We start from the raw sequence: 57,671 nt of genomic DNA on the forward strand, positions 1-57,671 counted from the left end.
GGTGGGGGGCCCCCCTCCGGCCGCGCTCGGGGGGCGGTTGGCCGGGCCGGGGGGTTTTTGTCGCTGGGTGTGCCCGCCCGCCGGCGGGGGCCCCCCCCCCCCCCCCCCACGCCCGGCTCGGCAGCCGGCCCAGGCTCCCGGGCACCGCCGTGTGCCCGTTCGGCCCCATCCCGCGGATAACCCCCACCAACTCCCCCGGCGACTGGTTGGATCCGCACAGACAGGCATCTCACTCCTGGAGTCCTCCTATGCCCCGCTCACTCCCGTGGCGCCTGGCCGCCGCGACCACCGGGCTGCTGGCACTCGCCGCGATCGCGGTCACTGTCCCGGCCTCCGCCCAGCCGGCCAACGAGGCCCGTCAGCGCGCCTTCGCCGACGCCGCTCGCGAATTCGGCGTCCCGCTGGACGTCCTGCTCGGCGTCTCCTACCTCGAATCCCGCTGGGACACCCACTCCGGCGCTCCCAGCACCGCCGCCGGCTACGGACCGATGCACCTCACCGACGTCCGCACCACCGGCCTGCGCACCAGCGAGTTCGACAACCCCGACGAAGACCCCCGCGGCGACGACTCGCGTCCGACCCTGCGGCTGAAGGCGCTCAAGCCCTCGCCTCCCCCGCCCGGCAGCCAAACCATCGACAAGGCCGCAGAGCTGCTGCACACCGACGCAGCGAAGCTCCGTACGAACGCCGAAGCCAACATCCGCGGCGGAGCGGCGCTGTTGGCCCAGTACCAGCGAGAGTTGAGCGTCAAGAGCGACAACGCGAAGGACTGGTACGGAGCCGTCGCGCGGTACAGCGGTTCCGAAGACGTCACCGGCGCGCGCACCTTCGCCGACGAAGTCTTCGCCACCATCAGCAGCGGCATCACGCGTACGACCGACGACGGCCAGGCCGTCAAACTCGCCGCAGCCTCCGACGTCACCCCGGACCGTGCTCAGGCAGACCGTCTCGGCCTGCGCGCCGGAGAGCCGCCGGCCACCGAGTGTCCGCGGTCGATGTCCTGCGAGTCGGTGCCCGCGCCGTTCCAGAAGATCGGCGACAGCTACGGCAACTACGACAAGGCCGACCGCCCGCGCGACCAGAAGATCGACTACATCGTCATCCACGACACCGAGGGCACCTGGGACTCGGTGATGAAGCAGGCCCAAACCCCGGGCCAGACCGCGTGGCACTACACCGTCCGCTCCTCGGACGGCAAAGTCGCCCAGCACGTGCCCACCAAGGACGTCGGCTGGCACGCAGGGAACTGGTACCTGAACGCGAAATCCCTCGGCGTCGAGCACGAGGGCTTCGCCGCGCAGGGGACCTGGTTCACCGAGGCGATGTACCGCCAGTCCGCGAAGCTCGTGCGCTACCTCGCGCACCGCTTCGGCGTTCCGCTGGACCGCGCGCACATCCTCGGCCACGACAACGTGCCCGGCCCGAACGCGGACAAGATCAAGAGCATGCACTGGGACCCGGGCCCGTACTGGGACTGGGCGCACTACTTCGACCTGCTCGGCTCCCCGCTGAAGCACGGGGGCGCGCCGGATTCCGACCTCGTGATGATCGCGCCGGAGTACTCCGCCAACCGTCCGGTGTTCACCGGCTGCGACAAGATCGGGTCCGGAAACCCTTGCCCCGAGCGGAGTTCGGGTTCCGTCGTGCTGCACACCGAGCCGAGCGAGTCCGCGCCCCTGCTGTCCGACGTGGGCATGCACGGGCCTAATCCGTCCACAATGGATGTCTCGGACATCGGCAGCCGCGCGGCCACCGGCCAGAAGTACGCCGTCGCGGACACCAAGGACGACTGGACCGCGATCTGGTACCTCGGGCAGAAGGGCTGGTTCCGCAACCCGGGCGACGCGCCCACCGCGTATCCGGCCGACGGATTCGTCGCGACTCCCAAGGAGGGCAAAGCGACCGTGCCGGTTTACGGGAGCGCGTACCCGGAGGCCGGGGCGTACCCGAAGGACGTTCCGGTGCAGGAGCTCAAGCCGTTGCCGTACCAGTTCGGCACCGGCCAGAAGTACTCGGTCGGCGGGCTGACCGGCTCGGAGTACTACTCGGCGTCCTTCGACGTCGCGACCAACAAGGTCGTGAAGGGCAAGTCCAGGTACGTGGAAATCCAGCTCGGCCACCGCGTGGCGTACGTCAGCCGCGACGACATCGACCTCGAACCGGCGTCCTGACCGCAGCTCGCTGAATGCCCGGGCCGCCCGCGCGCGACCCGGGCATTCACGCGTCCAGGGCCACCTTCACGCCGACGCCGGCCTCGGTGTTGCGCCGGGTCTTGGCCCAGCCGTTGCGGCCGCGCACCAGCCGGAACAACGCGCGCCAGGACGTGATGTAGAAGGTGTAGATGTAGGCCGCGTACAGCAGGCCCATGCCGATGCCGCGGAAGATGTTCTTGCTGCGCAAGCATTTCATCTGGTAGATCGGGCCCCACACGACGAACGGCAGCAGCCCGAACGAACCGTAGATCGCGAACAGGATCCACGCGCCGCCGGTGAACCACGTCCACACCTGACCGGGATCGCCCGCGGTGCTCACGAGAAGCAGGATGAACGGCACCGGGTACAGCAGCGAGCCGAGCAGCTGCATCCACGGCTGCGCCAGGTAGTACATCATCTCCGCGGCGCCCAAAGTGGACACGTGCGGCGAGTCCCAGATCCGGCGCAGGTACCGCATGCACTGCATGGTCCCCTGCCCCCAGCGCGTGCGCTGCACCAGGAACCGGCGAAGGCTGTACAGACCTTCTTGCGCCACATGCGAATCCGGCGTGAACCCGGTGCGCCAGCCCGCGGTGAGCAGGTGCACTCCGAGTTCGAAGTCCTCCAGCAGCGAACCGCGCCACGGGGCGAACTCGTCACCGGCGATCGAGTCCAATGCGGACAGCCGGGTGAACTGTCCGTTGCCGCCCATGGAGATCGTGCCGGTGAAGCCGCGCGACGTCTGGATCGCCGCGATCGCGGTACGGAACTCCAAGTCCTGCAACTGGGCGAGCTTCAGCCCGAACGCGCGGGAGAACCACGTGCGGCCGGGCGGACGGCTGCGGAAGTTGCTCATCCGCACGTCGAGCTGGACAGCACCGACGGTCTCGTCGCCGAAGAGGTGGTCTGCCGCGCACACTTCGAGGCAGTTGGGCGCGGGACGGCCGTCCGCGTCGACCACCACGACCACCACACGGTCGCGATCCGCGTCCGGACCGAGCCACTCGTCCAGCTGGCGGTAAGCGGCGTTGAGCGCGTCTCCCTTGCCGGTGCGCGCTTCCGGGCGCTGGCGGGCGACGAGGTGCAGATTCGCGTCGTAGCCGCCGTTTCGCCGCCACACCGAGCGCACGACGCGGGCGGTGCGGTCGTCGGAGTCGTCGTCCACGACCCACACGTGCGCGCGGCGGAAGGTGCCGCGCAGGTATTTCACCGTCTCGCGGATCACCACCTCCTCGTCGCGGCAGGGGACGAAGAAGTGCCAGGAGAAGTCGGCCGGATCGCCGACCGGAGCGGGTTTGCGGCGCAGGTACGGCACGACGATCACCACGACGTACACGAGGAACGCGACGCTCATGGTGAGCGCGAACGCCTGCGTGACCGACAGCAGGATCTTCAGGCCGGAGTCGCTCACGCCGCGGCCCGCTTCTCGGCCTTCGTCTTCCGCGTCGCCAGCCAGACGAAGAGCACCAGCGAGATCGCGCCGCCGATGACGCTGACCAGCGAGCCGAGCAGGGTGTGGCCCCAGTAGTAGCCCTCGTCGGTGCCGAGCCCGTTGACCAGCCCGACGATCGTGAGAATCCGTAACTGATTAACCAGAATCACCGCGATCGCGGAAATTCCCAGCGAGAAAAAGAGCCTGCGGGCATTCTGTGGCCGGAACCACAGAAGTGCGGCGGTAACTAATAGCAACGGTAGAAGAAGGAATACCGACGAGCATTCCGGAGTCATCCGCAACCCGAATGGAGTATCGCCAGACAACCCGAAGTAGACCGATTCCCGGTTTCCGGCCACATAGACCCCCGATGAGGTGACAACCCGGAGGATGACACCGGCCAGCTGTACTTCCAGTTCCCGGTACCCGCGCTCCACGAGCACCAGCACGACCCCCGCGGCGAGCACCCCGAACACCGCCATACGCAGCGGAAACCGGGATGCGCCGGACACCGGCGCGTTGACTGCTGTCACGACGACCCTCTCGAGAAGAAACCCAGCGGAACCGGGGCGGTACCGGCCACGGTCGTGTCCGCGACGGTTTCCGCCCTTCCCCGGGCAACCCCATTCCGGGGATACCCGAGCAGCTTTCGGCATATTCTTACTCAAGCTTGCTAGTCCGTTCGAGTGATACTTCGCGCAACCTGGGAAAAAGCCGAATTCGTATCACCCGATGTGGTGATCCCACGAAAAAGCTGTGCCATTTCGGAAACGTCCGCCGATAACCGATCCGCGTGCCGACTCTTGCTCAGCGGGTTTAGTCCGCGCGGCGGCTCGCCCTGAGAAAATTCGGAGGACCAGTGAAGAGACACCTCGTGCGACGAGGCGGCATGCTCGCCGTTGTCGTGGCGAGCATCGCCCTGGCCGGAGCCGCTCCGGCCAGCGCCGCTCCCGGCGACGGGTCGGCCTACGGCGTCAACGTCAACGTGACGCTGCTCGGCCAGCCCGCGGTGCACCTTGGCCCGCTCGCGGCCGCGAACACCAACGGCCCGACGGAAAGCACCGCGGTCTCCGCGAATGTGACCGGCGTGCTCACCACCGGCGTGATCACCACGTCCGCCGTGCGCGACGACAACTCCGGCGCGGTCACGGCGAAGGCGTCCACCGCCGACGTCGGGCTGCCGCTGCTCAAGGCCGCCGTCGGCAATGTCGGCGCGAAGGCGGTCGAAGCCGTCTGCACCGCGACGCAGGAAGGCGTCAAGGGCAGCACCACGCTGGTCGGCGCGAACCTCGGCAGCCTCGGCAATGTCGACGCCAGCCCGGCCCCGAACACCGAACTGAAGGTCCAGGTCGGCCCGCTGCACGTGGCGACGCTGATCCTGAACGAGCAGATCAAGAACCAGGACGGCAGCCTCACGGTCAACGCCCTGCACCTCAAGCTGCTCGGCGGCGACGCGCTGGGCGCTCTCGGTTCGGGCGACGTGATCCTCTCCTCGGCGACTTGCGGCCCGGCCGCTCCGCCGATGCCGCTCGCTTCGGGAGCAGGCATGTGGATCGGGTTCGGCGTGGTGGCCGCAGTCGCGGTACCGGTCGGCCTGCGCTTCTCCCGGCGTCGTTCGCCCCGCCTGACCCGGTGAGGTGATGGATCGATGTACAAGATGCCTGGCGCCGGGGTCGGCGTCGCCGGTGGCGGGGTGGGCACCCTCGCCGCCACCGGCGCCGACGTCGGCTGGTGGCTCGCGGTCGGCATCGCGCTGGTGATCCTCGGGATCGCCGCGCTGATCGCCGTCCGCCGCCGGAATCGGCGGTTCTCCCGCCTGGACGGCTGAAGAATCCGGGCTGCCGGCGTGATCCCGCCGGCAGCCCGGTTTTCCGGGACACTCGAAAGGGTGAAAACGTTGGACGTGATGCTGCTGGCCGGGACGCGGCCAGAGGCGGTGAAGCTCGCACCGCTGGCGCTGGCCTTGGACGCCCGGCCCGGGCTGCGGCCGCTCGTCGTGCACAGCGGCCAGCACCAGGGCATGGTCGAACAGGCGCTGGCCCCGTTCGAGGTGGCGATCGACGCGTGGCTCGACGTGCCGCCGCGAGTGTCCGGCACGCAGGCGGAACTGGTGTCCGGCCTGCTGCCCGCTCTCGACGCCGCGCTGCGCCGGTACCAGCCGTCGGCGGTCGTCGTGCAAGGCGACACCACCACCGGACTGGCCGGCGCGCTCGCCGCGTTCTGGCTCGGGATCCCGGTGGTGCACCTCGAAGCCGGACTGCGCACGCACGACCTGGCGTCGCCGTTCCCCGAGGAGGGAACGCGGCAGATGATCTCGCGGATCGCGGCCCTGCACCTGGTCCCGACCGCGGCTGCGGGCGCGGCGTTGCTGGCCGAAGGCGTGCCAGCGGAGCGCATTACGCGTACCGGCAACACCGTCGTCGACGCGGTGCTGGCGGTGGCCGCGCGCGATTTGCCCGCCCGCGAACCGGCGCTTGCCTTGCTGGAGATGGGAATCGCCGAGGCGGGTGAGCAGTTGGTGCTGGTCACGTCGCACCGCCGCGAGTCTTGGGGCGAGCCGTTGACGCGGACGCTGACTGCGGTGCGCCAGATCGTCGACGCCCATCCGCGCGTGCAGGTGCTGTTCCCGGTGCATCCGAATCCGGCTGTGCGGGAGCAGGTCGAGGAGGTGCTGGGCGGAGTGGCGCGGGTGACCGTCACCGAGCCGTTGGAGTACCCGGATCTCGTGCGCGCGCTGCGGTTGGCATCGCTTGTGCTGACGGATTCCGGTGGTATTCAAGAGGAAGCGCCGACGTTCGGTACGCCAGTGCTGGTGCTGCGCGACACGACGGAACGCCCGGAAGCCGTCGAAGCCGGTTGCGCTTGGCTGGTCGGCACCGACACGGAGCTGATCACCGACACCGCCGCGCGCATCCTCCGCGGCGAGATTAGCGCTGCCGCGTCAGCGAATCCTTATGGAAACGGCTCCGCAGCGGCACGGTCGGCTTCGGCGATCGAGACGCTGCTAGGGGTACCCCTTGATGCGGCTGCTCTCGTGAGTCCTAAAGGGACACAATGTTGACCGGCAGGCCCGGGTTCGCCGAGAAGTCCAACGGTGCCACCGCCCGGCCTGCCGCCACCACGTGCGCACCCAACGCCGCGATCATCGCGCCGTTGTCCGTGCACAACCGCGGCCTCGGCACGCGCAGTTCGATACCCGCCGCCGCGCAGCGCTCCGCCGCCAGCTCCGAAAGCCGCGAATTCGCTGCCACCCCACCGGAAATCACGATTGTGCCGATCTCCTGCTCGCGCGCGGCACGGATCGCCTTCACGGTGAGGACGTCCGCGACCGCTTCCTGAAAGGACGCCGCGACGTCGTTAACCGGCACGGCGTCGCCAGCGCGCTCGGCGTTCTCCACCCAGCGCGCCACGGCCGTTTTCAAGCCAGAGAAGGAAAAGTCGAACTTCGCGTCGCGCGGACCGGTCATGCCGCGCGGGAACGCGATCGCCTTCGGGTTGCCCTGCTTGGCCGCCTTGTCGATCGGCGGCCCACCCGGATACGGCAGGTCGAGTACGCGCGCGACCTTGTCGTACGCCTCGCCCGCCGCGTCGTCCACAGTGGATCCGAGCTCGGTGATGCTCGACGCGATGTCGTCCACTCGCAACAGTTGCGTGTGGCCGCCGGAAACCAGCAGCGCCAACACCGGCGTCGGCAACGGCCCGTGCTGCAACGTGTCCACCGCGATGTGCCCGGCAAGGTGATTCACGCCGTACAGCGGCACATCCAGCGCGGTCGCATAGGCTTTCGCCGCCGAAACCCCGACCAGCAACGCACCCGCAAGACCCGGCCCAGCCGTCACCGCGATAGCGTCCACATCGGACAGTTTCAGCCCCGCAGTGGCAAATGCCCGCTCCGCCGTAGGCACCATCGCTTCGAGATGCGCGCGGCTGGCGACCTCCGGCACGACGCCGCCGAAGCGAGCGTGCTGGTCCACACTGGACGCGACCTCGTCGGCGAGCAGTTCCACCGTGCCGTCGTCGTGCAGCCGGACGAGGCCGACGCCGGTCTCGTCGCAGGAGCTCTCGATGCCCATGATGACGCGCGCCATCAGCCGGCCACCTCGTCTCGTGCCGGGGCCTGCGCGGGGCGGGCCATAGTGAACGCGTCGGCACCGGAAGGCTGGTAGTAGCGCTTCCGGATGCCGAGTTTCTGGAAACCGTGTGTCTCGTACAGCGTCACGGCCGCGTCGTTGTCCGTGCGCACCTCGAGGAAGACAGCCGCGTGCAGCTCGTCGGCGCGCGTCAGCAACGCTCGCAGCAACGCCTTGCCGATGCCCTGCCCCTGCGCCTCCGGCACGACGCCGATCGTGTGGACGTTCGCTTCGTAGTCGCCGCGTCGCCCAACCACCGCGAGCCCCGCGTACCCAAGCAGGGTCTCCCCGTCGTCCGACCGCGCGGCCAAGTAGTAATGCCCCTGGTCGAGCTCGGAATGAAACGCGCGCGCATTCCAGGGATCGTCGCCGGGAAAGAGGATCTTCTCGATCTCCGCGCACCTCGCGACGTCAGCGCGGCGCAACTGGTCGAGCTTCACAGCGCGGTCACCCTCTTGCGCGCCGCGGGCTCGACAGCGTCCGGACGACGCAGGTACAGCGGCGTCAACGGCTCCGGCTCCGCGCGCTCGAGAAGCGCCGTACGCGCCACGCGCACCAACCCAGCCGGCGACGGAAACCGCGGCTCGATCGGCACCACGCCGACCGCCGCCGCGTACTGCAACGCCCCGTCCCCCGCCGCGACGCGAATGTCAGTTTCGATGTCCGCGGGCCGCTGTACGTGCGGACCGTCCGTGCGCGCGCCCGAAGCGTCGTACGCAGCCCAGTAGACCTCGCGCCGCCGCGCGTCCGTGAAGACGAGAAACGGCTTCTCCGTACGCACCACGTCCGCAGCGATCGCGTCGAGACTGCACACCGGGTACGCCGGGATGCCGAGCGCGTGCGCGTACGCAGCCGCCGTGGCCATGCCCGCCCGCAACCCTGTGAATGGTCCCGGCCCGACGCCGCACACGATCGCGTCGAGCTCTCGGAGCGTGACCCCAGCCTCGGCCGCAGCAGCAAGCGCATGCGGGGCGATCAGCTCGCCGTGCGCCCTCGGATCCACCGTGACGCGGTCCGCCCGAGTGACGAGCTCAGCCTCGTCGAGAGCGACGATGCCCGCCGTCACCGCCGGAGTAGCCGTGTCGATCGCCAATACCAGCACGATTTCCCAGGATAGCTCTGGTCCGAAGGGGACCGGGGAGCGGGCGGGGCGGACGGGGGGTCGGGAAAGATGCGTTCCGTGATGAAGCCGTCTTTCGTGGCCTTGCTCGGCGGAATGCTGCTTTTGGCTGGTTGTTCGGCCGCCCCGGCCCCGGAGTCCTCCGCGCCGCCCGACGTGTCGCAGGGGCCCCAACCGCTCAACGTGCGGAAATACGAACAGGACCCTTGCGCTCTGCTCCCCCAGGCCGCGGAGGTCTTCAACGCGGTCCGCAACCGCAAGATCACCGGTGCCATCACCCCGGCCTGCACCTGGAACGACAGCAAGAACAGCACCCTGACCATCGGCTTCCTCCCCGTGCAGGGCGGCCTCGCCACCATCGGCCAAAACCTGAGCAGTACTGGCTACTACGACCCAGCCCCCGCAATCGACGGCTACCCGGCGGCCTACACCAACGTCCTCGACAACCGAGCGCAAGGCGGCTGCCAAATAGCCGTCGGCGTCCAGGCTGACGAGGCATTCACCAGCTCAGTCATGCTCTTCCCGCGGTCCCCGTCCTACGGCGACCCGTGCTCGGTCGCGCTCAAAGCCGCGCAGGCGGTCGTGGCCACCCTCAAGGCAGGTTCCTGACAACTGCCCGGCTTGGGGGATTTTGTCCACGCGCGGAACCTCGACCGATTAAGCTCAGTCAAAGCGTCGGCAGTCGGAGACAGTGCCGCCGGGAGCGAGGGGGAACGTCATCGTGGGCAATGGGGAGTCGTCCAGCAGCCAGCCGGCGGACGGGCGCGCGGGGTACGTCGACCCGGAGGAGCAGGCCAAGCGCGACCGCCAGGACAAGCAGTTCGGCGAAGCGATGAACTCCAACGGCGTGCGCGTCTACCAGCAGCGCGCGGCGGAGGACGCCAAGGTGAACGCCGCCGCGGCGGGCGGCGGGTTCAACATGGACGTCGACGCGATGAAGACTCTGCAACCGGAATGGCAGAGCATCGCCGACGGCCTGAATGGCATGATCAGGTCAGGTCGGCAGTTGCGCGCGGTGACGCCGCCTGCCGGCGACGACGGCAGCTCCCTGCAGAAGCGGGCAGCGGATATGCATGCCGACGCCTACCTCACGAGTCTTCAGCAACAGCAGACCTACGCGCAGGGTTATGCCGACAGGCTGAAAGAAGCCATCGGCAAGTACGAGAAGCAGGATCATGCCAATACGACCAGCATGAGCAAGCAAGGATGACCCGGTGACGAAGACCAGCCTCCGCGCCGCCGCGACAGCAATCCTGCTCCTCACTCTGACTGCCTGCACGTCCAATCCGGGTTCTCCCGCGCCGTCGACTTCGAGCGCGGCACCGGCAACATCCTCGGCCGCGTCCGATGTTCCGCAGGTAGCCAACCCGCTCGATGTGGCCAAGTACGAACAGGCACCGTGTTCTCTGCTCACCCAGGCCCAGGCCGCGGAGGTCATCGAGTCGGTCCGCACCACCACCGACGCCGGAGCCGGAGCACCGATCTGCAGCTGGTACGGCCCGGACAACAGCAGCGTCGGGATCGGATTCGTCCCCAACGGCGGCGGACTCGCGAGCGCCTACCAGTACAAAGACAGCTCATCCGGATACTTCGAGAAAGCACCCGCCACCGACGGCTACCCCACCGTGCTCTCCGGCCCCACCGACGACCGCAAACAAGGCGGCTGCCAGGCCATCGTCGGCGTGAAGAACGACGAGACCTTCACCAGCTCGGTCATCCTCCGGCAATCCTCCCCGCATTACAGCGACCCGTGCGCATTGGCAATCACAGCGGCTACCGCAGCGATCAAGACGATCAAGACAGGTGCGCGATGACCAATTACACTCCGCAGCAAATCATCGGCTTCGTCAAAGGCGGCAAGGGATCCGGCGGGATGTACACCGGTGCGGACCTGTCCTCGGACCTCTCCCGCCAGCACCAGGAAATCGCCGGCCGGATGCAGCAGCTGCAAGGCAAGATGAGCCAGTACTGGCAGGGAGATTCCGCTGGTCAGGCCTATGCCGGCGCGGGCCCGCTCGTGCAGTCGTCTCAGGTCAGCGGACAGCATCTCCAGCAGGCGCAGGAGCTCTACCACGGCCAGGGCGGCTCGTTCCAGCAACTGCACAACCAGATCCAAGACATCGGCGACGTCGGCGAGAAACCGGCAGGCGACTGGGTTTCCGGGACCCCTCTCTCGTTCCTTTCGAACCGGCAGAACGAGATCGACGACTGGAACCGGAAAGCGCAGGCGGTCACCGAAAGCTACGACGCTTACCACCAGCAGTCGACGGACAACTCGAGTCGCTGGGCGGACCCGTCGCAATACGGGCAGCTAGCGATGCCCTCCGCCGGCGGTGACTTCACCATCACGCAGCCCGGCGGCACCGGTACCGCTCATCTGCCCGCGCACTACACCCCGGGCGGGCCTGGCGGCACCGCTGGCACGCACTCCGAGGGCGGCTACGTCGCCGACAACAACACCGGCAGCAGCACCGGCGACAACACCAGCCACCGCGACCACACCAACGATCGCACTGGGCCGCCGGGGGCGTTGCCTCCTACGGACACTCACCGGTGGGATTCGGGGCCTCCGCCGCACAACGGTCCGACGGAGACGCCGGGCAAGTACCACCCGCCGCACAGCGATCTGCCGGATGACACTCGGACCTCCGGGTACGTTCCGCCGGATCTCACCAGCACCAACAATCCCAACAGCACCAATAACCCCAACTCCTGGTCGTTCAACAGCAGCAACCCCAACACCGCCAACCCCAACGGCGGCAGCAGCAGTCTGTACACGCCGGGGCTTCCGGGAACCGGCAGCGGCTACTCGGGCAACCCAGGCAGTGGCTACTCGGGCAACCCAGGCAACAGCGTCGGCCGAGGAGCGGGTACCGGTACCGGGCCGTTCGGTGGCAACGCTGAAGGCGTCGCCAGAGGTGGAGCAGCGGCCGGAGCCAACGGGCGCGCGGGGGCGTCGGGCATGGGTGCGGGCGCGATGGGCCGCGGGCAGAAGGGCGAAGGGGAAGACGACCTCGTCCACGAGACCGCCGATTACCTGGTCGAGCAGGACCCGGACGCGGCCCTCATCGGGGACCTTCCCAAGGCGGTTCCGCCGGTGATCGGGCTCTGACGGATGCTGGTGCTCGCCCGCGAGGTGGTGCTCCCTGCCGATTGCCTTCCCGTCGCGGCGGAGCTCGCCGGGGTTTCGCTCCCGGCCGCGCTCTCGCCGGACCCGATCTGGCGTGACCCCGAGGAGACGCACGCGTATCGCGAAGCCGCGGTGAACGCCATGGCCGACCAAGGCGTCTGGGGTCGCGGCGGTCCGGACGAGACGTTCGTCCGGACCATGACCGTGTTGTGCCGCGGGGCCAGTGAGCTGTCGGCGACCGTCGAAAGCGGGCGGGATCGGCGGTATTGGCTGGTCGTCGCGGCATTGAACAAGGACGCGGTGCTCGCGTGCCACATGCCGTCCACCGGCACTGTGGTGTTGCGGCCGGCCCGGCCGGAAGCGTTGGCGGAGGACTTGATCCGGGAGCTGCCGCGCGTCCAGCCCGCGCAGGGGCAGGCGGTGTCGGTGCCGGAATCGGCGTTGAATTTGGCGATCGACGGCGGGCCGGCGCGGCAGGACGTCCGGCATTTGCTCGACGTTGCCGCGCTCCCCCGCGTCGGCGGCGGGCAGATCACGGCGGCCGTCCGGGACGGGCTTGGCGGGCGGCGGATCAGCGGGCGCGACATCTGCACGTATTACGACACCGAGCACGGCCGCTACCTGTTCTCGTTCTCCGAAACCGAGGGCGGCGAGCGGTACGTGAACGTCGCCCCCGGCCGCTACGAAACGATGGTCCAGCGAGTGCGCGCGCTGCTCGATAATCTCGCCTGAACCTGGGTACCCCTGACAATCAGGATCTGTGAATCGCGTCGCAGGTGGCCACCGCCACAAGGCGGTACGGTGCGATTCCAGGTGCCGGTGACGCAGGAGGTCCGCGAAAGTGCCCGATCCGCTGTTCCCCGCAGTCGCCGCCGGATCCGGCAAGGAAGCGCTGCGCTTCGGAGACCGAAAACTCACCTACGCCGAACTCGGCGCGGTCGCCGGCGCGCTGGCCGCCGAACTGCCCCGAGACCGCCGGGTCGCGGTGTGGGCGACGCCGACGCTGCACACCAGCGTCGCGGTGGTCGCCGCGCTGCTCGCCGGGGTTCCGGTGGTGCCGCTCAACCCCAAGATCGGCGAACGCGAACTCGGGCACATCCTCGCCGACAGCGAGCCCGCGCTGGTGCTCGCCGAACCCGGCGTCGAACTGCCCGCCGCGCTCGACCTGCCGCGTCGCGACATTCCGCTTGAAGGCGACGGGAAACCGCCGGCCAGCGAGCCGGACGCCGAGGCTCCCGCGTTCATCGTCTACACCTCCGGCACGACCGGCCCGCCCAAGGGCGTTGTGCTGCCGCGCCGCTCGATCGCGACCACTCTCGACGCGCTTGAGGACGCTTGGCAGTGGACGGCTGACGACGTGCTCGTCCATGGCCTGCCGTTGTTCCATGTGCACGGCTTGATCCTGGGCATCCTCGGGCCGCTGCGCCGCGGTGGCTCGGTTCGTCACCTGGGGCGGTTCTCCCTTGAGGGAGTCACCGAGGAACTGGCGAACGGCGCGACGATGCTGTTCGGCGTCCCGACGATGTACCACCGGATCGCTGAAACCGTCGCGACCGATGAAGCCCTCGCCAACGCGCTCAAGTCCGCACGGCTGCTGGTCTCCGGCTCGGCCGCGCTGCCGGTGCACGACCACCAGCGGATCACCGCCGCGACCGGGCAGCAGGTCGTGGAGCGCTACGGCATGACTGAAACGCTGATGAACACCAGCGTCCGCGCCGACGGCGAGCGCAAGCCGGGCTCGGTCGGCGTTCCGCTCGCCGGGGTCGACCTGCGGCTGGTCGACGAGTCCGGCACCGAAATCAGCGAGCCCGACGCGGTCGGCGAGATCCAGGTCCGCGGGCCGAATCTGTTCACCGAATACCTCAACCGGCCGGACGCCACGGCCGCCGCGCTGGACGGCGGCTGGTTCCGCACCGGCGACATGGCCACCCGCGACCCCGACGGCTACGTCCGGATCGTCGGGCGCAAGGCCACCGACCTGATCAAGAGCGGCGGCTACAAGATCGGCGCGGGCGAGATCGAGAACGCGCTGCTGGAACATCCGAAGGTCGCCGAGGTGGCGGTGACCGGCGAACCGGACGACGACCTCGGCGAGCGCATCGTCGCGTGGGTCGTGCCGGACGGCGAGCGCCCGACGCTCGAAGAACTCGCCGACCACGTGTCGAAGCTGCTCGCCCCGCACAAGCGGCCGCGCGTCGTGCGGTACCTGGATGCGTTGCCGCGCAACGACATGGGCAAAGTCATGAAGCGAGCGCTGGGATGAACACCACCGCGCGCGAGCTGCTGGCCGCCATCTCCGCCGGGTTCACCGACCTGTCCCTCGCGGACACTCCGGCGGACGATCCGCTCGGCTGGCCGGGCTATCCGGAGGCCAGGGCAGCAGCCGCCGCGCGCACCGGCGAGACCGAATCCGTGGTCGTCGGAGAGGCGAAGATCGGCGACGTGCCCACGGTGCTGATCGCCTGGGAGTTCGGGTTCCTCGGCGGTTCGATCGGACAGCAGACCGGCGACCGCGTCGAAGCCGCTTTCGCCCACGCGAAAGAGCGTGGGCTACCTGTGGTGTCGCTGGTCGCGACTGGCGGCAGCCGGATGCAGCACGGCATGCGCGCGCTTTCCCAGCTCCAGCGAATCGCGCGCGCCGCCGCGGACGCGCGCGCGGCGGGTGTGCCGCAGATTTCCGTTCTGCGCAACCCGTCCACCGGCGGCGGCTGGGCGACGCTCGGTGCAGGTTCCGACGTCGTCCTGGGACTGCCAGACGCCCAAGTGGGCTTCGCAGGCTCCCGCGTACGGCCAGCGACGTCGCCTGCGGAGGCGTACACCGTCGAAGCGAAGCTGGAATGGGGACAGGTCGACCGTCTCGTTGAAACAGACGAGCTGGGCGACGTGCTCGCGCGATGGCTACAGCTATTGGCTTCGCCGTCGACAGAGCCCGCACCCCCGCCTAACGCCCGTCGCGACGCCACGCTGCCCGAAACCGGCTGGGAAGCCGTACGGACGGCTCGCGCTTCCTCACGAGCGCGCGCACCCGAGTACCTCGACGCGTACTTCGACTGGCGAGAGAACGTGCAAGGCGACCGTGCCGGTCACGTCGACGAAGGCGTCCAATGTGGCTTCGGCTGGCGAGAAGGCCGCACGATCGCGTACGCAGCACAGTGCGGCACCGCGACGCGTCCAGCAGGCTTTCGCACCGCAGCACGGCTTATCCGGCTGGCATCCCGGCTAGGAATTCCGGTGCTGACGCTTGTGGACACTCCCGGCGCGGCAAACGACGCGGAAGCGGAAGAAGGCGGGATCGGACCAGCGATCGCGGAACTGTTCGAGGCGATCGCCACCGCCGCGGTGCCCGTCACCACGCTGGTGATCGGCGAAGGCGGTTCCGGCGGCGCGCTGGCTTTCGCCGCGCCGGGCACGACCTGGATCGCCCCGGACGCCTACTTCTCGGTCACTTCGCCGGAAGCGGCGGCGGCGATCCTGAAACGCCCGATGACCGACGTGCCGGCCGTGGCCGACCAGCTGCGGTTGCGCCCGCAGGATCTGGTCGGCCTCGGCCTGGCAGTCGGAATTGTCGAGCCCTAGCGACCTAGAGCTCCGAGAGTCCTAACGGGTCACGCCTCGACGGCGCGGACCCGCCACTTGCGCTGCGCGTAGGACGCGAGGGTAGCCGCGACAGCGACTCCCGCGGTTGCACAGCTTGCGATGGCCACGAATACTGCCGTCATTGCGGCTCCTCCTCACAGGGTGCGCACGCCGACGCCGTCGGCGAATCCGGGTGATCCGCTGGCCGACGTGTGCGAGTTGATGGGGTTTAACAGGTATCTACCTGCTATAACGCATGGTCCCCGCTACGCGTTACCTGCGCTACCCCCGTGCGGGAGTGAGACGTATCACGTTACGCTTTGGATCGTTCGCGGTAGGTGATGTCGGGGGCTCTGCGCAGTGAGTCCTGAAAACGCGAAAGGAGCGATGTGACAGAGGCAGCAGACGGGAGGGGGCCGTCGGGCGGCGCCACGGTCACGGACGACAAGACGATGCGCCGGGCGGTCGGCGCGGCCGCGGTCGGCAACATCACCGAGTGGTTCGACTTCGGGGTCTACGGCTACCTCTCCACCACCATCGAGGCCCAGTTCTTCCCGCCCGGCAATCCCGCGCTGGCCCAGCTCGCGACGTTCGCGACCTTCGCGGTGGCGTTCCTGGTGCGTCCGCTCGGCGGCCTGTTCTTCGGTCCGCTCGGCGACAAGATCGGCCGGACCAAGGTGCTCGCGGTGACGGTGATCCTGATGGCGACCGGCACCTTCCTCATCGGACTGATCCCGTCCTACTCGTCGATCGGGCTGGCCGCGCCGATCCTGCTGGTCTGCGCGCGGGTCCTGCAGGGCTTCTCGACCGGCGGCGAATACGCGGGCGCGATGACGTTCATCGCCGAGTACAGCCCGGACCGCCGCCGCGGCTACTTCGGCAGCTTCCTGGAATTCGGCACCTTCATCGGGTACGCGCTGGGCGCGACCGTCTCGTCGGTGCTCCCGCTGGTTTCGACGCCGGCCTTCATGGACACCTGGGGCTGGCGGATCCCGTTCATGGTGGCGCTGCCGCTCGGCATCGTCGGGGTTTACCTGCGGACGAAGCTCGAGGAGACGCCCGCGTTCCAGCAGCTGCTCGACGAGTCGGGCAAGCGCGAGGACGCCGAGGCCAAGCACGTGGTCCGCACGATCTTCGCGAAGTACTGGCCGACGATGCTGCTGGCCGGCGGGCTCGTGGTGACCTGGAACGTCACCAACTACATGCTCACCAGCTACATGCCGACCTACCTCAAGGACGACCGCACGATGTCCGAGAACGGTGGGCAGGCCATCTCGGCCACCGCGGCGGAGTGGCTGCAGATCGGCGTGCTGTGGCTGGGCGTGCTGCTGATCCCGCTCCTCGGCAAGCTCAGCGACCGCTACGGCCGCAAGCCGATCCTGTGGGTCGGCGCTGGCGGGCTGATCGTGCTCGGCCTGCCGATGGTGCTGCTGCTCAAGAGCGGGTCGCTGATCTCGGTGCTGCTCGGCCTTGTCCTGATGGGACTGCTGCTGATCTGCTTCTCCTCGACCTGCCCGTCCACGCTGCCCGCGCTGTTCCCGACCGAGGTCCGGTACGGCGGGTTGTCGATCTCGTTCAACATCTTCGTGTCGGCGTTCGCCGGGACGGTGTCGCTGGTGATGAGCGCGCTGGTGCTGGCCACCGGGGATCTCAAGTGGCCTGGGTATTACCTGATGATCGCCGGGGTGATCGGGGTGATTACGCTGCTGAAGCTGAAGGAGACGGCGCGGAAGCCGTTGCCCGGCTCGGCTCCTTCGCTGTCCGCCAGCGAGGAAGCCACTGCCGGGCGGTAATCGCCTAACGAGCCGTGAAGGGCCCCTTGAAGGAATCTGATTCCCTCAAGGGGCCCTTCACGTACGGTCAGACCGCTTGCAGCTCGTCGACCCGGGTGGTCCAGGAGCCGTGCGGTTCCAGCACGACGGTCCGGGTGTCGTCGTCGTGGCGGGCCAGCCGGACGACCAGGTGGTCCTCCGACAGCCGCTCCGCGCTGCCCTCGCCCCACTCGACGACCACCGCGGACGACTCCAGGTCGGTGTCCAGGTCGAGGTCGTCCAACTGGGACAGATCGCCGCCGAGCCGGTACGCGTCCACGTGGATCAACGGGACCCCGGCCGCGCCCGCGGCGTGCACCCGCGCCAGCACGAACGTCGGCGAACTGACCCGTCCGCCGACGCCGAGACCGTCCGCGATCCCGCGGGTCAGCGTCGTCTTCCCGGCCCCGAGCGGACCGTCCAACAGCACCAGGTCGCCCGCGCGCAGGGCCGCGCCCAGGGTCCGCCCGAAGGCCATCGTGTCCTCGGGGGTTTCCAGAATCACCTTGTCCACCACCAGTTTCGCCGGTTCGGCGCGGCGCTGCCACCACAGCGCTGCAGCAGGTCGATGAGATGGCTGTTCACCAGCTCGGGCTGTTCGAGCTGCACCATGTGCCCGGCTCCGCGCACGCGCACCAGCTCGGCGTCCGGCAGCTCGGCGGCGATCCGCTCGGCGTGCGCGAACGGCGTGAACCGGTCCGAGTCGCCGCCGATGACCAGCACCTGTGCGTGTTTCAGCCCTGCCAGCACAGCGTAGCGATTGTGGCTGCCGAGAGTGTCGACGAAGTTGATCAGCCCGCGCACCGGCGTGACAGCCAGCATCTCCAGCATGAAGTCGACCAGGCGCGGCGAGACGTCACGGCTGCCGAACGCGAGCCGTCGCACTGCCTGCCGGGTCAGCTGGCCGCCGGCGGCGCGGACGAACTCCACCAACCCGGGTTGCCATCCGGCCAGCTCGCCTACGCCGCGTGTGAGCGGGTTGTACTTGGACAACAACGGCCTCGGCAACCCACGCGCGCCCACTTCGCCCGCCGCGGTCGCGATGAAGGCGACGCCGCAGACGCGGTCCTCGAAGAGGTCTGGCCGTTGCGCGGCCAGCTCCATGATCACCATGCCGCCCATGGAATGTCCCATGAGGACGATCGGTCCTTCGGGCACCATTGCGCGCAGCACGCTGTCGAGGTCGTGCGCGAGCTGCTCGATCGTCGACGTCTCAGTGGACGCCTCTCCGGACAGACCGTGGCCGCGATGGTCGAAATAGACCTGCCGTACGCGCGGCAGTCGCAGCGAAGCGACGTCGCGACGCTGAAAGTGCCACGAGCGCCGCGAAAGCGCGAAGCCGTGTACGCCGACGAGTGTCAGCTCCGGCTTTTCGCCGTCCTCAGGGTCGATCTCCTCGACCGACAGCGGCGTGCCGTCTTCGGCAGCGACAGTGGACGTACGGTCTGGCTTCAGCTCACCGAGCGGCTCGTCGGCGAACGGGTCCTCGGTCGGTTTGCGTTGCTGCGTCGCGACAACTGCCGCTGCCGCACCCGTCACCACCGCTCCGACTCCGCCGACGATCGCCCACAGCCGCGCCGAAGGAGTCACGCCCGCTCCCCCAGGTACCGGCGCTGTACGCGCGGCCGGTACATCGAGGTGACGATCTCGTAGTCGATGGTGCCGAGCTTGTCCGCCCATTCGCGCGCAGTCGGCTCGCCGGAGCGGCCCGACCCGAACAGCACGACCTCGTCGCCGACACGAGGCACGTCCTCGTTGCCGACGTTCACCACGAGCTGGTCCATGCAGACCCGCCCGACGACTGGCCGCCGTCGCCCGCCCAGCCAGACATCCATCCGGCCGGACAGCGTGCGCGGCACCCCGTCGGCGTATCCGGCGGGCACGAGCGCGAGCGTGGTGTCCTCGCGCGCGGTCCAGGTGTGGCCGTAGGAGACGGATTCGCCGGCGGCAAGCGGCTTCGTGAGGACCACGCTGGAGCGGAACGTCATCGCCGGGCGCAGGTCGTCGTCGGTGGGCACCGGGTTGAGGCCGTACATCGCGATGCCCGGGCGGACCAGGTCGAAGTGCAGGTCGGGCCGGGTGAGCGTGGCCGCGGAGTTGGCCAGGTGCCGGATCGGGTCGAGCCCGGCGGCGCGGGCCGCGTCGTAAGCCTCGGCGAACAGCTTCGCCTGCGCGTCGATCGACGCGTGGCCCAGCTCGTCGGCGCAGGCCAGGTGCGACCAGATGGCCACTACTTCGACACCGCGCGCCTTGGCCGCCGCCTCGACCAGCGCCGCCCAGTCGGCGGGCGGGCAACCGTTGCGCGACAGACCGGTGTCGATCTTGAGGTGCACGCGAGCGCGTTTTCCGGCGAGCTTCGCGGCGGCGTCGACCCGGGCCAGCTCACCGAGAGAGCTGACGCCGAGGTCGATGTCCGCCTCGATGCCGGGCGCGAAATCCAGCTCCGGCACGTCCAGCCAGCTGAACAGCCGGACTGACAGCCCGGCCGCCCGCAGGTCAAGGGCCTCCTGGAGCGAGCAGGTGCCGAGCCAGGCGGCCCCGGCTTCGACAGCGGCGCGGCCTACCGGAATCGCGCCATGGCCGTACGCGTCGGCTTTGACCACGCACATCACGGCCGCACCGGGTGCCCGGTCGGCCAGCAAGGAAACGTTGTGGCGCACAGCGCCGAGATCGACCACGGTCTCGGCGTGCGGAGAACTGGCAGTCATAACGACTGCCAGTTTCCCACGTCATCGGCTCAGGAGAGACGCTGCCCGGAAGTACCGGAGAAGACGTGCAGCTCGTCCGGGCGGATCCGCAGGTGCAGGGTGTCGCCCATGCGCGGCGGCGTACGCGGGTCGACGCGCGCGACCACGTTGCGTGACGCACCCTCCGCGGACTCCTCGACGCCGGCGCCGAGCTTGCCGTAGACGTAAGCGTCCGAGCCCAGCTCCTCGACCAGTTCGACCTTGATCGGCAGCGTGCCGTCGGTGTCGGTGGTGGCTTCCAGCGACTCGGGACGGAAACCGATGGTGACCGTGTCGCCGTCGGCCGCGGAACGCACCTCGGGCTTGAGCGGCACCTGCACGCCGCCGACCTCGGCACCGTCCGCGGTGAGCTTCGCGGCGACCAGGTTCATCGCCGGGGAACCGATGAAGCCCGCGACGAAGACGTTTTCGGGCCGGTCGTACAGCGCGCGCGGGGTGTCGCACTGCTGCAGCAGACCGTCCGACAGCACCGCGACGCGGTCACCCATCGTCATGGCCTCGACCTGGTCGTGGGTCACGTACACGGTGGTGACGCCGAGCCGGCGCTGCAGCGCGGCGATCTGCGTACGGGTCGAGACACGCAGCTTCGCGTCCAGGTTCGACAGCGGCTCGTCCATGAGGAACACCTGCGGCTCACGCACGATGGCGCGGCCCATCGCGACGCGCTGACGCTGACCGCCCGACAGCGCCTTCGGCTTGCGGTCCAGGTACTGCTCGATGTCCAGCAGCTTCGCCGCGTCAAGCACCTTCTGCTTGATCTCCGACGCGGGCCGCCCGGCGATCTTCAGCGCGAAGCCCATGTTCTGCGCGACCGTCATGTGCGGGTACAGCGCGTAGTTCTGGAACACCATCGCGATGTCGCGCGAACGCGGCGGCAGCTGCGTGACGTCGCGGTCGCCAATCCAGACCGCGCCCTCGTCGATGTCCTCCAGGCCCGCGAGCATCCGCAGCGCGGTGGACTTGCCCGAACCCGACGGCCCGACCAGCACGAGGAACTCGCCGTCGGCGATTTCCAGGTCCAGCGCGTCGACGGCGGGACGCTCGGTCCCGGAGTAGCGCCGGGTCGCCTTGTCGTAGGTGATGCTGGCCATCGGTCAGTCCTCTCCCAATTTCGCGGAAACCCCGTGCGCGGCCTCGCGCGCCTCGAGGTGGCGTTGCTGGATCTCGATTCCGGCGGCGCGCAGCGCCCCGGTCGGCTCGTCCAGTTCGAGCTGGTTTTCGGTCCCGTGCCACACGGGCGGTTCGGCGGTGCCCGCGAGCGCCCAGGCGGCTTGCCGAGCGGCGCCCTGCGCGACGTACTCGCCGACCTCGGGAATCACCACGGGCAGGCCGAGCACGATCGGCGCGATCGCCCGCACCGCGGCGGACTGCGCGCCGCCGCCGATGAGCAGCACGCGCTTCACGGCCATGCCCTGCGCGCGCACCGCGTCGAGCCCGGCGGCCAATCCGCAGACCATGCCCTCGACGGTCGCCCGCGCGACGTTCTCGGGCGTCATGTTCGCCCTGGTCATACCGTGCAGCGAGCCGGTCGCGCCGGGCAGGTTCGGGGTGCGCTCGCCGTCGAGGTACGGCAGCAGCGTGAGCCCGCCCGCACCCGGTTCGGCGGACAGCGCGAGCCGGTCGAATTCGGCCAGGTCGACGCCGAGCATCGCCGCGCCCGCAGTGAGCACGCGGGCGGCGTTGAGGGCTGCGGTCAGCGGGAGGAAGCGGCCGGTGGCGTCGGCGAATCCGGCGACCAGGCCGCTCGCGTCGGCCGCGCCGGTCTCGGTGACGCCGAAAACCGTGCCGCTGGTGCCGATCGAGATCACCGCGTCGCCCGGAGCCAGTCCGAGGGCGAGTGCGGCGGCCATGTTGTCGCCGGTGCCTGCGGAGACGAGCATGCCGTCGCGGGTGTGCCCGGCGACGTCGGACGGGCCGAGCACCGTCGGCAGATCCGGGGTACGGCCGCCGAACGCGTGCGCGAGGACGTCGGTGCGATAGGTGTTGTCGGTCGGGGAGAAATAGCCGGTGCCGGAGGCGTCGCCGCGATCGGTCACCGCGGTTTCCGGACGGCCGAGCAGCCGCCAGGTGAGCCAGTCGTGCGGCAGCAGAACGCGCGCGACGCGATCGGCGTTCTCCGGTTCGTGCTCGGCGAGCCAGCGGAGCTTGGTGACGGTGAAGCTGGCGACCGGCACCAGCCCGACCGACTTCGCCCAGACGCCAGGTCCGCCCAGCTCCTCGGTCAGGTCCTTGGCCGCCTGCGCGGAGCGGGTGTCGTTCCACAGCAACGCCGGACGGACTACCTCGCCCGCCTCGTCGAGCGTGACCATGCCGTGCTGCTGACCGCCGACGCCGATGGCTTTCACGCCGTCGAGGACGTCGCGAGTGGCGTCCGCAAACGCTTGCGCCCACGCTGCGGGGTCGACCTCGGTGCCGTCCGGATGCGGTGCCCGACCGGTGCGCACGATCTCGCCCGTGCGCGCGTCGCAGACCACGACCTTGGTCGACTGGGTCGACGAATCGACCCCGGCCACCAGTTCAGCTGTCATAGGGCTGCCCCTCCTCGACGTACTCCGCGGCCTCGACCGCCGTTCCCTCGTTCAGCGCGGCCTCGATCTCCTCGGTCGGAGTGGCTTCGCTGGTGATCAGGAGGTCGTAATCGCCGACGGTGCCGTGCGCGTACGTCGCGGTGCGGCCGAACTTCGAGTGGTCGAGCACCAGCACGTTGCGGTTCGCGGCGCGCAGCACGGCTTTCTTCAGCTCGGCGTAGTCGCGGACCGGGTGGAACAGCCTGCCCACCGCGACCGCGCTCACCGAGACGAACGCGATGTCCACGCGAATGCGCTCAAGCAGCGCGAGCACGTCGGGGCCGGAGCAGGAGTCGTACTCGGGGTCGTAATGCCCGCCTGCCAGGACCACGTCGACGCCGGTGCCCAGCAGGCGCGCGGCCTGCAGCGAGTTGGTGATCACGGTGCGGCGTTCGAGCTGGGCCAGCCGCTCGACCAGCGGGAACAGCGTGGTGGAGTCATCCACGAACACGGTTTGGCCGGGCTCGACCTGCCGAATCGCGAGCTCCGCGAGGGCTTCCTTCTCGGCCGAATGCAGCGTGAACCGGCTGGCGGTCTCCATGGTGAGCGCCGGATACGCCTCGACCTTGCCGCGCAGCTTGCGCAGCAGCCGCTTGTCGGCGAGGTCGTCGAGGTCGCGGTGCATCGTCATGAGGCTGACGCCGAACCGCTCGGTGAGGTCGTCGATCCGGACTTCGCCCTGGTCAATGACGTAGTCGAGGATCTCCTGGCGGCGCTGCTCCACCGCCGCGTCGGACGGGCGCGTCTTCGGCCGTCCTGGCGTGTCTCGACTCACATCTTGTTCTTACCAGATATTTCGGGCTGAGTTAACACGTAACTCGATAACTCCTGCGTCACCTTCAAGCGCGTCAGCGGGTAGCGGCGCGGACCAGCCGGAGCGCGGCGGGGATGGCGTCGACCAGACCGGACGCCGACGTCGGCACGTCCTCGGCGGCAAGTGCGCCCGCCAGCGAATGCACCTGCGCGGCGGCTGCGGCGGCCAGCCACGGGTCGAGCCGCGCGGCCAGCAACGAGCCGACCAGGCCGGTCAGCACATCGCCGGAGCCTGCGGTGGCCAGCCACGAACCGCGCGGGGTGTTCACGGCGACGCGGCCGTCCGGGGCGGCGACGATCGTGCAGTGGCCTTTCAGCAGCACGACGGCGTCGTACTTCTTCGCCGCCTCCCGCGCCGCCGCGACTCGGTCCGCGCCCGGGCGGCGGCCCATCAGGCGTTCGTACTCGCCGGCGTGCGGGGTGAGCACGAGCGGAGTGTCCGGGTCGCGGGCGTCGAGAACTTCGGGGGTGTGCGCGATGAGCGTGGTGGCGTCGGCGTCCGCGCACACCGGGACGCCCTGGCCGAGGATGTGCCGCAGGATTTCCCGGCCTTCGCCGCCGGTGCCGATGCCTGGGCCGACCACCCACGCCTGCACCCGGCCCGCGTCGGTGACCGAGCCGGTCGCGACGATCTCCGGCCAGCGCGAGCGCACGACGTCCGCCGCGTGTCCGGCGTAGCGGACCATGCCCGCCGTCGCGCGGACCGCAGAACCGGACGCGAGCACCGCCGCCCCGGGGTATGTCGCCGATCCGGCCGCGATGCCGACGACGCCTTGGGTGTACTTGTCGTCCTCCGGGCCGGGAATCGGCCATGCCTCGGCGACGTCGGCGAGGTCCAGGCGCTGCAGGTCCGGCTCGTCCAGCCACGGCCGCAGACCTATGTCGACCAGTACGACCTCGCCGCATTCCTCTGGAGCCAGTACGTGCACGGGCTTCAGCGCGCCGAACGTGACCGTCCGTGCGGCGGTGACGTGCGGACCGTCGACCGCGCCGGTGTCCGGGTCAACGCCGCTTGGCAGATCCACCGCTACAACCGGCGCTTCGATCTTCGCGACCAGCTCGGCCGCGTCGGGACGCAGTGGGCCACGGGCGGAAATGCCGACGATGCCGTCCACGACGACATCCGCCCGTTCGATCCACTGTGGACTGTCCGCAATGGACACCACACGGCCGCCGGATCGCCGCAGCGCAGCCAATCCGGCCGGATGCGCCTTCTCCGGCTTCAGCAGTACGGCAGCGACCGCGACCCCGCGCCGACGCAGGAAAGCGCCAGCCCACAAGGCATCGCCGCCGTTATTGCCCGAGCCGACCAGCAACACGACCCGCCGCCCAGAGACGCCGCCGGTGTCCTCGGCCAGCAACCCGGCCACCTCGGCGGCGAGGCCGAAGGAGGCCCGGCGCATCAGCTCGCCGTCCGGAGTGCGCGCGAGCAGCAGGTCTTCCGCCGCGCGAATCCGTTCTGTAGTCCAGATTCCTTGCACGGCGGCCCCCGCTACTCGACAGTGACGGACTTCGCCAGGTTACGCGGCTTGTCGATGTCGTACCCGCGGGAACTGGCGATCTCCGCGGCCAGCACCTGCAGCGGCACCGTGGAGACCAGCGGCTGCAGCAGCGTCGGCACCGCGGGCACCTCGATGAGTTCGTCGGCGAACGGGCGCACGGTCTCGTCGCCCTCCTCGGCGATCACGATCGTGCGCGCGCCCCGCGCCTGGATCTCGCTGATGTTCGACACCAGCTTCGAGTGCAGCACCGCGCGGCCCTTCGGCGACGGCATCACGACGACGACCGGCAGGCCCTCTTCGATCAGCGCGATCGGACCGTGCTTCAGCTCGCCCGCCGCGAAGCCCTCCGCGTGCATGTACGCGAGTTCCTTCAGCTTCAGCGCGCCTTCCAGCGCCACCGGGAACCCGACGTGGCGGCCGAGGAACAGCACCGCGCGCGAGTCGGAGATCCGCCGCGCGATCTCGCGCGTCTGCTCCACAGTGGACAGCACCTTCTGCACCGCGGCCGGCATGGCTTCCAGCTCGGCGAACTCGCGGGCGACCTCGTCCGGGTACTTCGTGCCGCGCGCCTGCGCCAGCGCCAGGCCGACGAGGTAGTTCGCGGCGATCTGCGCGAGGAACGCCTTGGTCGACGCGACCCCGATCTCCGGCCCGGCGTGCGTGTACAGCACCGCGTCGGACTCGCGCGGGATCTGCGCGCCGTTGGTGTTGCAGACCGCCAGGACGCGGGCCTTCTGCTCGCGCGCGTGCCGCACGGCTTCGAGGGTGTCCGCGGTCTCGCCGGACTGGGAGACGGCGACGACGAGCGTGTCGCGGTCGAGAACCGGGTCGCGGTAGCGGAACTCCGACGCCAGCTCCACCTCGACCGGCAGCCGCGTCCAGTGCTCGATGGCGTACTTGGCGACGAGACCGGAGTGATACGCCGAACCGCAGGCGATGACGAAGACCTTGTCGACGTCGCGCAGGTCCTGGTCGGAAATCCGCTGCTCGTCGAGGATGATCCGGCCGGCCTCGAAGTGCCCGCGCAGCGTGTTCGCCAGCGCCTCCGGCTGCTCCTCGATCTCCTTGAGCATGAAGTACTCGTGGCCGCCCTTTTCGGCGGCCGACAGGTCCCAGTCGACGGTGAACGGCTTGGCCTGCGCGGCGTCGCCGTGGAAGTCGGTGACCTCGTAACCGTCGCGGGTGATGACGACCAGCTGGTCCTGGCCCAGTTCGACGGCCTCGCGGGTGTGCTCGATGAACGCGGCGACGTCGGAAGCGACGAAGTGCTCACCCTCGCCGACCCCGACCACCAGCGGCGACGACCGGCGCGCGGCGACGATCGTGTCCGGCTCGTCCGCGTGCGTCACGACGAGCGTGAACGCGCCCTCCAGCCGACGGCACACCGCGGCGACGCTGGCCGGCAGGTCGCCCTTGGTGTCGCCCTCGGAGTAAGCGAGGGAAACCAGGTGCGCGGCGGTCTCGGTGTCGGTGTCGCTGGCCATCTCGATGCCCGCGGCCTCGAGCTCGGCGCGCAACGCGGCGAAGTTCTCGATGATCCCGTTGTGCACCACGGCCACGCGGCCGGTGGTGTCCCGGTGCGGGTGCGAGTTCCGGTCGATCGGGGCCCCGTGCGTGGCCCAGCGGGTGTGCCCCATGCCCGCGGTCCCCGCGAACGCGTCGCGGCCGACCTCGTCGAGCCGGGCTTCCAGGTTGGCCAGACGGCCGGCCTTGCGCTCGACTGTCAGCGCGCCGGCGCCGTCCAGCACCGCCACGCCAGCCGAGTCGTAGCCCCGGTATTCCATGCGGCGGAGCCCACCGAGCACGACGTCCAGAGCCGGGCGGTGTCCGACGTATCCCACGATTCCACACACGCGAACTAGCGTAACGAGACAAGTCCAGTCCCCTACTCCGGTCCCTAGAGCGGGGTTTTCAGTGCCGCTGAGCTGGGCGAGCGGCCTCCCGGACAACGCTTGACCGGACGCGCGCGCAGTCCGGCGGCGGACCCCTAAAGCGATCGGGGTGGCGCACCGGGCCGGGGCGGGGCACGGGCAGTAAGGTCACGCGCATGGCCAGCAAGCCCAAGCAGCTGCTCACGGAGCTGTCCCACCCGGGACCCCACGAGGTTTTGCGCGGCAACCTCGCCCTGGTCGGACTGCCCGGCGTCGTGTTCACCCCGCGCCAAGGCCTTGGCCTGCCCGCCATCGCGTTCGGGCACGGCTGGATGCAACCGGCGACCCGCTACCGGCAGCTCCTGCACCACCTCGCGAGCTGGGGCGTGGTCGCCGCGGCCCCCGCGACCCAGCTGGGCCCGCTCCCGTCGCACCGCCTCCTGGCCGGCGACCTGCTGACGACGCTCGACGTCATCACCACGGTCCGCCTCGGCCCGGACGGCATCAGCGTCGACCCGGAGAAACTGGGCCTGGCAGGCCACTCCACCGGCGGCGGTTCGGCAGTGCTCGCAGCCGCCCAGTCCGCCGGAGCGGGCGACGACGCCCGCCCCAAGGTCCGCGCGGTGGCGACAGTGGCCGCGGCGCAGACGTTCCCGCCCGCCACGGAAGCCGCGAAGGTGATCGGCGCCCCCGGCCTGCACCTGGCCGTGGACGGCGACCTGGTGGCCCCGGCGGTCGGCCACGCGGATGCGATCGCCCAGGCTTGGGCCGGTCCGGTGCAGCTGCGGACGCTGGCGAAGTCCTCGCACCTGGCGGTGACGGAGGGCCGGCACTGGAGCCAGTTGCTGCTGCAGGGCAAGCCGCAACGGGCGACTCAGCAGTTGGCGAAGGCGCTGTTCACTGCGTTCTTTCTCACGCATTTGACGGGTACGGACAAGTACCTGCCGCTGCTGGACGCGGATGTGAAGCGCGCGCCGATCGAGGTTCCCGACGACGAGGAACCGGCTGCCTGATCAGCCGGTTCGGCTCAGGTAGCCAGCCAGTCGGTGTTCGTGTAGTCGTCCTCGTCGTGGTGCACGCCACGCCGATGCCGCCCCGACGCCGGAGCCGCGGCCGGCGGTGCCGGAGCAGGAGGAGGCGGAGGCGTGCTCGGCCGCTCGGCAGCGGGCTCGGCGGACACGTAGCCGGCGCGACGTTCCTTCTCCGCCTCGTCGTCCTCGAACCCGAAGCTGACCTCGCCCTTGGGCTTGTCGCCGACGGTCGACTCCATCACCCAGCCGCCGGCCTTCGCCGCGCGGCGGGCGCTCTCCTGCACACGGACGATCACCTGGCCGACCGTGCGCAACTGCTTGTCGCTGGCCTCTTTGCTTTCCTTGAGGTCTTTCCGGACCCGGCTGCCGATCAACGCGAGCCGTTCCTCCGCCTCGCGTTCGATCTGGGCCATCTTGTGGCGGAACCCCGCCCCCAGGTCTTCGCTGCTCACCGCGTCCTCCCCCGTTCTAACGGCCAGGCTGATCGTCGTCGAGCAACGAACCGCTGATCCGGTTCGAGTTGGACTGCGAACCGAAAAGACCGCCGTCGACACGGTACGCGCTCGACGAACGTTCCTGCTCTCCTCCGCCGCCCGGCGCATTGCCGAGGCCGCCCATCATTCCGCCGCCCATCATGGCCGGGGTGCCGGAGCCGGTCGCCTCGTGATGCACGGGCGCGGTGCCGAGCTGCGAGGTGTCGGTCGGCGGAGCGTCGCCTGCCGAGGCCGCCATCGGGTCGCCGATGTCGCCGAGGCCGACGTGCGGAGCGGTGCCGATCCCGGGGTCGGCGGAGAACGGGTCGAGCACGGACTGGGCGCTCGTCGAATCGTCCGGTCCCGACGCCGCCGCGGCCGCTGCCGGCTCGTGCGTCGCGGGCAGTTCGTGCGAGGGCGGCTGGCCGGGGACGACCTGGTGCTCCTGCGCGGCCGGCTGACCGGGGACGGCTTGATGTGCTTGCGCGGCAACCTGATCCGGGACTTGATGTCCTTGCGCGGCAACCTGATCCGGGACGGCCTGGTTGGCGGCAGCGGCCACCGGCTGGCCCGCTGCCGCGTCCGGCACCGGCGTACCGGGCGGCGTCGGACCGCCCGGCGTGGCCTGCCCGCCGACCGCCGAAGCCGCAGCGGCTCCACCGCCGCCGGTTCCCCCGTTGTGGTTGCCCGGGTTCAGCGCACCGTCGTCGCCGAGGGTGTACTTCGTCGGATGGCCGGATCCGTCGTCGATGGTCACGACCGTCGGGCCGTCGGCTCCGGACGGCCGCTCGGCCACGATCGACAGCTTGCCGTCCTGGATGTGGATCTTGCCGTCCGGACCCGGCTGGTACTTCTGCCCGGATCCCTGCGTGCCCTCGTGTCCCTGCGCACTGTCGTGGCTCTTCGCAGCGTCCTGGGCCGGGACTCCGTCGTGCCCCTGGCCAGTCCCTTGCGCTCCGTCGTGGCCCTGCGGACCGGACCCGGCAGCCGAGTCGGGATGCTGCTGCCCCGGAGTCCCCGGCGGCTGCGTGTCGCCCGGCTTCGCCTGGTCGCCGAAGTCAAGGTCGTAAGTCTTCTGCTTGCCCGTGCCGTCGTCGACGCTGATCCCCATGTGCCCGTCCTTGCCGGGTTCGGACATGGAGATCTTGTGGCCGTCGTGCTCGACGGTCATGGTCTCGGGCTCTTCGGGCTTGAGCGCCGCGCCCGTCTTCGGGTCGATCGGATACGGCTGCCCGGTCTTCGGATCGACCTCGAGCGGCTGATGGGTGACCGGGTTGAGCCCCTCGGCCGGCTGCGGCTGAGTCTGCGGCGTTTCCGGCATCTTGGGCGTCTGCGCCGCGGCCGGGACCGGGCCGGAGCCACCGGTGCTCGGCATCCCCGAGTCCTTGCCGCCACCGCCCGACGACGACGGCGTGGTCTGCTGGCCGCCCCCGTCCTGCTGCTTCCCGCCGCCCTGGTCAGCGGGCTTCGACGACGTGGTGAAGAGATCCTCGCGAGCCTTGCCCAGCGACGCGCCGAGCTCGTTCCACACCTGGTCGACGCTCGTCCGCGTGTGCTCGCAGACCTGCTGCCAGTTGGCGACGTGCTTGTCCATGAACCCGCAGAACCCGGCGAGCCACTTCTTGGCCCATTCCTGCCCGGCGTCCTTGGTCTCGTCGTTGAGATCGCAGCTGTCGTCGTCCATCTTGTCCTTCATGTCCTGAGGCATGAGTCGGACAAAATGCTTGAAGTCGTCGTCGCTCGCGTTGCGGCCCATCTCGGCGACCCGGATCAGCCGGTCGATGTCGCCGGGCGAGAAGTCGCCCTTGTTGGGGTACTCGGTGATGTAGTAATCCTGCAGCCACTGGCATTTCGCCCGGATCAGCTTCGCGATCGAGGCGATGCTGCGGTCGATCAGGCCCGCGCCGTCCTTCAGGGTCTGCTCGACAGCCTTCGTGCCGTCGGTGATCCCCTTCCAGGACTGCTGGGCCGAATCCCGCGCGTTGCCCGACCAGTTGGCGAACACGGTCGCCATCCGGTTGTCCTGATCCGCCGCTGCGTCCACAATGGACGCGTTGACGTCCGTCAATTCCTTGGCAGCGGCCTTGAATTTGTCGAACGGGATGTCCCGCTGCTCGTCGAACGGGTCGCCGACGTGCGGCTGGAACGGATGGTCCGGCAGGTTCTGCGCGACCAGTCCACGGGCGCGGCTGTAGAGCGGCAGCAGGTTCCGGAACGGTTGCAGACCCGAGACGCCGAGGTCGAGGATCTCGTTCGAGTTCGCGACACCTGGATCCGTGTCAGTGTTCTTGGCACCCTGGTCTTTCAGCTTCTGCTTGTCGCCGTCGACCGCCTGCTGCTGCTTGTCCTGCGCCGCCTTCGCGCCTTTGTCGGCCTGGTCCTTCGCCTTGCCGTACCAGTCGTAGACGTCGCTTTCGCTCGACCACTCCCAGTCCATGTCCCCTTCGGAGATGGACAGCTTGTCCTTGTAGTAGTCGCGCCAATGGTTGCGGTCTTCGTCGCTCTGAAAGCCGTAACTCTGCGCTTCGCCGTCGTCGTCTTCGTCCTCGACGTAGTCGAAGTAGCGAAGCGCCAGCCCCCGTTTGGTGTTGCTGTCGATGCTGGGGTCGTTCATCAACTGCTGGAACTCTTGGAAAGTCGGGAAGTTCCCGCTGCGCTCGGCCATCAGCGCTTGCCGCTCTTCGTGATGGAGTCCGAGCTGCTCGCCTCGTTGGACGTGTACTTCTTGCTCGCCGACCCGAGGTTGTTCCCGAAGTCCTCAGACGCCTTCACGTAGCTGTCGACGCACTTGCCGACCGCCTCGATCCCGGTCTTGTACAGCTGGAACGAGCCGTGGTGCTTCCGCCCGAAGTCCGCTTCGGTGATCTGCAGCTGCTTCAACGCGGGCAGCGTCGTCTGCAGCCGGTCCTTCGCCGCGTCCCGCACGAATCCGCCCGCCGTCTCCAGCATCTGCGGATCGACATTCTGCCGGTTCCCCACGCTCGCCCCTCCTCGACTGCCCAGTGCTTCCGGACCTTGGACGCACAAAAGCCGTCGGCGGTGCCGGACACTCGTCTACGGAATGTACCCGGAGAGTGACGAGGAGCGCAGCGATTCGGGCAGTTCGGTCAGGAGACCGCGGACACGACCCCAGCCAGCCGATCCGCCGCGGCCTGAGCCGTGTCGTGGGCCGGGGCTTCCACCATCACCCGCACCAGCTGCTCGGTCCCGGACGGACGCAGGAGAACCCGGCCTTCCTCGCCGAGTTCGGCTTCGACCTCGCCTACCGCGTCGCGGACTTCGGCGGACCCGGCGACAGCTGCCTTGTCCGCCACCGGGACGTTGACCAGCACCTGCGGGAGCCGGTTCATCACCGCGGACAGTTCCGCCAGCGGTTTGCCCGTCGCGGCCATCCGGGCCATCAGGCGCATCGCCGTCAGGAGGCCGTCGCCGGTGGTGGCGTGGGCGGGGAGGACTACGTGGCCGGACTGTTCGCCGCCGAGGGCCAGGCCCGACGCGCGCAGTTCCTCCAGCACGTAGCGGTCACCCACCGCAGTCGTGACGACCGTGATGCCGTGTGCCTTCATCGCCAGGTGCAGGCCGAGGTTGCTCATCACGGTCGCGACCAGGGTGTCCTTCACCAGCGCGCCTTCTTCGGCCAGCGCCAGCGCCAGGACCGCCATGATCTGGTCGCCGTCCACCAGCTCGCCGGCGGCGTCGACGGCCACGCAGCGGTCGGCGTCTCCGTCGTGGCCGATGCCGAGGTCGGCACCGTGTTCGACGACTGCCGCGCGCAGCAGGTCAGGGTGGTTCGAGCCACAGCTGTCGTTGATGTTGAGGCCGTCCGGCTCCGCGTGCAGGGCCACGACCTCGGCGCCGGCCCGGCGGTACGCCTCCGGAGCGGCCGCGGACGACGCGCCGTTCGCGCAGTCCACCACGACCTTCAGGCCGGTCAGCGGGTGCGGCGTCGCGGCGACCAGGTGCTCGATGTACTTGTCGAGCGCGTCGGGAACGTCGGTGACGCGGCCGACGCCGTCGCCGGTCGGGCGGGTGATGCCGGTCGCGTCGAGGCCGGATTCGATCTCGTCCTCGATGCTGTCCGGCAGTTTGTGCCCGCCGGCGGCGAAGAGCTTGATGCCGTTGTCCGGCATGGGATTGTGCGAGGCGGAGATCATCACGCCGAGGTCCGCTTCGAGCGCACCGACGAGGTACGCGACGGCGGGAGTCGGGAGCACGCCGAGCCGCAGGACGTCCGCACCGGCTGACGCGAGGCCCGCCACCACGGCGGCCTCCAGCATCTCGCCGCTGGCGCGCGGGTCGCGGCCGACCACGGCCACCGGGCGGTGCGAACGGTCGTGCGCCGCCAGCACTCGGGCGGCACTCGCCGCGACCGACAGGGCCAGTTCCGGGGACAGGTCGGCATTGGCCAGACCGCGTACCCCGTCGGTGCCGAACAGTCGAGCCATCTGATCCCTCTCCTCGAACTGCGAGACCGAAAGTCTAGCCCGCGACGCCGCTGTCCAACCGGAGGGCAGGGGGCGCGATCGGGGCCGCAAACGCAACCGGCGGCGCACGAGGTGAGACCTACGTACGCCGCCGGGGTCCAGGGGCTTGCCCCTGGCGGGGGCTTGGGGGTTCGACCCCCAATGTGATCGCGGAGCGAGCCCGGCGAAGCGCCGTCAGGCGCGAGCAGGGTTCGCCCACGAACGGAGCATCAGCGCTTGGAGTACTGCGGGGCCTTACGGGCCTTCTTGAGGCCGTACTTCTTCCGCTCCGTGGCGCGCGCGTCACGGGTCAGGAAGCCGGCCTTCTTCAGGGCCGGGCGGTCGTCGGCGTCAACCTCGACCAGCGCACGGGCGATGGCGAGACGCAGCGCGCCCGCCTGGCCCGAGATCCCGCCGCCCTTGAGGTTGGCGAAGATGTCGAAGGAGTCCGGCTTCTCGACGGTGACGAGCGGCTCCTTGATGAGCTGCTGGTGCACCTTGTTCGGGAAGTACTGCTCGAGCGACTTGCCGTTGAGCTTGAACTCACCGGTACCCGGCACGACGCGGACGCGGACCACGGCCTCCTTGCGGCGGCCGACCGTCTGCGCGTTGCCACCGGCGGCACGCGACGGGCGCGGGGCGGCGGCGGACTCGCTGGTCGCCACGGCCTCGGCGGGGGTCTCGGTCGAAGCGACGACCTCGGTCTCGGTGCTGGTCAACTGTTCCTCACTCACTGCGCGACCTGCGCGATCTTGGTGATCTCGCGCGCCTGCGGCTGCTGCGCGGCGTGCGGGTGCTGCGGGCCGGCGTACACCTTCAGCTTCTTGGCCATGGCGCGGCCGAGCTTGTTCTTCGGCAGCATGCCCTTGACCACCTTCTCAACGAGGTGCTCGGGCTTGGTGTCGAGCAGCTCGCCGAAGGAGCGCTTCCGCAGGCCGCCGGGGTAGCCGCTGTGCCGGTACGCGAACTTCTGCTCGCGCTTGTTACCGGTGAGAGCGACCTTCTCGGCGTTGACGATGATGACGAAGTCACCGGTGTCCACGTGCGGGGCGTAGGTCGGCTTGTGCTTGCCGCGCAGCAGCGTGGCGACCTCGGTCGCGAGCCGTCCGAGCACGACATCCTCGGCGTCGATCACGTGCCAGGCACGAGTGACGTCGCCGGGCTTGGGGCTGTACGTGGGCAAGGGTCTACCTCGTCGTCATTGCGTGTGGGTAATGTGCGGGCCGAGCGCTGACGCGCCGCAACGCACAACGACATATGAAGATACCCCTGTGGTCCCGCCTGTTGTGCAGCGGGGGTGCGAAGACGCCTCGTCGGCCGGTCACAGCGTACCCGACCGGTTCCCGGAACCACCACGCCGCCGTGCGCGTCCGCTCGAGGTGAGACGATTCGCTCGCGCATCCGCGCGAGCACGAGCGAGCACCTGGGGACAGCAGTTGAAGACACGAGCGAGGACGACCGCAGCCGTACGGACGACCGCGGCCGTCGCCGCCGTGCTGGCGCTCGCGACCGCGTGCGGGCAGGCCCGCGCCGGCACCGCGCTGCCCGACGGCGACCAGGCCGCCGCGTACGTCGGCGCGAAGTTCGAGAAGGCCATGGCGAAGCTCGGGGACACGATCGTCGACCCGCGCAACGTGACCAACTCCGCGGACCGGTACTTCAAGTTCGACGACAAGTACCTGCACAACATCGTCACCTCCGCGCGCACCGGCAGCCCGGAGAGCCGCATCGTGCACAACCGGTCGCAGAAGAACCCCAACGAGTTCCTCGACTCGTTCACCCCGGCCGACGGCACCGTCGAGTACCTCTACCTCGGCCCGGCCTACAAATCGCTCGCGCCGACGCCGTGGGTGTCGATGCCGAAGCCGGAGGCCGGGCTCGTGCAGCCGTGCGCGTGGGGCGGGGTGCAGATCGCGTGCAAGATGGGCGACTCGGTCGACAGCTCGTACAAGGCGGACAAGAAAGCGCTGCGCGGCGCGAAGAGTTCCGCGGACGGCACTGAGCAGCTGACCGTGAACGTGCCGTTCTCGATCTTCCTCGACCGGCGCGTCGAACTGCTGCCGGACAAGCTGGTCAACCAGGTCGGACCGGAACTGCGCAAGGCCGTCGTGCCGAGCACGATCACGCTCAAGCCGGACGGTTCGCTCGCCGAGTTCACGATGGCGGCCAAGTTCGAGGGCGACGGGCACAAGGTCGAACTGCGCTACGACTTCAAGTTCACCGGCGAGGCGACCGCCTCGGACCTGCCGACGGTTCCGGACGCCTCGCAGGTCACCGTGCTCGCGGACGACGCGGCCAAACAGGACTTCTACCGCAGGCTCGGCGAACTGCAGGGGCGCTGATGCGCACTCTCCCGCCGACCCCCGCGCCCATCGAACCCCGAGGTGAGCACCGATGACCCAGCCTCCCGACCAGCAGCCGCAAGGCCAGCCGCAGTGGTGGCAGCCGGGGACGAACGCGCCGCAGCAGGGTTACCCGTCCGAAGTGGACAGTTCCGGATGGCAGGGCGGACAGCCCGCGGGCGGCCAGTGGGCGCAACCCCCGGCGCAGCAACAGTTTCCGCCCGCGCAGTATCCGCAGCAGGGTTACCCGGCCCCGCCTTACGGGCAGCAGGGCCAGCCGTACGGCGGGCCTGGGCAGGCGCACAGCCAGCCGACTCCGGTGCCGCCGCAAGGCCAGCCGGGGCAGCAGCCGCCCGGAAGTCCTTACGGCGGCGGGTTCCAGCCGTCCGAGTACGGCGGGCTCGGCGCGTTTTCTTCCGCCAAGCCAGGAAAGCCGCGGTCGAAGAAACCGTTCCTGATCGCCGGCGCGGTCGTGGTGGTGCTCGCCGCCGCGGCCGGGATCTCGTGGGCGACCGGAGTGTTCAGCGGGGACACCCTGGACCAGAAGTCGTTGCAGGACGGCGTTTCCAAGGTGCTCAACGAGAACTACGGCGAGCCGGACGTCAAGAACGTCGCGTGCCCGTCCGGGCAGACGATCGAGAACGGCGCCACGTTCGACTGCACGGTGCAGGTCGGCGGGCAGCCGAAGAAGGTGACCGTGCGGGTGCTCAACGACAAGCCGGAATATTCTGTCGGCGCGCCGCACTGAGCGGCGCGGTTTCCCCGGCCAAGCCAGGAAAACCGGTCGAAGAAACCGTTCCTGAGCGGCGGCGCGATCGTCGTGGCGCCGACCGCCGTTCCAAGGCGCTCAACGAGCAGCCAGAATATTCCGTCGACACCCCGCACTGAGCCGCGAAAGTCTTTCCCGCGCACGAAAACGGCGGGCCGGCACCCGAAGGTGCCTGGCCCGCCGTGGTTTCGGAGCGTGGCTCAGAACAGGTTCTGCACCGAGCGGTCCGTCGCCTGGTAGCCGTCCGCGATCTGCGGCAGCACGGCGGCGATCTGCGCCAGAAGCTGGGTGAACTCGTCGAACTTCTGGTCCCACTCGTTCTGGGCCTGGATGTACTGGTCCTTCGCTTCACCGCTCCAGCTGTGGGTCAGCGGGTTGAGGTCGCTCTTCAGGTTGTCGAAGAGGGTCTTCAGCTCGCCACCGGTGGCGGTGCAGTCCTCCGCTGCGCGGTGGATCGTACCCGGGTCTACAACAATACGGCCGTCAGGCATGTCAAGCTCCTGTCAGAAGAATGAATGAAGATGGGGGCGAAATCCGAACGGGAAAGATCCCGATCAGCCAAGAACGCCGAAGCCCTTGTTGAGCGAGTTGATGTGCTCGTGCTGCGCCGCCTCGCTCTTGGCGTACATCGAGCCACCTTCCTGAAGCAGGGTGCCGATGCGGTGCAGAGCGTCGTTGAGGCCACGACCGCAGTCGTCGAAGCGGCGCATGACGTTGTCGAAGGCACGCTGCGCGTCGCCTTCCCAGCCCGCGCGGGTCGCCTCGATGTTGGAGCGCAGGTCGCCCAGGTTCTTGTTCATCCGGCCGGTCGCGTCGACAACGCGCCCCTCAGCCTGAGTGAATTCCTTCGGATCCCCAGTGAAGCCGCCAGCCATGGGAGCTACCCCCTTCGTGAGTGGTTGTGCGCGCCGGCTGGTGTTTCCGGCACTGCACCTACGACGAAGACATTGCCAGTTCGGTTCACACTTGTCGCGACTTCTTCTCAAGTAGTTGCTTGCGTGAACGCCGGATCAGGGAACCGCCCGGCAACGGCCGGGTTAACGATCTCCGGGCGCTTCCGAAAAAACCTTGTCCACCAGCGTGGTTAGCACACGCACAGCCGGTTCCCGGAATATTTCAGGAGTCCCGGCTCATGATTCGCGACTGCGAAAAGTCCTCGTCCTCTTCACTCGTCCGTGTCTGTTCGGGCGAAATCTTGGGACGAACGGGAACCGGCTCGGGAGCGGCGGGTTCCACCGGCATCGGCAATCCGCGGGCCGTGCGGAACCGGCGGGCGGCCCCGCGCAACGCGGACGGCGCGGGTTCCGCGGCGCCGGAAAGCCGTCGCCTGCCGAACTCCTTCAGCAGTTCCCGGTTTTCGCCGCGGCGCCGTTCGCTGCGCGCGAGCGCGGTGCCCGCGACGCGCCGCGAGAAAGTGACTGCGTCCTGGCCTGCTCGGGTGAATGCCGCTGGCGCGGATTCCGGTTCGGAGGCCACGAGTGCTCCTTCAGCTGGTGATCTTCAACGTGCGCACCACCTGCTCGCACGCGGCGTCGACGCGCTGCTGCACCGCCGGCGACTGGTACTGGCAGCCGACGTGCACCCGGATCCGCCCCTGTACGAGCACATACCAGCGGACGGTAATCCGTTCGGGTTTGCTCTCGACATAGCCGATCACGCTCCGGCCACCGTAAGTCAGGTCGGAGCGGAACGCAGTGTAGTTCGCGTTTCCGCTGACTCCGGATCGCAAAGCATCGACGAGTTTCTGCCGGTCCGCCGTCGCGTCGTAGTCCATGACGAACTCCTGCGCGAGCACGAGGTCGTTGCCTCGCTCGGCGTCCTGCGGGTGCAGGATCACCTGCCGGTCCGCGACCTCGTCGGTGGTTTGGACCCAGTCGTTCGGCGCGACGAGGCTGAAGTCGTATTGGGAGAACGAGCGGCCTTGCTCGGAGTCGTTCCCGCTGCTGACGAAGTACCCGACTCCGCCCGCGATCAGCGCCGCGACCGCCACCGCCGCGGTGATCAGCCACAGCTTGCGGCGTTTCTTCGCCTTGCCGCCGGAGCCGCCCGACGCCTCGGCACCGGGAGCGCCGAACGCCCCGTTCCCGGAACCGTTCTGTCCCAACGCGTTCTTGCCCGGCCCAGTCTGCAATGGACTCGGGGGCGCCACGGCTCCGAACGGCGCGCTTTGCGGTCCCCTGGCCGGATCGGCGGGCGAGAACCCGCGCGGCGGCACCGGAGCGTTTCGCGGCGGCGCGTTCAGCGCGTTCGGCACCGGCGGCACGCGACGGGTCGGCGCGTCCCCGCGGACGATCTCGGTGCGATGGTCGGTGTGCCCCGGAATCGACGAACCGGGCAGCACGCCGGTGCGGTCCGGTTCCAGCAGCACCGCCCGGAGCGCGCCGCGCGCGACCACCGTCTCCGGCTGGTCCAGGCTCGTCGGCACCACGCCGGTGCGCTCGTGCACCAGCCGGGAAATCATCGGGATCCGGCTCGAACCGCCGACGAGGAAGATCGCCGCGAGCTGCTTCGGACGCAGGCCCGAGTCGGCGATCGCGCCGCTGGTCAGCTCGACCACCCGGCCGAGCGGAGCCCCGATCAGCCGTTCCAAGTCCACTCGCGTCACGTGCGCGTCCGCGAACGGCGGCGGCAACGGGACGTCGGTGTACGTGTGCCGGGACAACGTCTCTTTCGCGCCACGGACGTCCTGGCGCAGCACCCGGCGTCGCCGCCGCTCAGCCAGCTCGCGACCCTCGACCAGCTGTTGCCACGCCTGCGGATCCGTACCGGACACCAGCGACCCGACGTGCTCCAGCAACGCCTGGTCGATGTCGGCCCCGCCGAAGCTCGGGTCGCCTCGGGTAGCGAGCACCTGGAACCCGCCCCGCTGCGGCGGCGCACCCGGCGCCCGCGCGGCGCGCGCGGCCTCCGGCGACCGCTGGACGACGCTGACGTCGACCGTGCCCCCGCCGAGGTCGAGCACTGCCAACGCGTCGCCAGGACGGCCGGAGAACTCGACCGTCCGACCGCCCGGCGAAGCTTCCGGGGCGAAGGTGGCCGCGTGGTACACCGCCGCGGCGACCGGTTCCGGCACCAGCGCCACCTCGCGCGCCAGCCGTCCCGCGGCCTGGCGCAGCAGCCGGGTGCGGATCGCGCCCCAGTCCGCCGGGTGGGTGAGCACCAGCAGGTCCACCTCGGCGTCGCCCGCGACGCGCCGCGCCTCGGCGACCGCCCGGTCCAGCACCGCGTGCACGACGTCGATGACCCGCAGCACCGAATCGCCGAGCAGCAGATCGCCCTCGTCGATCCGCCGCTTCGGATTCGGCTCGTACCGCGACGGGTCGACGGCCGCCTGCCGCTCGGCCTCCTGGCCGACGAACAGGGTGCCGTCGGACGCCGCGTACACCGCCGAAGACATCAACGGCTGCCCGTCGATCACCACGACCTGCGGTTCGCGGCCGTTGACCGACACGACGACACAGGTGCTCGAGGTCCCGAAGTCGATCGCGACCCGCACCGTCACCGGGCACCCCTTCGGTCAAGCGCGCCGGCTCCTCCCCGGCCGGTCAGTCCGGCTGGATCCACGACACCTGCACGAGCTGCTTCCCGTTCTTGCGGCTCAGCATGTTGCCCCGGCCCGGCGGCATGGCGCTCGGCCGGATGTTGCCGATCAGCACGCCCTCGTCGCGGGAACCGTTCATCACCATGCCGGTGGCGGCGAGTTCCTTGAGCTTGCCGATGACCGGGTCGTACGCCGCCCGCGACGCGCCACCGGTGCGCCGGACCACGATCAGGTGCAGGCCGACGTCCTTGGCCTGGGCGAGGAACTCCCCCAGCGGCTTGAGCGGGTTCGTGGACTGCGTCGCCACCAGGTCGTAGTCGTCGACGATCACGAACAGCTCCGGACCGGTCCACCAGGACCGCGTCTTCAGCTGTTCCTGGGTGACGTCCGGACCCGGCAGCCGCCGCGTCATCGACCCGTGCACGTCCTGGACCATGCTGTCCAGCTGCGCCGACGAAACGGCGTAGCCGAGCAGCGCGTCGCCCTCGAGGAACCCGAGCATCGTGCGCCGGTAGTCGACCAGCAGGATCACGGCCTCCTGCGGCGTGTAGCGCTCGGTGATGCCGCGCGCGATCTGCCGCAGCAGGTTCGTCTTGCCGGACTCGCCGTCGGCGAACGCGAAGAAGTGCGGGTCCGCGTCGAAGTCCAGGTAGATCGGCTGCAGGTCTTCCTCGTTGACGCCGATCGGGACCAGCTTCGTGTCCCGCTTCTGGTCGATCTGCAGGACCTCTTCGTAAGTGATCATCTCCGGCAGCAGGCGCACCTGCGGAGCCACCCGGCCGCGCCACGCCCCGCGGATCTTCGCGACCGCGTCCGCGACGCCCGCCGCGACCGTCTCCGGATCGCTCGACCCGTCGATCCTCGGCAGGCCGGTGAGCAGGTGCAGCTTGTCGCGGGTCAACCCGCGGCCCGGCCGCCCGGCAGGCACGTTGACCGCGATCCGGCGGTCCATTTCGGACTCCGTCGGGTCACCGAGGCGCAGCTCGAACCGCGTGCCGAGCATGTCCTTGATCGCCGGCCGGAGGTCGGCCCACCGGTTCGCCGAGATGATCACGTGCACGCCGTAGGCCAGACCCTGCGTGGCCAGCCGCGTGATCGACGTCTCCAGCTCCTCGAAGTCGTCGCGCAGCGCCCGCCAGTTGTCCACGATCAGGAACGCGTCGCCGAACGCGTCCTGCTCCGGCGTGATCTCGCCGCGGCGCTTCCGGTTGCGGAACTCCGTCATCGAGTCGACGCCCAGCGCCCCGAACCGGCCTTCGCGCTCGACCAGCAGCGTGGTCAGCTCGGCCACGATCCGGCGGGCCTTGTCCGGCTCGCGCCGGGCCACCGCGACCCCGCCCACGTGCGGAAGGTCCGCGAGGCCGGCGAGCGTACCGCCACCGAGGTCGAGGCAGTAGAACTGCGCTTCCTCGGGGGTGTGGGTGAGCGCCATCGACATGATCAGCGTCCGGAGCATGGTCGACTTGCCCGACTGCGGGCCGCCCGCGATAACGCCGTGGCCCTGCGCACCGGCGAAGTCCGCCCACAGGAAGTCGCGCCGCTGCTCGTACGGCCGGTCGACGATGCCCATCGGCACCTGCAGCCTGCCGTTGCCGAAGAACCCGACCGGGGAAAGGCCGCGGTCGTCGGTGGGGTTGAGGTTCGGCAGCATCGTGTCGAGCGAGTTCGGCTCGTTCAACGGCGGCAGCCACACCTCGTGCGCGGGCGGGCCCTGCCCGATCAGGCGGCTGACGATGACGTCCAGCTCGCTGGGCTCGACCGCCTCTTCGGATTCCGGCTTCTTCGGCGCTTCCGCTTCCTCGATGACCGGTTCCGGCTCGGGTTCCTTCGGCAGTTCCACGAAGTCCGGCACGAACAGCTGCGGCCGCTTGTCGGCGCGCACCACCGTGGCGGCCGGACCGGCGGCCTTGATGCCCGCGGGCCGGTACGGGCCCGAGACGTAGGAAGCCTTGAACCGCACCAGGGTCGAGGTGTCGTACTTCAGGTAACCGCCACCGGGGACCGACGGCAGTTCGAACGCGTCCGGCACGCCGATCGCCGCGCGGGATTCCGCCGCGGAGAACGTCTTCAGGCCGATCCGGTAGGACAGGTGCGAGTCGAGACCGCGCAGCTTGCCCTCTTCCAGCCGCTGCGACGCGAGCAGCATGTGCATCTGCAGCGACCGGCCCAGCCGGCCGATGGCGACGAACAGGTCGATGAAGTCCGGCTTCGCCGCCAGCAGTTCGGAGAACTCGTCACAGACGATGAACAGCGCGGGCAGCGGGTCGAGGTCGGCGCCGTTCTCACGGGCCTTCTCGTATTCCCAGACGTTCTTGAAGTTGCCGCCGTTCTTCAGCGCTTCCTGGCGGCGGTTCATCTCGCCGGCCAGCGCGTCCTTCATGCGGTCGACCAGCGTGACCTCGTCCGCGAGGTTGGTGATGACCGCGGACACGTGCGGGGCCTTGTCCAGACCCAGGAACGTCGCGCCGCCCTTGAAGTCGACGAGGACGAAGTTCAGCGTGCTCGACGAGTGCGTGGCCAGCATGCCCAGCACCAGCGTCCGCAGGAACTCGGACTTGCCGGAACCGGTCGCGCCGATGCACAGGCCGTGCGGGCCCATGCCCTCGGCCGCGGCTTCCTTGATGTCCAGCTCGACCGGCTGGCCGTACTCGCCGACGCCGAACGGGACGCGGTAGCGGTCGCGGATCGGCCGGGGCCGCCACGCCTGCTGGACGTCGAACGTCATCGGGTCGCCGGGGATGCTCAGCAGCTCCAGCAGCGAGGGGTTGGACAGCAGCGGCTCTTCGTCGCTGACGTCCTGCCCGCCGCCCCCGCCGACGCGGTACGGCGCGAGAAGCCGGGCGAGCGCCTCGACCTCGACCACGCTGAGGCTGTCCGGACGGCCGAACCATTCGACCCCGCCCGCGCTGCGCGCGCCGAGCCGGTCTTCCTCGACCACGAGCCGCAGGCCGCGCCGGGCGGCGAGGTTGCCGACCGAATCGGAAAGGTCGATCAGGGTGACGCCGACCAGGCCCTCCTCGAGGATGATCTGCTCCTCGCGGGTGACCTCGGCGTCGTCCACGATGATCACGACGTGCGGCTGGTCCGGGGCGGGCGTCGCGTTGCGGGAGAACCGCTGCCGGTCGCGCAGCTCCTCGTCCAGCCAGTCCTCGATCTGCTTGAGCGAACCGGCCATCATGCGCAGCTGGCCGATGCCGTCGGACAGCGTGGGGTGCTGGGTGTGCGGGAGCCACTTGGCCCACTCCCACTCTTCCTTCGCCCGGCCCGCGGTGGCGACCGCGATCATCACGTCGTCCGGGCTGTGGAAGGCGACCAGCTGGGCCAGCATCGCGCGGGTCAGCGCGCGGGTGCGGTGCCGCTCGCCCTGCATGCTGACCGCCGCGAACCCGCGGAGGGTGATCTGGGTGGGCAGGTCGGGGACGATCGAGTGCGCGCGCACGAACCGGCGCAGCGCGAGGGTGGCGATCGGCTCCAGTTCGTCCACCGGGCCGGTCTGGGGCGGGACCAGCCGGGTGGCGAGGCGGTGCGAGCTGCGGCCGACGCGCAGGTGCAGGAAGTCCTGGTCGTTCTGCCTGCGCTCCCACATCCGGCGGCTGGCCGCGAGCGACCACAGCGACTGCGGGTCCGGGTGCACCCATTCGAGGGCGGCGCGCTGGTCGACCATCGCCTCGCGGGCGCGGTCGCGCATCTGGCCGAGATACCGCAGGTAGTCCTTGCGGTCCTCGTCCATCTCGGCCTTCTTCTGGCCGCCGCCCTTGCCGCCGCCTCCGGCGAGCATGCCGACGGTGCCCATCAGCATCATGCCGCTCATCATGATCGTGGTCGGGTTTTTCGCGCCGCCCGCCGTGAACATGAAAACCATCATCCCGAGCGACGCGAAGATCATCACGCCCGGAATCGCCTTGGCGACAATGCTTCCCGGGATCGTGCGGGGCACCTCGGGCGGCGGCTCGAGATGCACCTCGCCGCCGGGCGGGCGCGGCGCGGCCAGCCGCGGCGACTTCTTGAACTGCAGCGTGCTCATCTAGAAGGACCCCTCTATTCCTGCTCGACGCCTGCACCCGGGTGCGCGGGACAACCTATCGAACGTCGCCCCGGAAATCCGGCCAACTCCAGGATCGGCATCCCGCACCCCCTCCGCGGGCCCCCGGCGGGGCCCGTCCTCCCAGTGCGCCCGAGTGTAAGGACCACCACCGACAGTGAACGGACCAGGCGGGGGAACCCACTGGTCGGTCTGGCCTAAACGGGCCTTGACGGGTATTTTCGCCGACGATTTGCGGACACGCGCTGAAACCTGCCACCAGGTTCGGTATAAGTTCCCCCGGGAGCTGTCTTTTCAGAGCGGGGGATCTAGTGGCAACGGGCACGACGGTATTCAGCAGGGTCACGGTGGTCGCACCGACGACACGCATCGACGTCGCGCTTCCGGCCGACGTGGCGGTGGCCGACCTGCTGCCCATGCTTCTGGAGATGGCCAAGGAGGTCACTCCGGACGGCGGGGCCCGGCACGGCGGGTGGGCGCTGGCCAAGCTCGGCGACGCGCCGCTCGACCCGAGCCGGACGCTCGCGTCCCTCGGCGTGGTCGACGGCGAGCTGCTGCAGCTGCGCAAGCGGAACGAGAACCCGCCGCCGCCGATGTACGACGACGTGGTCGACGCCATCGCGGAGGCCGACCCGGACACCTTCCGCCCGTGGACGAAGGAGACCGCGCGCCGCTTCGGCCATGTCGCGGGCGGGCTCGCCCTCTTCTTCTCCGCGCTGGCGCTGTTCTTCAGCGGTTCCCTCTACGGCGGTTCCTCGCTCGGCCCGGCGATCGCCGGCGGCCTCGGCGCGATCGCCTGCGTCGCGGTCGGAGCCACGCTCGCCAAGGCCTACCAGGCCGAGGCCACCGGCGTGCTGATCGCCTCCGCGGGCGGCCTCCCGCTGGCGTTCGTGAGCGGGTTCTACATCGTGCCGGGACTGTCCGTTCGGGCAAACCTTTTGCTCGGCGCGGTGCTGGTGCTGATCGTCTCGGCGGTCTGCATCCTCGTGGTCGGCGCGGGCATCCGGGTGTTCATCGCCACCGCCACCGCGGGCGTGTTCGGCTCGCTCGCCTTCCTCGTCGCGACGCTCGTGACCAGCGCCGGCACCGCGGCGGTCGCGGCGGGCACGGTCGCCGTCGCGCTGGGCTGCATCTCGTTCCTGCCGCGCGCCACCATCTGGCTCGCCAAGCTGCCGCTGCCCTACGTGCCGAGCACCGCCGAAGAGCTGAAGGAAGACACCGGCTTCCCGGACTACAAGGCGATCGAGCAGCGCACCGCGGTCGCGCACGACTACATGACCGGCCTGATGATCGGCTGCGGCGCCACCACGGCGGGCGCGGCGGTCCTCGCGGCCACCGCGCCGAACGTCTTCGGCATCATCCTCGGCGTCGTCGCCACGCTGGTCCTGCTGCTGCGCGCCCGCGCCTACGCCAACGGCGCGCAGGCCATCGCGCTGCTCACCACCGGCATGGTCGCCGGGGCGGGCATCCTGCTCGGCTGGCTGTTCTTCTCCGCCACCGCCGAGCAGCGGCTGCTGTACGTCTTCGGCGCGCTGATCCTGATCGCCGCGGCCGCCCTCGTGGTCGGCGTGGTCTTCCCGGACCAGCGCTTCTCGCCGCCGCTGCGGCGCACGGTGGAGATCATCGAGGCGATCTGCATCGCCGTGGTGCTGCCGCTCGCCCTCGGCGTGATGGACCTCTACTCGACGCTGCGCCACCTCAACCTCAAGTGAGCCGCGCGATGGGCTCCCCACGTTCCTTCCCCCGCAGGCTCGGCCTCCCCGGCCGCGCCGGGGTTGCGCTGTTCGCGGCCGGGCTCGGGCTGATGTCCCCGTTCGCCGCCGCTCCGGCGTCGGCACAGACGGCGAACGCGCCCGCGGGCACCTGGGCCACTCCGCCGCCGCTGGGTCCCGGCGACTCGCCGCCCGCCGACAGCCACGGCCCGGACAAGCCGTACAAGAAGAAGAACGATTGCGTGCAGCGCAGTCTCGGGCAGAACGTCGAGATCAAGGGCCGCCCGTGGGGCCAGGACTACCTGCAGCTGCCGAAGGCGCAGGAGATCGTCCGCGCGGCGACCGGATCGGTCGGCGGCGACCAGAAGGTCGCCGTGATCGACACCGGCGTCACGCCGCACCCGTGGTTCCAGGGCCGGGTGGAAAGCGGCGGGGACTACGTCGCGCCTCCGGACAACGGCGCACCGGCGGGCATGCAGGACTGCGACGGCCACGGCACCGAGGTCGCCGGGATCATCGCGGGCAACCCGCAGGACCCGAACGTCGGCTTCATCGGCGTGGCCCCGGACGCGCACATCGTGTCCTACCGCCAGCTGAGCGAGAACTACGCCAAGGACGACAGCCCGCAGCAGCCCGCGGCTCCCCCGTCCGGCGGGACCGGCCAGCCGCCCGCGGGCAGCAGCAACAGCGCGCAGCCCCCGGCAGGCAGCAGCAACAGCCAGCTGCCCCCGTCCTCGGGCGGCGGCACCGGCAGCGGAAGCGGCACCGCGCCCCAGCAGGACAACAAGGGCGACAACCGGCAGCTGCAGAAAGAGGGCACCGCGGGCACGCTCAGCACGCTCGCGCAGATCATCCGCGGCATCGCCGACCGCGGCGGGATCGGCGTGATCAACATGTCGGTCGACCACTGCCGCGCGGGCACCGCGCCCGGCGACATCCAGGAGGGCGAGCGCCTCGTCCAGGCCGCGGTGCATTACGCGGCCGAGAGGGACATCGTGGTCGTCGCGGCCGCGGGCAACGTCTCGGAAAACTGCCCGCAGAACGACCAGTCCGACCCGAACAAGCCGAAGTCGGTCGTCACGCCGCCGTGGTTCTCCGACGACGTGCTGTCCGTCGGAGCCATCCAGGAGGACGGCGGCATCGCGCCGTTCAGCGTGCACGGCCCGTGGGTCGGCGTCGCCGCGCCGGGCACCAAGATCGTGTCGCTCGACCCGGCGGAGCACTCGACCGGACTGGCGAACCTGACCATCGCGAACGGCACCCCGTCGCCGATCCAGGGCACCAGCTTCGCCGCGCCGTACGTGGCGGGCGTCGCCGCGCTGGTCCGCTCGATGTACCCGCACATGAACGCGCGCGACGTGGTCAAGCGGCTCAAAGCGACCGCGCAGCACCCGGCCGCTCCCGGCGGCCGCGACAGCTTCGTCGGCTACGGCGTGGTCGACCCGGTGGCCGCGCTCACCGCGAATCTGCCGGGCGACACCGGAAACCTCGCGCTGCCGAAGCCGGTGGTGCAGGAGGCCAAGCTGCCGCCCGCCGACGGCATCAGCTCGACGCCGATGATCGTCGCGCTCGCCGGCACCGGCGGCGGGGTGGCGGCGCTGCTGATCACGCTGTTCGTGGTGCACACGATCCGGCGGAACCGGTCCGGGTCACCGCCTCCGCGATAACTTCAGGCAAAGAAAGGGCCGCTCCTCTCGGGGAGCGGCCCTTTCTTTGTCCACAATGGAGAGCGCCCGGTTCCGGAGACGGAGAAGGCCGTTCGCCGCGGATGTCGCGGCCAACGGCCTCCCTGGTCATTTTCCGGGTTTCGGCGGCTTCCCGTCCTTCTCCGGCCGCCGCGCGGGCGGGTCCTGGCCGATCACCGGCGGAGTCACCTGCGCTGGCTCGCCGAAGATCTCGGACGTCTTCGCCGCCGTACGCTGCCGCGGCTTGTGCTGCGAGCTTCCGCCGCCACCGCCTCCGCCGCCCATGCCGGCGAAGCCCATCATCGGCATCATCGACGTGCCCGAGCCCTGATTCGCCGCAGCGGGCTGCGGGGCCGGGGCGACCGGCTCGACCGGCGGAATGCCCGCCTGGCCTTGCTCCAGCCGCGGATCGGCGGCGGTTTCCTTGCCGTGGTGGGAAGTCTCCGCGGCGGACGGGCTCACCGAATCGTCCGAAGAGGACGCGGAAGACGCCACTGTGGACTCCCCGGCCGCGGCGTCGGCCGACGGGCTGGTCGCAGCAGCAGCGGCACTCGCGGGCCCGTCCGCGTCGTGCAGCCGGAACTGCTCCGCCGGATAGTGGTGCCGCAGCTCGATGCTCGACGGGCTCCCCGCCGGAGCGTCCACTCCGGAGCACAACCGGCCGAACTCGCGCAGCACGTCCTCCGCGGCCTCGTGCAGGGACTTCAGCGATTGCTCGGTATCCCGCATCTGCGAACGCGCCCGCGAGGCGCCGCCGCTGGGCAGCATCGCCGATTCGGACAGCAGATCGGCAGCGTCGACCAGCACCTCCTCCGCCGCGCCCGCGATCTTGCGCAGCGATTCGGTGAGCTGGTCGAGCGAACCGGCGAGCGCGTCGAGCGCGTCCTCCGCCCCCTCGCTCGCGGCGCGGATTTCGCCGAGGTAGGCGACAAACGCGTCCGCGTCCGGCCCTGACCACGACGCGTCGATCCGGCCGAGGTCCTCCGCGAGGTCCTTGGACACCCTGGCCGCCGTGCGGGCCGCGGCGCGCAGGCTCTCGGCCTCCGCGTCCAGCTCCTCCCAGCGGCCGGTGAGCGGCTGGTAGTAGGCGGCGACCGGATCGGTGACGCCCAGCTCGCGGGCGAGTTCGGTCACGTACGCCAGAGACGGCTCCGTCACGAGATCCTCCCGGCGCGCTCGATCCGCTCGGCCGCGTCAGCGTCCCGCTCGGCGTGGCCGGTGGTGAGCTGCTCCAGCGCCGCGGTGACCGACCGCAGCGCGGCCACCCCGGCGGCGAGCTGGCCGCGCAACGCTTGCGAAGCCTGTGCGTACGACTCCGGCACGCCCAGCCGCGCGGCCGCCTCGCCGTACGCCTCGGCGGTGGTCGCTTTCGCGCCCACCTCGCCCGCGGCGGTCTCCAGTTCGTCGGCCGCCCGCGCGACTTTCGCCGCGTAGCCGCCGACGACCGCGCCGTCGATCCGCACGGCGCTTGTTCCCGGACTGCTTCCCGGCGTTGCCACGTTCGACCCTCCGCTCACCCGGTGCGTGTCCGAGTGTGACGGACGGAACCCGCCGTCAGTTCCCCGCGGGTTGCTGCTGTCCGGCCGCCTGCGGTTTGTACGAGCCCGCGTTCGGGTCGATCGGGACCGAATCGAACTGCTTCATCACGTTCTGCACGTTCAGCGACGCTCCGGTCGGCAGCAGCCCGATGATCGATTCCGGCGCCGGCAGCCGGTTGTCCAGCCCCAGTTCGTTCGCGGTCGCCGCGTCCGGAACGCCGTAGCGGATGCCGCGGTCGGAGATCAGCTGGATCGGGCCCTTGTTGAAGGTCGCGCTCGTTTCGGTGGCCGACTGCACCACCGCGCCGTATCCGGTCGGCATGTAGAAGCCGGTGATCGGCACGCCGTTCGGGCCGGTGTTGCTGACGCTGATGATCTTCGAGGTGCCGTCGGCGTTCTTCTCCACCGGGATCTGCTTGTTGATGTAGACCGAGGTGTGCGCCTGGCTGTGGTCGGCGCTGAGCGACCAGCCGAGACACGCCACCGGCGCCTGGACGGCGTCGAGAACGGACGGGACGACCTGCGGGTAGGTGTCGACCCGCACGTAGTCGGGATCGCCCGGCTGCAGCACCTTGACGTTGTTGATCTTGTCGAGGGTCAGGGTCGGCGTGGTGGCCGAGCCGCCGCTCTTGGCCGTGCGCACGATGTCCGCGACGGCGGGCGACACCTTCTGGATGCCGCTCTTGGCGATGAGCCAGAACTCCAGCGCGCCGCCGGAGGGCTGGGTCGAGAAGACGTTGCCGACGGTCAGGCCGTCGAAGCTGCTCGACGGCGTCCCGCCCTCGCCGGCCACCGGCGGCGGGGTCAGCTTGGTGACCTCGGGGATCGCGTTGAGGAGAGCCTGCGACACCTTGCGCGCCTTCGTCGGCAGGTGCAACGCGGACCGCACCGGGTCGCTGGAGCTGGACGACACCTCGGCGCGCACGGTATTCGCGTTCGACCGGTAGATGAGGTAACTCTTGCCGTTCCCGGCGTCGCCGAGCAGCGCCTGGTTCGCCTGCAGCTCGCCGCCGAGCTTGTCGATGCCGGCGATCACGTCGGTGTTGGTCTTGTTGACCGAGTCCGGCTGCGGCAGCGACAAGTCGAGCACGACCTCGTCGCAGACCGCCCAATTGGGGGTAGCCCGCTGGTCCGCCGACGGCAGCAGCTGCGGTCCGTCCGGAATGCCGGTGAGCTTCTCGCGCGGCATGTTCTTCAACTGTTCATCGGAGACGACAGTCGGGTTCTTCACGTCGGCCGCCTGCGGCTGGCCGCCTTGGCCGCCGCCCGGCTGCCCCTGGCTGCTCTGCTGCTTCTGCGCCATGAGGATCAGCCGCGCCGACGCGAGGTTGAAGGTCGGGATCAGTCGCGACGGGTTTCCCGTGACGACATACACGGTGCCGGACTGCTCGCCGATCACGATGTTGTCCGACTGCGGCACCGCGGGCGCGGGGCTCAACAGGCCCCACAGCACGAAAACGACGGCGCCCAGCACACCGAGGATGACGCCGACCGCCGTCGCGCGCCCGTGCGAGCGCATGGGGTCGTGCAGCATCACCGCATCACGGCGGACCAGCGCGGACTGCATCCTGCGCAGGACGAACTTGTATGCCTGAACCTGAGACTTAGTCGTGGGTGTTGATGGCATTCTCGACCTACAGTCCTCCCCGTCGCGGTACGGTTCCGCAGGATAGCCGTACGGGGACCGTCTGGTGTGGGGTTTCTACCAACTCCGGTTAGGGTCAGGCATCCCGGGACCGGCTTTCCGGGTACGCAGCACTCACGAGGGGAAGAGAACGCGCGGATGTCCGTCAGCACGCCTCCACGTCCGCCTGGTCCGCAGGGACCGCCACCGCCTCCCGGGGGACGTCCCCCGGGTCCGCCGCAGCGGCCCGGCAGAACCGGCGGACCCGGTGCGGCTCCCGGCGGTCCCGGAATGCCCCCTCGCACTCCCGCTCCCGGCGGCCCTGGCGGTCCCGGTGGTCCGGGCGGCCCAGGCGGACCTGGCGGTCCCGGACGGCCCGGCGGACCGGTCACTCCCGGGCCCGGCGTCCCCAAGCCCGGCGCGCCCGGACCCAAGCCTGGCGGTCCCGGTGGACCCGGTGGTCCCGGCGGGCCTAAGCCTGGTCCTGGCGGTCCCAAGCCCGGCGGCCCCGCGGGTCCTGGCGGACCGGGCGGGCCCGGTGGCCCAGGCGGACCTGGCGGTCCCACCGGCCCGCGCACCGGACGTCCTGGCGGCGGCGGTCCCGGCGGTCCGCGTCCGGGCGGTCCCGGAGGCAATGGTCCTGGCGGTCCCGGTGGCCCTGGCGGCGGCGGACCTGGTGGCCCCGGCGGCCCTGGCGGCGGCGGTCCCGGCGGCCCTGGCGGTCCCGGCGGCGGCGGACCTGGCGGTCCCGGCGGACCCGGCGGCCCGAGCGGCGGCGGCCCCGAAAGCAGCGAACCCGCACCGACCGGCGGCGGCACCGCGACCGCGCTCCGGATGGCCCCGCCCTCGCGGCGGCGCTCCGGCGGCATCTCGCTCGGCCCGCTGCCGGTGGTCAACCTCGTCGTGTTGGAAGTCGGCGTCGCGATCGGGCTCGTGCTGCTCGCGATCAACATGCAGCTCAAGTACGTCGCGATCGGCGTCGCGGCGCTCGGCCTGATCTTCGCGTTCCTGCGGGTCGGCGGACGCTGGTTCACCCAGTGGCTCGCGCTGACGCTGCGGTACCGGTTCCGCTCGCGCGGCCGCGTGGCGACCCCTCCGCCGCCGACCAGCATCGAGGAACTCGCCGAGGAAAGCGCTGTCACCGGCCCGGAGGACGCGCGCGTCAGCCTGCTGCGGCTGGCCGTGCCGGACCTCGTGGTGGCGCACGCCGTCGACCACGAGCGGCAGGAAGTCGGCATCGCCTGGAACGACGGCACCTGGACCGCGGTCCTGCTCGTCGAGCCGATGCCGGCGATGATCTCCCAGGCCGGCGGCGCGCCCAGCCTTCCGCTGTCCGCGCTCGCGCCGTGCCTGGAAGACCGCGGCGTGCTGCTGGACTCCATCCAGATGATCTGGCACAGCTACCCGGGTTCGGCCGCGATGCCCGCGGACGCCCCGGCCCTCAGCTCCTACCTCGAGGTGCTCGGCCCGCTGCCCGCGGCCGCCCGGCGGACGACGTGGATCGCGGTCCGGCTCGACCCGCGGCGCTGCCCGGAGGCGATCCGGGAACGCGGCGGCGGCGTCGTCGGCGCGCACCGCGCGATGATCGGTGCGCTGTCGCGGGTGCGGAACGCACTGGAATCCCAGGGCGTGCCGACCCGGCCGCTCGACCCGGACGAGTTGCTGCGCGCCAGCATCTCGGCGGCCGAGCTCACCGCGGTCGCCGGTTCGAACGAGAAGGTCAGCCTGCAGGAGAGCTGGACTGGCGTCACCGCAGCCGGCATCGGGCACTCCAGCTACGCGATCACCGGCTGGCCCAAGGGAAAGATCAGCGGCAGCCTCAACGGGCTCACCAGCGTGCGCGCGCTGTCCGCGACGGTCGCCATGGCGATCTCGCCGTCCGCCGACGAGGGCCGCATCGGCCTGCGCGGCGTGGTACGGCTCAGCGCCCGCAACCCGCGTGAGCTGGACGCGGCCGACCAGCGGCTGCAGAGCATCGCGGAGCGGCTGGACGTCGACCTGACCCCGTTGAAGGGCATGCAGATCTCGGCGTTCTCCGCGACGCTGCCGATCGGAGGGACGGCATGAGCGCCGCTTGCCAGCGAATCATCGTTATTCATGCCGCGGCCTCCCCGGCAGCCAGCGTGAAACTCCTCGAGGAGGCGGCGGAATGAGCACGCGTGTTCGCGACGCCGGGCAAAACACCGGCGTCGCCCCGGAGTTCACGGTCGACCCGGCCATGCTCGACGCGATCAGCCCGTCCGGCGACCGCGGCGGCGTCGTCCTCGGCTCCGGCCTCAAGGGCGAACCGCTGACGGTGTCGGCCCTGCGCTCGCAGCCGACCCGCATCGTGCTCGTCGGCGGCCTTTACCTGGCCCGCCAGGTCGCGATGCGCGCCTTGGCGACGGGTGCCTGGGTGGTCGTGGCCACCGGACGTCCCGCGGCGTGGCAGGTGCTGCAGCAGGCGGCCGGAAGCCGCGACGGACGTCCGTCGCCCCTGGTGCAGATCCGCCGGCTCTCCCCGGTCGAGTTGCCGCGCCCGTCCGAGGACGCCCCGCTGCTCGTGGTGACCGACGGCGGACCGACCCCGCAGGACCTGTTCCCGCCCCGGTCGCCGTGGCAGACCACGGTGTACGTGCTGCCGTACCTGCACCCGCAGGCAGGCACCACGGCCAACGCCGCGGACCTCGTGCTGATGCAGCGGCTGCCCGCCGGACAGGCTGAATTGGCCGCCCGCATCTGGCGGCTGCCGCCGCAGATGATGCGTCAGCTGACCACGCTGAAGGACGACCAGGTCGTCGCGCTGGGCACGAACCTGTGGCGTCCGCTGCGGCTGGTCACGACGCAGAAGGAACAGCAGCTGCTCGGCCCGGTCCGCCGAGGCGACTGAGAACTCCGGAGAAGTGAAGGCCTCCTTGCTTGCCGCAAGGAGGCCTTCACTTTTTCCAGACTCGGCCGATCGGTGCCCGCGGCTGGCCGATCGGCCGATCAGCCGGCGCTGGCCAAGCCGCCACGATGTGCCGCATGATGCTCACGAAGCTGCTCGCACCGGTGCTCGCCGGATTGGTGCTCGTCCCGTTCGCGCCCGGCGTCGCGACGGCCGCTGAACCGCTGAAGTGGAAGCCCTGCAAGGAAATCGCCAGTGGCTGGCCCGCGAACGATGCCCGCACCGAATGCGCTTCGCTGAAGGTTCCCGTCGACTACGCCAAGCCGGACGGACGCACCTTCGACCTCGCGGTGAGCCGGATCAAAGCGTCCGGGAGCCGTGCCGGAGCAGTCCTGGTCAACCCGGGAGGCCCCGGCGATTCCGGCATGGGCTTGCCGCGCGATCTCCTGGAATCGACCGTCGCGGGCATCGGCACGCACCACGACCTCATCGGCTTCGCGCCGCGCGGAATCGGTTACAGCGCAGGCCTTTCCTGCCCGCATGATTCCGCCGAGCCGGATCCGTCCTTGCCGGACAAGGAAAAAGCCCGGTTCACCGCTGAGCAGAACGCGAAGCGGTATCGGGCCTGCGTGGCGAAGGATCCGGAGTTCATGCGGAACCTGACCAGCGCGAACATCGCGCGCGACATGGACCGCGTCCGGAAGGCGCTCGGCGAGGACAAGATCGGCTACTTCGGCATTTCCTGGGGCACCGCACTCGGCGCGGAATACCGCACGCTGTTCGACAGCCACGTCAGCCGGATGCTGCTCGACTCCGTCATGGACCCCGCTTTCGACCTCGGCCGCGTGGACTACGACGAGGCCGCCGCACGGGAAGCTTCCTTCCACGACCTCGCCGGCTGGATCGCGGGCAACGACCGCGTCTATCACTTCGGCACCACGAAAGCCCAGGTCATCAAGGCCCTGCTGGATCTTCGCGCGAAGGCCGCCGATCGACCCGCCGTGGACAGCCTGCTCACCGCGCACCGCGCCAACTGGCCGAACTCCGCACATCAGCTGGCCGCGCTCCGGTCCGGCGCCTCGCTCCCCGGCGCGGCGCCGCAGGCCCGGACCGCCTTCGGCTGGAACGAGCCGAACCCGGAGTTCAACGGGGACCAGCAGGATGCCTTGATCTGCAACGAAGGGACCGGCACCCGGGACTTCGAGACCTACTGGCGCCACCACGTCGCGCTGTCGGCCAAGTTCCCGGTCGCCGGAAGCCACGGCCAGTTCGACGGACGCTGCACCGGCTGGCCGCTGCCGCCGACGCCATGGCAGTTCACCGCGGGCAAGAGCCCGCTCCAGCTCGTCGGGCACGCCTACGAGTCCGTGACGCCGTATCCGTGGGTCCGCGACATGCAGGCCCGCATCGGCGGGGCGCTGCTCACCGTCGAAGACGACGAGCACGGTTCGCTGGCGGAGCTGCCGTGCGGAGCCAAGGCAGTCGAGTTCTTCGACACGGGGAAGACGTCGAACACGACTTGCCCCGGCGCGCCGATTCCGCCCGCGAGTTAGCGATCGACCCGCGGCTGGGCGTCGGCGTCGGCTTGAGACCACGCCGTCAGGCGCTCAGCCACCGACTGGTACGGCAACGTCCCCGTCGCGGTCGCGATCACCAGGTCGTACGCGTCGTCCTCCGGCGCGTCCAGGTCGTAGCCGTTGAGCCCGTAGAAGACGTACGCCGACATCCAGCCCAGCCGCTTGTTCCCGTCGATCAGCGGGTGGTTCCGGACGATGGATTCCAGCAGCACCGCGGCTTTCTCGTGCAGCTCCGGATAAGCGTCCTGCCCCATCAGCGAGGACTGCGGCCGGTGCGCCGCCGCGTCGAGCAAGCCCAGATCGCGCACCCGGGGCACGCCGAGATCCGCCGACAGCGCGAGCAGATCGTCGAGCGTCAGGTAGTCGATCATTGCGCCAGGCGGTCAAGCAGGGAGGCGTAGCGGGCGCGGCCTTCGCTGGAAAGGTCGCGAACCCGGTCGTCCCGGACCCGGCGGGCCGCGGCGTCCGTGATCGCCCGCACCACCGCTTCGTGCTTGCTCACCCCGTCCGCTTCGGAAAGCAACGCGAGCGCACGCTCCACTTCGTCGTTCAACCGCAAAGTCATCGCCATGAGGTTGATGATACCACTCTGGTATCATCGGTGGCCTGCTCTTTTACGGTCGGCCCGGCCTAAAGCTCGGTCGAGGACCGCACGTTTCGCGTCTGCTCCGCGCGCGCGGCCAGCAGCTCGTCCGGCGGGTAATCCACCGCCGTCAACGTCAATCCGTGCGCCGGAGCGACCGCGCTGTCCCGCGCCCCGCTCGCCAAAACCTCGCCCGGCCACCCGATTCCGCGCCGCCCGTCCCCCACGAGCAGCAACACCCCGACGAGGCTGCGGACCATCGAATGGCAAAAAGCGTCCGCGCTGACCCGGACTTCCAGCAGATGCTCGTCGATCCGCGTCCACTCCAGACGCTGCAGCTCGCGGATCGTCGTGCCGCCCTCACGCTGTTTGCAGTACGCCGCGAAGTCCTGCAGGCCCAGCAATGCCTCCGCGGCAGTGTTCATCCGCTCTGTCGACAGTGGACGGCCCCAAGCCAGAGTGTCGTTGCGGCGCAGCGGATCGACGCCCCACGGGGCATCTGAGACCCGGTAACGGTAGTGCCGCCGGATGGCCGAGAACCGGGCGTCGAACCCCTCGGGAGCCACGCGGGCGTTCAGCACCCGCGCGTCGGCGGGCAAAAGCTTGTTCCAGCGGCCGCGCATCCGCGTCAGATCCGGGATTCCCTTTTCGTCCACGGGAATCCGGCCCGGCGCACCGGGTTCGAACGGGACCACGTCGACGTGCACGACCTGACCCGTCGCGTGCACCCCGGCATCCGTGCGGCCGGCGACGACCACGGACTTCGGCACCGACTCCCCCGGCGGCTGGCGGTGCAGCGCCTGCTCCAGCTCGGCCTGCACGGTGCGGCGGCCGGGCTGGCGGGCCCAGCCGGAGAAATCCGTGCCGTCGTAACTCACGTCCAACCGCAGACGAACGAGCCCGCCCTCCCCGTGGGGAGCGGCGGGCTCGTCCGATGTAGACAGTGCCGGCAGGACTCAGTCCTTCTTGGCGTCCGCGTCGTCCGAGGCAGCAGCCTCGTCCGCGGCCGGAGCGGCCTCTTCGGCAGCCGGGGCCTCTTCGGTCGCGGCAGGAGCCTCAGCGGCTTCCTCGGCGACCGGAGCGGCGGCGACCTCGTCCTTGGCGAACTTGGTGCCGCGGGCCCGCTCGGCCTCAGAGGTCACGGTCTTCTCCGCGACCAGTTCGATGACGGCCATGGCGGCGTTGTCGCCCTTGCGCGGCATCGTCTTGGTGATGCGGGTGTAACCGCCGGCGCGCTCCGCGAAGTGCGGGCCGATCTCAGCGAACAGCTTGTGCACGACGTCCTTGTCCCGGACGACCTTCTGCACCAGGCGACGGTTGTGCAGGTCGCCCCGCTTCGCCTTGGTGATCAGCTTCTCGGCCAGCGGGCGGACCCGCTTGGCCTTCGCCTCGGTCGTCGTGATCTTGCCGTGCTCGAACAGCTGAGTGGCCAGGTTGGCCAGGATCAGCCGCTCGTGCGCGGCAGACCCGCCGAGCCGGGCTCCCTTGGTAGGGGTGGGCATGACTTTCTCCTAGTTCAGCTCACAGCGTCCGGGCACGAGGCCTCAGAGCTGCTCGGTCTCTGCGTAGTCCTGGCCATCGTCGTGGCCGTCGTCCGAAATCCCGCCGCCGATGCCGGCGACCCCTTCCGACCAGCCTTCGCCGTCGTAGCTGGTGGCAGCCGCGGACGGGTCGAACCCGGGCGGGCTGTCCTTCAGCGCGAGGCCGAGGCCGACGAGCTTCAGCTTGACCTCGTCGATCGACTTGGCGCCGAAGTTGCGGATGTCGAGAAGGTCCGCCTCGCTGCGCGAGACCAGCTCGCCAACGGTGTGGATGCCTTCGCGCTTCAGGCAGTTGTACGACCGGACGGTGAGGTCCAGGTCCTCGATCGGCATCGCGTAGGCGGCGATGGTGTCCGCCTCCTGCGGCGACGGGCCGATCTCGATGCCCTCGGCGTCGACGTTCAGCTCGCGAGCGAGACCGAACAGCTCCACCAGCGTCTTGCCGGCCGAGGCCACCGCGTCGCGCGCGGTGATCGACGGCTTGGTCTCGACGTCCAGGATCAGCTTGTCGAAGTCGGTGCGCTGCTCGACACGGGTGGCCTCGACCTTGTAGGTCACCTTCAGCACCGGCGAGTAGATCGAGTCGACCGGGATCCGGCCGATCTCCGCGCCCGCCTGCTTGTTCTGCAGGGCCGGAACGTAACCGCGGCCGCGCTCGACGACGAGCTCGATCTCGAGCTTGCCCTTGCCGTTCAGCGACGCGATGTGCAGATCCGGGTTGTGCACGGTGACGCCCGCGGGCGGCACGATGTCGGCAGCCGTGACCTCACCCGGGCCCTGCTTGCGCAGGTACATGGTGACCGGCTCGTCCTCTTCCGAGGACACGACCAGTTCCTTCAGGTTCAGGATGATGTCGGTGACGTCTTCCTTCACCCCGGGAACGGTGGTGAATTCGTGCAGCACGCCGTCGATGCGGATGCTCGTCACGGCCGCGCCCGGGATGGACGACAGCAGCGTGCGCCGCAGCGAGTTGCCGAGCGTGTAGCCGAAGCC

52 protein-coding genes (1 of these 52 running past the window's edge) are annotated in these 57,671 nt (G+C 69.9%); 20 read left to right on the forward strand and 32 right to left on the reverse strand.

The features are described from left to right. The first annotated feature begins 248 nt into the window (after positions 1-248). Positions 249-2,171: a peptidoglycan recognition family protein gene (locus ABZX37_RS38335; protein ID WP_354748127.1), complete on the forward strand. Its 1,923-nt coding sequence runs from the start codon at positions 249-251 to the stop codon at positions 2,169-2,171. Between the two features lie 46 nt (positions 2,172-2,217). Here ABZX37_RS38335 and ABZX37_RS38340 read toward each other — a convergent pair whose 3' ends face one another. Together ABZX37_RS38340 and xrtP are read right to left on the reverse strand one after the other, a co-directional pair. Then, positions 2,218-3,546 carry a glycosyltransferase gene (locus tag ABZX37_RS38340; RefSeq protein WP_354748212.1) on the reverse strand — a complete coding sequence of 443 codons (1,329 nt, stop codon included), beginning with the start codon at positions 3,544-3,546 and terminating at the stop codon, positions 2,218-2,220. A gap of 53 nt (positions 3,547-3,599) precedes the next feature. Next, positions 3,600-4,106, reverse strand: a complete 507-nt coding sequence (gene xrtP, locus ABZX37_RS38345) for an exosortase P (protein ID WP_354748214.1) — start codon at positions 4,104-4,106, stop codon at positions 3,600-3,602. A 377-nt stretch (positions 4,107-4,483) separates the two neighbouring features. Between xrtP and ABZX37_RS38350 the strand changes: the two genes are divergently transcribed. From ABZX37_RS38350 to wecB, 3 genes are all read left to right on the forward strand, one after another. Beyond that, a complete protein-coding gene (locus ABZX37_RS38350) occupies positions 4,484-5,260 on the forward strand; it encodes a choice-of-anchor P family protein (protein ID WP_354748129.1) in 777 nt (258 codons plus the stop codon). Between the two features lie 12 nt (positions 5,261-5,272). Continuing rightward, positions 5,273-5,452: an LPXTG cell wall anchor domain-containing protein gene (locus ABZX37_RS38355; protein WP_344270349.1), complete on the forward strand. Its 180-nt coding sequence runs from the start codon at positions 5,273-5,275 to the stop codon at positions 5,450-5,452. 69 nt (positions 5,453-5,521) lie between these two features. Further along, positions 5,522-6,685, forward strand: coding sequence for a UDP-N-acetylglucosamine 2-epimerase (non-hydrolyzing) (gene wecB, locus ABZX37_RS38360; protein WP_354748216.1), 1,164 nt, complete (start codon positions 5,522-5,524; stop codon positions 6,683-6,685). On the opposite strand, the gene tsaD is transcribed toward wecB, so the two are convergent. The 3 genes from tsaD to tsaB are packed head-to-tail and all read right to left on the reverse strand — an operon-like array spanning position 6,666 to position 8,856. Next, a complete protein-coding gene (gene tsaD / locus ABZX37_RS38365) occupies positions 6,666-7,712 on the reverse strand; it encodes a tRNA (adenosine(37)-N6)-threonylcarbamoyltransferase complex transferase subunit TsaD (protein WP_354748131.1) in 1,047 nt (348 codons plus the stop codon). The genes wecB and tsaD overlap by 20 nt on opposite strands. Then, complete coding sequence (gene rimI / locus ABZX37_RS38370) at positions 7,712-8,194, reverse strand: ribosomal protein S18-alanine N-acetyltransferase (RefSeq protein WP_354748133.1); 483 nt, start codon at positions 8,192-8,194, stop codon at positions 7,712-7,714. The genes tsaD and rimI overlap by 1 nt, the downstream gene beginning before the upstream one ends. Further along, entirely contained in the window at positions 8,191-8,856 is a 666-nt protein-coding gene (gene tsaB, locus ABZX37_RS38375; protein ID WP_354748135.1) for a tRNA (adenosine(37)-N6)-threonylcarbamoyltransferase complex dimerization subunit type 1 TsaB, read from the reverse strand. Before tsaB ends, rimI begins: the two co-directional genes overlap by 4 nt. Positions 8,857-8,937: 81 nt before the next feature. Here tsaB and ABZX37_RS38380 point away from each other — a divergent pair, with 81 nt between their 5' ends. The 8 genes from ABZX37_RS38380 to ABZX37_RS38415 all read left to right on the forward strand — a co-directional run bounded on the left by ABZX37_RS38380 (position 8,938) and on the right by ABZX37_RS38415 (position 17,373). Then, entirely contained in the window at positions 8,938-9,483 is a 546-nt protein-coding gene (locus ABZX37_RS38380) for a DUF3558 domain-containing protein (RefSeq protein ID WP_354748218.1), read from the forward strand. 112 nt (positions 9,484-9,595) lie between these two features. Further along, positions 9,596-10,084 (forward strand): hypothetical protein, encoded by a 489-nt coding sequence (locus tag ABZX37_RS38385; protein WP_354748137.1) that lies wholly within the window; start codon positions 9,596-9,598, stop codon positions 10,082-10,084. Positions 10,085-10,088: 4 nt separating this feature from the next. After that, a complete protein-coding gene (locus ABZX37_RS38390) occupies positions 10,089-10,688 on the forward strand; it encodes a DUF3558 family protein (RefSeq protein WP_354748139.1) in 600 nt (199 codons plus the stop codon). Next, complete coding sequence (locus ABZX37_RS38395; protein ID WP_354748141.1) at positions 10,685-11,986, forward strand: hypothetical protein; 1,302 nt, start codon at positions 10,685-10,687, stop codon at positions 11,984-11,986. Before ABZX37_RS38390 ends, ABZX37_RS38395 begins: the two co-directional genes overlap by 4 nt. Before the next feature lie 3 nt (positions 11,987-11,989). Further along, positions 11,990-12,736, forward strand: a complete 747-nt coding sequence (locus tag ABZX37_RS38400; RefSeq protein WP_354748143.1) for an ESX secretion-associated protein EspG — start codon at positions 11,990-11,992, stop codon at positions 12,734-12,736. A gap of 109 nt (positions 12,737-12,845) precedes the next feature. Further along, positions 12,846-14,267: an acyl-CoA synthetase gene (locus ABZX37_RS38405; protein ID WP_354748145.1), complete on the forward strand. Its 1,422-nt coding sequence runs from the start codon at positions 12,846-12,848 to the stop codon at positions 14,265-14,267. Further along, positions 14,264-15,580 (forward strand): carboxyl transferase domain-containing protein, encoded by a 1,317-nt coding sequence (locus ABZX37_RS38410; protein ID WP_354748147.1) that lies wholly within the window; start codon positions 14,264-14,266, stop codon positions 15,578-15,580. Before ABZX37_RS38405 ends, ABZX37_RS38410 begins: the two co-directional genes overlap by 4 nt. A gap of 389 nt (positions 15,581-15,969) precedes the next feature. Next, positions 15,970-17,373 carry an MFS transporter gene (locus tag ABZX37_RS38415; protein WP_354748149.1) on the forward strand — a complete coding sequence of 468 codons (1,404 nt, stop codon included), beginning with the start codon at positions 15,970-15,972 and terminating at the stop codon, positions 17,371-17,373. A gap of 67 nt (positions 17,374-17,440) precedes the next feature. On the opposite strand, the gene tsaE is transcribed toward ABZX37_RS38415, so the two are convergent. The 8 genes from tsaE to glmS all read right to left on the reverse strand — a co-directional run bounded on the left by tsaE (position 17,441) and on the right by glmS (position 26,873). Next, a complete protein-coding gene (gene tsaE / locus ABZX37_RS38420) occupies positions 17,441-17,908 on the reverse strand; it encodes a tRNA (adenosine(37)-N6)-threonylcarbamoyltransferase complex ATPase subunit type 1 TsaE (protein ID WP_354748151.1) in 468 nt (155 codons plus the stop codon). Next, positions 17,893-18,981, reverse strand: a complete 1,089-nt coding sequence (locus ABZX37_RS38425) for an alpha/beta hydrolase (RefSeq protein WP_162834387.1) — start codon at positions 18,979-18,981, stop codon at positions 17,893-17,895. Before ABZX37_RS38425 ends, tsaE begins: the two co-directional genes overlap by 16 nt. Continuing rightward, positions 18,978-20,099, reverse strand: a complete 1,122-nt coding sequence (alr, locus tag ABZX37_RS38430; RefSeq protein ID WP_354748153.1) for an alanine racemase — start codon at positions 20,097-20,099, stop codon at positions 18,978-18,980. The genes ABZX37_RS38425 and alr overlap by 4 nt, the downstream gene beginning before the upstream one ends. 29 nt (positions 20,100-20,128) lie before the next feature. After that, a complete protein-coding gene (gene ugpC, locus ABZX37_RS38435; protein WP_354748156.1) occupies positions 20,129-21,229 on the reverse strand; it encodes a sn-glycerol-3-phosphate ABC transporter ATP-binding protein UgpC in 1,101 nt (366 codons plus the stop codon). 3 nt (positions 21,230-21,232) lie between these two features. Next, on the reverse strand, positions 21,233-22,666 hold the full coding sequence (xylB, locus tag ABZX37_RS38440; RefSeq protein ID WP_354748158.1) for a xylulokinase: 1,434 nt from the start codon (positions 22,664-22,666) through the stop codon (positions 21,233-21,235). Further along, a complete protein-coding gene (locus ABZX37_RS38445) occupies positions 22,656-23,480 on the reverse strand; it encodes a DeoR/GlpR family DNA-binding transcription regulator (protein ID WP_354748160.1) in 825 nt (274 codons plus the stop codon). Before ABZX37_RS38445 ends, xylB begins: the two co-directional genes overlap by 11 nt. A 73-nt stretch (positions 23,481-23,553) precedes the next feature. Next, positions 23,554-24,999: an NAD(P)H-hydrate dehydratase gene (locus tag ABZX37_RS38450; protein WP_354748162.1), complete on the reverse strand. Its 1,446-nt coding sequence runs from the start codon at positions 24,997-24,999 to the stop codon at positions 23,554-23,556. Between the two features lie 11 nt (positions 25,000-25,010). After that, positions 25,011-26,873, reverse strand: coding sequence for a glutamine--fructose-6-phosphate transaminase (isomerizing) (gene glmS, locus ABZX37_RS38455; RefSeq protein WP_354748163.1), 1,863 nt, complete (start codon positions 26,871-26,873; stop codon positions 25,011-25,013). A 194-nt stretch (positions 26,874-27,067) separates the two neighbouring features. Here glmS and ABZX37_RS38460 point away from each other — a divergent pair, with 194 nt between their 5' ends. Beyond that, on the forward strand, positions 27,068-27,904 hold the full coding sequence (locus ABZX37_RS38460; protein ID WP_354748165.1) for an alpha/beta hydrolase: 837 nt from the start codon (positions 27,068-27,070) through the stop codon (positions 27,902-27,904). Between the two features lie 14 nt (positions 27,905-27,918). Here ABZX37_RS38460 and ABZX37_RS38465 read toward each other — a convergent pair whose 3' ends face one another. The 6 genes from ABZX37_RS38465 to rplM form a co-directional block, all read right to left on the reverse strand. Continuing rightward, complete coding sequence (locus ABZX37_RS38465; protein WP_354748167.1) at positions 27,919-28,374, reverse strand: hypothetical protein; 456 nt, start codon at positions 28,372-28,374, stop codon at positions 27,919-27,921. 16 nt (positions 28,375-28,390) lie between these two features. Further along, complete coding sequence (locus ABZX37_RS38470) at positions 28,391-31,060, reverse strand: hypothetical protein (RefSeq protein ID WP_354748169.1); 2,670 nt, start codon at positions 31,058-31,060, stop codon at positions 28,391-28,393. Then, complete coding sequence (locus tag ABZX37_RS38475; RefSeq protein ID WP_354748171.1) at positions 31,060-31,374, reverse strand: hypothetical protein; 315 nt, start codon at positions 31,372-31,374, stop codon at positions 31,060-31,062. The genes ABZX37_RS38470 and ABZX37_RS38475 overlap by 1 nt, the downstream gene beginning before the upstream one ends. A 128-nt stretch (positions 31,375-31,502) precedes the next feature. Beyond that, on the reverse strand, positions 31,503-32,840 hold the full coding sequence (gene glmM / locus ABZX37_RS38480; RefSeq protein ID WP_354748173.1) for a phosphoglucosamine mutase: 1,338 nt from the start codon (positions 32,838-32,840) through the stop codon (positions 31,503-31,505). A 248-nt stretch (positions 32,841-33,088) separates the two neighbouring features. Next, entirely contained in the window at positions 33,089-33,577 is a 489-nt protein-coding gene (gene rpsI / locus ABZX37_RS38485; protein WP_037816243.1) for a 30S ribosomal protein S9, read from the reverse strand. An 11-nt stretch (positions 33,578-33,588) separates the two neighbouring features. After that, positions 33,589-34,041, reverse strand: a complete 453-nt coding sequence (gene rplM, locus ABZX37_RS38490) for a 50S ribosomal protein L13 (protein ID WP_009072361.1) — start codon at positions 34,039-34,041, stop codon at positions 33,589-33,591. A 253-nt stretch (positions 34,042-34,294) separates the two neighbouring features. Between rplM and ABZX37_RS38495 the strand changes: the two genes are divergently transcribed. Both ABZX37_RS38495 and ABZX37_RS38500 read left to right on the forward strand, forming a co-directional pair. After that, positions 34,295-35,200, forward strand: coding sequence for a hypothetical protein (locus ABZX37_RS38495; RefSeq protein WP_354748175.1), 906 nt, complete (start codon positions 34,295-34,297; stop codon positions 35,198-35,200). Between the two features lie 52 nt (positions 35,201-35,252). Further along, positions 35,253-35,948 (forward strand): DUF4333 domain-containing protein, encoded by a 696-nt coding sequence (locus ABZX37_RS38500; protein ID WP_354748177.1) that lies wholly within the window; start codon positions 35,253-35,255, stop codon positions 35,946-35,948. A 221-nt stretch (positions 35,949-36,169) separates the two neighbouring features. Here ABZX37_RS38500 and ABZX37_RS38505 read toward each other — a convergent pair whose 3' ends face one another. The 5 genes from ABZX37_RS38505 to eccCa form a co-directional block, all read right to left on the reverse strand. After that, complete coding sequence (locus tag ABZX37_RS38505) at positions 36,170-36,460, reverse strand: WXG100 family type VII secretion target (RefSeq protein WP_354748179.1); 291 nt, start codon at positions 36,458-36,460, stop codon at positions 36,170-36,172. 63 nt (positions 36,461-36,523) lie between these two features. Then, a complete protein-coding gene (locus ABZX37_RS38510) occupies positions 36,524-36,844 on the reverse strand; it encodes a WXG100 family type VII secretion target (RefSeq protein ID WP_116202477.1) in 321 nt (106 codons plus the stop codon). Between the two features lie 241 nt (positions 36,845-37,085). Further along, entirely contained in the window at positions 37,086-37,445 is a 360-nt protein-coding gene (locus ABZX37_RS38515; protein ID WP_354748182.1) for a hypothetical protein, read from the reverse strand. Positions 37,446-37,455: 10 nt separating this feature from the next. Then, positions 37,456-39,471 carry a type VII secretion-associated protein gene (locus ABZX37_RS38520; protein ID WP_354748184.1) on the reverse strand — a complete coding sequence of 672 codons (2,016 nt, stop codon included), beginning with the start codon at positions 39,469-39,471 and terminating at the stop codon, positions 37,456-37,458. 43 nt (positions 39,472-39,514) lie between these two features. Next, positions 39,515-43,534, reverse strand: a complete 4,020-nt coding sequence (eccCa, locus tag ABZX37_RS38525; RefSeq protein ID WP_354748186.1) for a type VII secretion protein EccCa — start codon at positions 43,532-43,534, stop codon at positions 39,515-39,517. Between the two features lie 329 nt (positions 43,535-43,863). Here eccCa and eccD point away from each other — a divergent pair, with 329 nt between their 5' ends. Then, positions 43,864-45,264 (forward strand): type VII secretion integral membrane protein EccD, encoded by a 1,401-nt coding sequence (eccD, locus tag ABZX37_RS38530; protein WP_354748188.1) that lies wholly within the window; start codon positions 43,864-43,866, stop codon positions 45,262-45,264. 8 nt (positions 45,265-45,272) lie between these two features. Beyond that, complete coding sequence (locus ABZX37_RS38535) at positions 45,273-46,931, forward strand: S8 family serine peptidase (RefSeq protein WP_354748190.1); 1,659 nt, start codon at positions 45,273-45,275, stop codon at positions 46,929-46,931. A 126-nt stretch (positions 46,932-47,057) separates the two neighbouring features. Here the strand turns inward: ABZX37_RS38535 and ABZX37_RS38540 are convergent, their stop codons facing one another. From ABZX37_RS38540 to eccB, 3 genes are all read right to left on the reverse strand, one after another. Next, a complete protein-coding gene (locus tag ABZX37_RS38540) occupies positions 47,058-48,107 on the reverse strand; it encodes a WXG100 family type VII secretion target (protein ID WP_354748192.1) in 1,050 nt (349 codons plus the stop codon). Beyond that, on the reverse strand, positions 48,104-48,412 hold the full coding sequence (locus ABZX37_RS38545) for a hypothetical protein (RefSeq protein WP_354748194.1): 309 nt from the start codon (positions 48,410-48,412) through the stop codon (positions 48,104-48,106). Before ABZX37_RS38545 ends, ABZX37_RS38540 begins: the two co-directional genes overlap by 4 nt. Before the next feature lie 91 nt (positions 48,413-48,503). After that, positions 48,504-50,114 carry a type VII secretion protein EccB gene (gene eccB / locus ABZX37_RS38550; RefSeq protein ID WP_354748196.1) on the reverse strand — a complete coding sequence of 537 codons (1,611 nt, stop codon included), beginning with the start codon at positions 50,112-50,114 and terminating at the stop codon, positions 48,504-48,506. Between the two features lie 831 nt (positions 50,115-50,945). On the opposite strand from eccB, the gene eccE reads away from it, so the two are divergent. The 3 genes from eccE (at position 50,946) to ABZX37_RS38565 (ending at position 54,530) form a co-directional block, all read left to right on the forward strand. Further along, positions 50,946-52,178, forward strand: coding sequence for a type VII secretion protein EccE (gene eccE / locus ABZX37_RS38555; protein WP_354748198.1), 1,233 nt, complete (start codon positions 50,946-50,948; stop codon positions 52,176-52,178). Between the two features lie 82 nt (positions 52,179-52,260). Further along, positions 52,261-52,980 carry a hypothetical protein gene (locus ABZX37_RS38560; RefSeq protein ID WP_354748200.1) on the forward strand — a complete coding sequence of 240 codons (720 nt, stop codon included), beginning with the start codon at positions 52,261-52,263 and terminating at the stop codon, positions 52,978-52,980. A gap of 134 nt (positions 52,981-53,114) precedes the next feature. After that, positions 53,115-54,530, forward strand: coding sequence for an alpha/beta fold hydrolase (locus tag ABZX37_RS38565; protein ID WP_354748202.1), 1,416 nt, complete (start codon positions 53,115-53,117; stop codon positions 54,528-54,530). Here the strand turns inward: ABZX37_RS38565 and ABZX37_RS38570 are convergent. From ABZX37_RS38570 to ABZX37_RS38590, 5 genes are all read right to left on the reverse strand, one after another. Continuing rightward, positions 54,527-54,925, reverse strand: a complete 399-nt coding sequence (locus ABZX37_RS38570; RefSeq protein ID WP_354748204.1) for a type II toxin-antitoxin system death-on-curing family toxin — start codon at positions 54,923-54,925, stop codon at positions 54,527-54,529. The genes ABZX37_RS38565 and ABZX37_RS38570 overlap by 4 nt on opposite strands. Further along, positions 54,922-55,125, reverse strand: coding sequence for a CopG family transcriptional regulator (locus ABZX37_RS38575; protein WP_354748206.1), 204 nt, complete (start codon positions 55,123-55,125; stop codon positions 54,922-54,924). Before ABZX37_RS38575 ends, ABZX37_RS38570 begins: the two co-directional genes overlap by 4 nt. A gap of 59 nt (positions 55,126-55,184) precedes the next feature. Next, positions 55,185-56,021, reverse strand: coding sequence for a tRNA pseudouridine(38-40) synthase TruA (truA, locus tag ABZX37_RS38580; protein ID WP_354748207.1), 837 nt, complete (start codon positions 56,019-56,021; stop codon positions 55,185-55,187). Positions 56,022-56,093: 72 nt separating this feature from the next. After that, positions 56,094-56,639 carry a 50S ribosomal protein L17 gene (gene rplQ / locus ABZX37_RS38585; RefSeq protein ID WP_354748208.1) on the reverse strand — a complete coding sequence of 182 codons (546 nt, stop codon included), beginning with the start codon at positions 56,637-56,639 and terminating at the stop codon, positions 56,094-56,096. Positions 56,640-56,681: 42 nt separating this feature from the next. After that, positions 56,682-57,671, reverse strand: the 3' portion of a protein-coding gene (locus ABZX37_RS38590; protein ID WP_009072342.1) for a DNA-directed RNA polymerase subunit alpha. The gene runs 84 nt beyond the window's last position; 990 of the gene's 1,074 nt are visible here — the last part of the coding sequence; its start codon lies off the right edge, out of view — the gene reads right to left on this strand; its stop codon occupies positions 56,682-56,684.

It is taken from the genome of Amycolatopsis sp. NPDC004079 (assembly GCF_040610415.1).
In the GTDB taxonomy this organism is placed as follows: domain Bacteria; phylum Actinomycetota; class Actinomycetes; order Mycobacteriales; family Pseudonocardiaceae; genus Amycolatopsis; species Amycolatopsis halotolerans.

Coding starts and splice junctions, on each gene's coding strand:
- ABZX37_RS38470 (WP_354748169.1), bottom strand. CDS start 31,060: ATGGCCGAGCGCAGCGGGAACTTCCCGACTTTCCAAGAGTTCCAGCAG.
- ABZX37_RS38460 (WP_354748165.1), top strand. CDS start 27,068: ATGGCCAGCAAGCCCAAGCAGCTGCTCACGGAGCTGTCCCACCCGGGA.
- eccE (WP_354748198.1), top strand. CDS start 50,946: ATGGCCCCGCCCTCGCGGCGGCGCTCCGGCGGCATCTCGCTCGGCCCG.
- ABZX37_RS38570 (WP_354748204.1), bottom strand. CDS start 54,925: ATGATCGACTACCTGACGCTCGACGATCTGCTCGCGCTGTCGGCGGAT.
- alr (WP_354748153.1), bottom strand. CDS start 20,099: ATGACTGCCAGTTCTCCGCACGCCGAGACCGTGGTCGATCTCGGCGCT.
- ABZX37_RS38355 (WP_344270349.1), top strand. CDS start 5,273: ATGTACAAGATGCCTGGCGCCGGGGTCGGCGTCGCCGGTGGCGGGGTG.
- ABZX37_RS38380 (WP_354748218.1), top strand. CDS start 8,938: ATGAAGCCGTCTTTCGTGGCCTTGCTCGGCGGAATGCTGCTTTTGGCT.
- ABZX37_RS38510 (WP_116202477.1), bottom strand. CDS start 36,844: ATGGCTGGCGGCTTCACTGGGGATCCGAAGGAATTCACTCAGGCTGAG.
- ABZX37_RS38410 (WP_354748147.1), top strand. CDS start 14,264: ATGAACACCACCGCGCGCGAGCTGCTGGCCGCCATCTCCGCCGGGTTC.
- tsaD (WP_354748131.1), bottom strand. CDS start 7,712: ATGGCGCGCGTCATCATGGGCATCGAGAGCTCCTGCGACGAGACCGGC.
- ABZX37_RS38505 (WP_354748179.1), bottom strand. CDS start 36,460: ATGCCTGACGGCCGTATTGTTGTAGACCCGGGTACGATCCACCGCGCA.
- ABZX37_RS38565 (WP_354748202.1), top strand. CDS start 53,115: ATGATGCTCACGAAGCTGCTCGCACCGGTGCTCGCCGGATTGGTGCTC.
- xrtP (WP_354748214.1), bottom strand. CDS start 4,106: ATGGCGGTGTTCGGGGTGCTCGCCGCGGGGGTCGTGCTGGTGCTCGTG.
- xylB (WP_354748158.1), bottom strand. CDS start 22,666: ATGACAGCTGAACTGGTGGCCGGGGTCGATTCGTCGACCCAGTCGACC.
- ugpC (WP_354748156.1), bottom strand. CDS start 21,229: ATGGCCAGCATCACCTACGACAAGGCGACCCGGCGCTACTCCGGGACC.
- ABZX37_RS38400 (WP_354748143.1), top strand. CDS start 11,990: ATGCTGGTGCTCGCCCGCGAGGTGGTGCTCCCTGCCGATTGCCTTCCC.
- ABZX37_RS38500 (WP_354748177.1), top strand. CDS start 35,253: ATGACCCAGCCTCCCGACCAGCAGCCGCAAGGCCAGCCGCAGTGGTGG.
- ABZX37_RS38560 (WP_354748200.1), top strand. CDS start 52,261: ATGAGCACGCGTGTTCGCGACGCCGGGCAAAACACCGGCGTCGCCCCG.
- ABZX37_RS38535 (WP_354748190.1), top strand. CDS start 45,273: ATGGGCTCCCCACGTTCCTTCCCCCGCAGGCTCGGCCTCCCCGGCCGC.
- ABZX37_RS38340 (WP_354748212.1), bottom strand. CDS start 3,546: ATGAGCGTCGCGTTCCTCGTGTACGTCGTGGTGATCGTCGTGCCGTAC.
- ABZX37_RS38395 (WP_354748141.1), top strand. CDS start 10,685: ATGACCAATTACACTCCGCAGCAAATCATCGGCTTCGTCAAAGGCGGC.
- ABZX37_RS38575 (WP_354748206.1), bottom strand. CDS start 55,125: ATGGCGATGACTTTGCGGTTGAACGACGAAGTGGAGCGTGCGCTCGCG.
- eccCa (WP_354748186.1), bottom strand. CDS start 43,534: ATGAGCACGCTGCAGTTCAAGAAGTCGCCGCGGCTGGCCGCGCCGCGC.
- glmM (WP_354748173.1), bottom strand. CDS start 32,840: ATGGCTCGACTGTTCGGCACCGACGGGGTACGCGGTCTGGCCAATGCC.
- eccB (WP_354748196.1), bottom strand. CDS start 50,114: ATGCCATCAACACCCACGACTAAGTCTCAGGTTCAGGCATACAAGTTC.
- rplQ (WP_354748208.1), bottom strand. CDS start 56,639: ATGCCCACCCCTACCAAGGGAGCCCGGCTCGGCGGGTCTGCCGCGCAC.
- ABZX37_RS38335 (WP_354748127.1), top strand. CDS start 249: ATGCCCCGCTCACTCCCGTGGCGCCTGGCCGCCGCGACCACCGGGCTG.